39 protein-coding genes, 2 tRNA genes and 2 pseudogenes are annotated in these 56725 nt (G+C 68.5%); 25 read left to right on the forward strand and 18 right to left on the reverse strand.

Annotated elements, in window-relative coordinates:
- The first annotated feature begins 130 nt into the window (after window positions 1–130).
- The 7 genes from QH470_RS35120 (at window position 131) to QH470_RS35150 (ending at window position 24238) form a co-directional block, all read left to right on the forward strand.
- A complete protein-coding gene (locus QH470_RS35120) occupies window positions 131–19306 on the forward strand; it encodes an MFS transporter (RefSeq protein ID WP_280276700.1) in 19176 nt (6391 codons plus the stop codon).
- Window positions 19307–19373: 67 nt separating this feature from the next.
- On the forward strand, window positions 19374–19913 hold the full coding sequence (locus QH470_RS35125) for a hypothetical protein (protein ID WP_280276701.1): 540 nt from the start codon (window positions 19374–19376) through the stop codon (window positions 19911–19913).
- Window positions 19914–20005: 92 nt separating this feature from the next.
- Window positions 20006–20932, forward strand: a complete 927-nt coding sequence (locus tag QH470_RS35130) for a hypothetical protein (protein ID WP_280276702.1) — start codon at window positions 20006–20008, stop codon at window positions 20930–20932.
- Window positions 20933–20989: 57 nt separating this feature from the next.
- Complete coding sequence (locus tag QH470_RS35135) at window positions 20990–21595, forward strand: TetR/AcrR family transcriptional regulator (protein ID WP_280276703.1); 606 nt, start codon at window positions 20990–20992, stop codon at window positions 21593–21595.
- 75 nt (window positions 21596–21670) lie between these two features.
- Window positions 21671–22567, forward strand: a complete 897-nt coding sequence (locus tag QH470_RS35140) for an alpha/beta hydrolase (protein WP_280276704.1) — start codon at window positions 21671–21673, stop codon at window positions 22565–22567.
- A 28-nt stretch (window positions 22568–22595) separates the two neighbouring features.
- On the forward strand, window positions 22596–23093 hold the full coding sequence (locus QH470_RS35145; protein WP_280276705.1) for a hypothetical protein: 498 nt from the start codon (window positions 22596–22598) through the stop codon (window positions 23091–23093).
- A gap of 332 nt (window positions 23094–23425) precedes the next feature.
- Window positions 23426–24238, forward strand: a complete 813-nt coding sequence (locus QH470_RS35150; RefSeq protein ID WP_280276736.1) for a polysaccharide pyruvyl transferase family protein — start codon at window positions 23426–23428, stop codon at window positions 24236–24238.
- On the opposite strand, the gene QH470_RS35155 is transcribed toward QH470_RS35150, so the two are convergent.
- Window positions 24225–25226 carry a saccharopine dehydrogenase gene (locus tag QH470_RS35155; RefSeq protein ID WP_280276706.1) on the reverse strand — a complete coding sequence of 334 codons (1002 nt, stop codon included), beginning with the start codon at window positions 25224–25226 and terminating at the stop codon, window positions 24225–24227. The two genes, QH470_RS35150 and QH470_RS35155, sit on opposite strands and share 14 nt — an antisense overlap.
- 83 nt (window positions 25227–25309) lie before the next feature.
- On the opposite strand from QH470_RS35155, the gene QH470_RS35160 reads away from it, so the two are divergent.
- Together QH470_RS35160 and QH470_RS35165 are read left to right on the forward strand one after the other, a co-directional pair.
- Window positions 25310–25918: a TetR/AcrR family transcriptional regulator gene (locus QH470_RS35160; RefSeq protein ID WP_280276707.1), complete on the forward strand. Its 609-nt coding sequence runs from the start codon at window positions 25310–25312 to the stop codon at window positions 25916–25918.
- Between the two features lie 21 nt (window positions 25919–25939).
- Complete coding sequence (locus QH470_RS35165; protein WP_280276708.1) at window positions 25940–27664, forward strand: hypothetical protein; 1725 nt, start codon at window positions 25940–25942, stop codon at window positions 27662–27664.
- 3 nt (window positions 27665–27667) lie between these two features.
- Here the strand turns inward: QH470_RS35165 and QH470_RS35170 are convergent, their stop codons facing one another.
- The gene (locus QH470_RS35170; protein WP_280276709.1) at window positions 27668–29638 is read right to left on the reverse strand and encodes an NB-ARC domain-containing protein; all 1971 of its coding nucleotides are present in this window, start codon (window positions 29636–29638) and stop codon (window positions 27668–27670) included.
- A 73-nt stretch (window positions 29639–29711) separates the two neighbouring features.
- On the opposite strand from QH470_RS35170, the gene QH470_RS35175 reads away from it, so the two are divergent.
- Window positions 29712–30170: a hypothetical protein gene (locus QH470_RS35175; RefSeq protein ID WP_280276710.1), complete on the forward strand. Its 459-nt coding sequence runs from the start codon at window positions 29712–29714 to the stop codon at window positions 30168–30170.
- Window positions 30171–30182: 12 nt separating this feature from the next.
- Here QH470_RS35175 and QH470_RS35180 read toward each other — a convergent pair.
- Together QH470_RS35180 and QH470_RS35185 are read right to left on the reverse strand one after the other, a co-directional pair.
- A tRNA-Pro gene (locus QH470_RS35180) sits at window positions 30183–30259 on the reverse strand.
- Window positions 30260–30321: 62 nt separating this feature from the next.
- A tRNA-Gly gene (locus QH470_RS35185) sits at window positions 30322–30392 on the reverse strand.
- A 452-nt stretch (window positions 30393–30844) separates the two neighbouring features.
- Between QH470_RS35185 and QH470_RS35190 the strand changes: the two genes are divergently transcribed.
- Both QH470_RS35190 and QH470_RS35195 read left to right on the forward strand, forming a co-directional pair.
- Window positions 30845–31840, forward strand: coding sequence for a GGDEF domain-containing protein (locus QH470_RS35190; protein ID WP_280276711.1), 996 nt, complete (start codon window positions 30845–30847; stop codon window positions 31838–31840).
- A gap of 44 nt (window positions 31841–31884) precedes the next feature.
- Complete coding sequence (locus QH470_RS35195; protein ID WP_280276712.1) at window positions 31885–32715, forward strand: DUF1542 domain-containing protein; 831 nt, start codon at window positions 31885–31887, stop codon at window positions 32713–32715.
- Between the two features lie 87 nt (window positions 32716–32802).
- On the opposite strand, the gene QH470_RS35200 is transcribed toward QH470_RS35195, so the two are convergent.
- Window positions 32803–33618 (reverse strand): Fpg/Nei family DNA glycosylase, encoded by an 816-nt coding sequence (locus QH470_RS35200; RefSeq protein WP_280276713.1) that lies wholly within the window; start codon window positions 33616–33618, stop codon window positions 32803–32805.
- 3 nt (window positions 33619–33621) lie between these two features.
- Window positions 33622–34092 carry a ribose-5-phosphate isomerase gene (locus QH470_RS35205; RefSeq protein WP_280276714.1) on the reverse strand — a complete coding sequence of 157 codons (471 nt, stop codon included), beginning with the start codon at window positions 34090–34092 and terminating at the stop codon, window positions 33622–33624.
- Between the two features lie 96 nt (window positions 34093–34188).
- Here QH470_RS35205 and QH470_RS35210 point away from each other — a divergent pair.
- Window positions 34189–35223 (forward strand): annotated as a pseudogene (locus QH470_RS35210) (M48 family metallopeptidase); the annotation flags it as partial.
- 776 nt (window positions 35224–35999) lie between these two features.
- Here QH470_RS35210 and QH470_RS35215 read toward each other — a convergent pair.
- Window positions 36000–36659 carry a mycothiol-dependent nitroreductase Rv2466c family protein gene (locus QH470_RS35215; protein WP_280276715.1) on the reverse strand — a complete coding sequence of 220 codons (660 nt, stop codon included), beginning with the start codon at window positions 36657–36659 and terminating at the stop codon, window positions 36000–36002.
- 155 nt (window positions 36660–36814) lie between these two features.
- Between QH470_RS35215 and QH470_RS35220 the strand changes: the two genes are divergently transcribed.
- The 4 genes from QH470_RS35220 to QH470_RS35235 all read left to right on the forward strand — a co-directional run bounded on the left by QH470_RS35220 (window position 36815) and on the right by QH470_RS35235 (window position 40502).
- A complete protein-coding gene (locus QH470_RS35220) occupies window positions 36815–38035 on the forward strand; it encodes an NAD(P)/FAD-dependent oxidoreductase (protein WP_280276716.1) in 1221 nt (406 codons plus the stop codon).
- A 97-nt stretch (window positions 38036–38132) separates the two neighbouring features.
- Complete coding sequence (locus QH470_RS35225) at window positions 38133–38534, forward strand: YciI family protein (protein ID WP_280276717.1); 402 nt, start codon at window positions 38133–38135, stop codon at window positions 38532–38534.
- 340 nt (window positions 38535–38874) lie between these two features.
- The gene (locus tag QH470_RS35230; RefSeq protein ID WP_280276718.1) at window positions 38875–40101 is read left to right on the forward strand and encodes an RNA polymerase sigma factor; all 1227 of its coding nucleotides are present in this window, start codon (window positions 38875–38877) and stop codon (window positions 40099–40101) included.
- Window positions 40098–40502, forward strand: coding sequence for a DUF1801 domain-containing protein (locus QH470_RS35235; protein ID WP_280276719.1), 405 nt, complete (start codon window positions 40098–40100; stop codon window positions 40500–40502). The genes QH470_RS35230 and QH470_RS35235 overlap by 4 nt, the downstream gene beginning before the upstream one ends.
- Here the strand turns inward: QH470_RS35235 and QH470_RS35240 are convergent, their stop codons facing one another.
- The gene (locus tag QH470_RS35240) at window positions 40503–41330 is read right to left on the reverse strand and encodes a phosphoribosylaminoimidazolesuccinocarboxamide synthase (protein WP_280276720.1); all 828 of its coding nucleotides are present in this window, start codon (window positions 41328–41330) and stop codon (window positions 40503–40505) included.
- Window positions 41331–41450: 120 nt separating this feature from the next.
- On the opposite strand from QH470_RS35240, the gene pepN reads away from it, so the two are divergent.
- From pepN to QH470_RS35255, 3 genes are all read left to right on the forward strand, one after another.
- Window positions 41451–44042 carry an aminopeptidase N gene (pepN, locus tag QH470_RS35245; protein ID WP_280276721.1) on the forward strand — a complete coding sequence of 864 codons (2592 nt, stop codon included), beginning with the start codon at window positions 41451–41453 and terminating at the stop codon, window positions 44040–44042.
- Between the two features lie 84 nt (window positions 44043–44126).
- Window positions 44127–44735: a ClpP family protease gene (locus QH470_RS35250; RefSeq protein ID WP_280276722.1), complete on the forward strand. Its 609-nt coding sequence runs from the start codon at window positions 44127–44129 to the stop codon at window positions 44733–44735.
- Window positions 44732–45322 (forward strand): ClpP family protease, encoded by a 591-nt coding sequence (locus QH470_RS35255; protein ID WP_280276723.1) that lies wholly within the window; start codon window positions 44732–44734, stop codon window positions 45320–45322. Before QH470_RS35250 ends, QH470_RS35255 begins: the two co-directional genes overlap by 4 nt.
- Before the next feature lie 15 nt (window positions 45323–45337).
- Here QH470_RS35255 and QH470_RS35260 read toward each other — a convergent pair whose 3' ends face one another.
- The 5 genes from QH470_RS35260 to QH470_RS35280 all read right to left on the reverse strand — a co-directional run bounded on the left by QH470_RS35260 (window position 45338) and on the right by QH470_RS35280 (window position 48881).
- Window positions 45338–45850 (reverse strand): helix-turn-helix domain-containing protein, encoded by a 513-nt coding sequence (locus QH470_RS35260; protein WP_280276724.1) that lies wholly within the window; start codon window positions 45848–45850, stop codon window positions 45338–45340.
- An 88-nt stretch (window positions 45851–45938) separates the two neighbouring features.
- Window positions 45939–46409 carry a DUF5130 family protein gene (locus QH470_RS35265; protein ID WP_280276725.1) on the reverse strand — a complete coding sequence of 157 codons (471 nt, stop codon included), beginning with the start codon at window positions 46407–46409 and terminating at the stop codon, window positions 45939–45941.
- On the reverse strand, window positions 46396–46671 hold the full coding sequence (gene ctaJ / locus QH470_RS35270; RefSeq protein ID WP_280276726.1) for an aa3-type cytochrome oxidase subunit CtaJ: 276 nt from the start codon (window positions 46669–46671) through the stop codon (window positions 46396–46398). The genes QH470_RS35265 and ctaJ overlap by 14 nt, the downstream gene beginning before the upstream one ends.
- Before the next feature lie 70 nt (window positions 46672–46741).
- Window positions 46742–48340 carry a glycoside hydrolase family 13 protein gene (locus QH470_RS35275; RefSeq protein WP_280276727.1) on the reverse strand — a complete coding sequence of 533 codons (1599 nt, stop codon included), beginning with the start codon at window positions 48338–48340 and terminating at the stop codon, window positions 46742–46744.
- A gap of 124 nt (window positions 48341–48464) precedes the next feature.
- On the reverse strand, window positions 48465–48881 hold the full coding sequence (locus tag QH470_RS35280; RefSeq protein WP_280276728.1) for a globin: 417 nt from the start codon (window positions 48879–48881) through the stop codon (window positions 48465–48467).
- A gap of 185 nt (window positions 48882–49066) precedes the next feature.
- Between QH470_RS35280 and QH470_RS35285 the strand changes: the two genes are divergently transcribed.
- A complete protein-coding gene (locus QH470_RS35285; RefSeq protein WP_280276729.1) occupies window positions 49067–49762 on the forward strand; it encodes an HNH endonuclease in 696 nt (231 codons plus the stop codon).
- A gap of 18 nt (window positions 49763–49780) precedes the next feature.
- Here the strand turns inward: QH470_RS35285 and QH470_RS35290 are convergent, their stop codons facing one another.
- Complete coding sequence (locus QH470_RS35290; RefSeq protein WP_280276730.1) at window positions 49781–50248, reverse strand: MarR family winged helix-turn-helix transcriptional regulator; 468 nt, start codon at window positions 50246–50248, stop codon at window positions 49781–49783.
- 119 nt (window positions 50249–50367) lie between these two features.
- On the opposite strand from QH470_RS35290, the gene QH470_RS35295 reads away from it, so the two are divergent.
- A complete protein-coding gene (locus QH470_RS35295) occupies window positions 50368–50664 on the forward strand; it encodes a hypothetical protein (RefSeq protein WP_280276731.1) in 297 nt (98 codons plus the stop codon).
- An 88-nt stretch (window positions 50665–50752) separates the two neighbouring features.
- Window positions 50753–51709 carry an NAD-dependent epimerase/dehydratase family protein gene (locus QH470_RS35300; RefSeq protein WP_280276732.1) on the forward strand — a complete coding sequence of 319 codons (957 nt, stop codon included), beginning with the start codon at window positions 50753–50755 and terminating at the stop codon, window positions 51707–51709.
- Between the two features lie 4 nt (window positions 51710–51713).
- Here the strand turns inward: QH470_RS35300 and QH470_RS35305 are convergent, their stop codons facing one another.
- Window positions 51714–52286, reverse strand: coding sequence for a helix-turn-helix domain-containing protein (locus QH470_RS35305; protein WP_280276733.1), 573 nt, complete (start codon window positions 52284–52286; stop codon window positions 51714–51716).
- Window positions 52287–52359: 73 nt separating this feature from the next.
- On the opposite strand from QH470_RS35305, the pseudogene QH470_RS35310 reads away from it, so the two are divergent.
- Both QH470_RS35310 and QH470_RS35315 read left to right on the forward strand, forming a co-directional pair.
- Window positions 52360–53040 (forward strand): annotated as a pseudogene (locus tag QH470_RS35310) (AzlC family ABC transporter permease); the annotation flags it as partial.
- Window positions 53041–53067: 27 nt separating this feature from the next.
- Complete coding sequence (locus tag QH470_RS35315) at window positions 53068–53388, forward strand: AzlD domain-containing protein (RefSeq protein ID WP_280276737.1); 321 nt, start codon at window positions 53068–53070, stop codon at window positions 53386–53388.
- 38 nt (window positions 53389–53426) lie between these two features.
- Here QH470_RS35315 and QH470_RS35320 read toward each other — a convergent pair whose 3' ends face one another.
- The 3 genes from QH470_RS35320 to QH470_RS35330 form a co-directional block, all read right to left on the reverse strand.
- Window positions 53427–54119: a DUF8010 domain-containing protein gene (locus tag QH470_RS35320; protein ID WP_280276734.1), complete on the reverse strand. Its 693-nt coding sequence runs from the start codon at window positions 54117–54119 to the stop codon at window positions 53427–53429.
- Between the two features lie 52 nt (window positions 54120–54171).
- Window positions 54172–54600 carry an acyl-CoA thioesterase gene (locus tag QH470_RS35325; RefSeq protein WP_280276738.1) on the reverse strand — a complete coding sequence of 143 codons (429 nt, stop codon included), beginning with the start codon at window positions 54598–54600 and terminating at the stop codon, window positions 54172–54174.
- A gap of 292 nt (window positions 54601–54892) precedes the next feature.
- The coding region (locus QH470_RS35330) for an NAD-glutamate dehydrogenase domain-containing protein (protein ID WP_280276735.1) at window positions 54893–56725 on the reverse strand (1833 nt) is incomplete at its 5' end.

Below are 56725 nucleotides of genomic sequence, written 5' to 3' on the forward strand. Positions count from 1 at the left end.
CCAGCTGAACCCGCACAGCCTCGAGTACCTCTTCGACCAGAGCGGCGTCCCCGCCATCGGCGGCCTGCCGACCATCGAACCCGCCCGACCGCTGCGCAGACGCCGCGGTCCGGCCCTCCCGCGCCCGACGATGCAGGCACCGACCGGCGGCGGCGACCCGAAGCGCCGACGCAAGAACCAGCCCGACCCGGCGCCTCCCCAGCCGCCGGAGCGGCCGATCACGCCCCCGGAGAACGCCGAATCCAGCCAGCCCGCCCAACAATCGTCGGCCCCGCGCCTACGCGACACCTTCGAGGTCCGCGGAGCGGACGAGAACACCGGCACAGTCGGCGAGGAAGGCCACCGGGTGCAGCCCACCGGCCGGGCCCGCGAGTGGGTACGCTCGCTCCCCGAGAAACTCCCGTGGCTCACCCAGGATCAGATCGACACCACGGAACTGCTGGTCTCCGAATTGGTGGCGAATTCCCTCCGACACACCGCCGGCCGCATCGAGATCATCACCACCACAACAGATTCCGAAGGCACCCGCAAAACCCGCTTCGCCGTGACCGACGAAAGCGAGTTCGTCCCGGACCACACCGGCATGCCCGACTGGGACGCGGAACGAGGCCGCGGCGGCGCATTCGTAGACCTGCTCGCCGACGACAACGGCACCGACCCCCTACCCAACGGCAAAGCCACCTGGTTCGAACTCCACCAGCCCTTCGGCGACGCCTCGGACGGCGCACCGACCGCCACCCCTGATGACGACCACCCGGGGTCGGATTCGGCTACGCCTCCTCCCGTCCCGACGGAAGCCATCCCCGTAGTCGAGGTGACGGACCGGATTTCAGGCCCGGACGGCTCAGCACGCGCGACCGATGCGGACAGCGGATCCGCCGCGGATTCGACACTGGCGCGCGCACAACGGGGCGAGCCGGCAGCCTTACAGGAACTCCGAGACCAGCACGGCGCGGACACCGTTCGCGCGGTGCTCTCCCTGCTGGGTATCTCCCGCTCACACGGCGCAGAAGCCCAGCCCTATGTTCTTCTGGCACAGGAGATCACCCGCCTTGCGTTTCGGTTCGTGGAGACGCCGACGCAACCGTGGCCCGTCCCGGAGGGAGCGGACGCCGGCGAGTGGGTGCAGGATATCGCCGGCGATGTGGTTGCCGAATGGCGCCAACTGAATCCCACTCAACGCAACCACATCGCTCAGGCATTGTCCGCGATGCAGCGTGGTGCGGACATCAGCCTGGTACAGCGCGCCGCTCTCGCCAAGTTGGCAGTACAGGCACCGGCCGAAGAGACAGCGGACACGACCGAAGGCCCCCATGCCGAACCCACTCCCGCGCCGACGGAATCCAAGTCGACCGCCGAAGCTACACAGGCCGAAACCGAGCGCCGTGCCGCCGCCATTGCCGAGGTCGCTGCCGAGGTCGGCGTAGACGTCGAGATCGTACATCTGGTCCTACAGGGCCGGTCCGCGGTTTCGGAGGAAGCCGTTGCGCGCGTCCGTACAGCGGCCGACCAACTCGGATACTGGGAACAGGTCACCAAACCGGACGTCGCCCGCGCCGCGGGGCTGAGCCTGGAAACAGTCGACAAGGTGTTGGGTAGCAGGGGCGGCCGGCTCGATGAGCACACCAGACAGCGGGTGCTGACTGTTGCCGCCGAGATCGGTTACACCGGCCGGATAACGCGAGCGGCAGTCGCGCGGGAAGCGGGCGTCGGGGTTGCCACCGTCGACAAGGTGCTGCGAGACGGGCCCGTACTGACCTCGGAAACCGCGACTGCCGTGCGCGAATCGGCTCGCGAGCACGGCCTCCTCGGACCACGATCGGAGGGACTGCCTCGAGCCGCTCCGATAGCGGCGGACGCGTCCGCGGCACGAGTGGCCGAGCAGACCGGAGTATCCGAACAACACGTTTATCGCGTATTGCGAGGTGAGGGCAAGCGCGATCCAGAGACCGCCGCGAGCGTGCTGGAGGCGGCGGACCGCATCGGATTCCGCGTTCGATCCGCCGGAGCACCCGACCTTCGACCGGTATCCCGTTCCGCCTTGACACAGGCGATGGAGACGCTGTCCGACGATCTCACGGACTACATCGACCTCCGATACCTGCAGGGCCGTTCCTCGGTCGAGATTCGGGCGGCGCTCGGCGCCGACGCGGATTACGAGGAATTGCACAGCGCCGCACTCTCTTATCTCAGTGCGTTCTTCGCCGCGGAACTCGGTGGCGACACCGTGGTGTACGGAACAGTGCGACCGGCGACTGTGGCGGACGTCGCCTGGCTGGCCGGTACCACTGTCAATGACGCGACCTCTTCTCTTGCCGGTGCGGAAGTCGCCGAGGAGATCTCTGTCCGGGTACACGAGGCGGCGACACGGATCGGTCTACCTTTCGCCGATTCATCTGCACCAACGCGGCCCGACGGGCCCAGCGGTCTCATCTTCGAGCAGGAAACAGAACCCGGCATCGGCCTGCCCGGAGCCGATGTGATGCAGAATTCGGCTGCGCGCCCGAGACTTCCCGCCTCAGAGCCGGACCGCGCCACCGTGGCCGATGTGGCCCGGATGGCCGAGGTCGATGTCGCGACGGCGCATTGGGTGCTGCTCGGCGGCGGGGGTCATGACATCGACACCGTCCGGCGTGTACTCGACTCCGCTGAGAATCTCGAGTATCCACACCGAATCGACACGACCGGCGAGCAGACCGATACCGCACACGATCAGCCGGTAACCCTTACCGATCTGGCGCACCGAGCCGGGATCTCCGACTCGCAGGCTCGAAAAGTACTCGGTGGCGCGGTCATCTCCCCTGACATCTCTCACCGAGTGTGGGCCGCGATCCGTGCGATGCTCCCTCAGCACGAGCCCGACACCGCAGAACACGCTGAGGTAGTAGCCGTTCCCCGAGCTGCTTTCGAATATGGCATCAGCAAACTTCCCGAACGGCTCGCTACTTTTGCGACGCTTCGTTACCTCAACGGATACACGCCTGCAGAGGCCACGGCGGCACTCGGCCTACCCGCCGCCGCGTCGCAGCGAATCGGCCAGGCGGTACTCCGCCAGATGGCCCACCATCTCCCGGATGTCCTGCCCGTCGATCGATCCGCGACGCTTCGCCGAGTACGGACAGAGGACGTAGCGCAGGCGGCTGGCACCAGCCGCGCCGCAGCTCAGCGGGTATTGCGGGGCAAACAAACAGTAGATCCGGACGTCGCTCGTCGAGTGTTCGACGCGGTGGCGAACTCCGGCTTCCGACGGTTGCGCTATACGAGCGAGTCGGTTCCTGACGATCCCGAGGCACTGACCGGCCTGGCGTTCGTGCGGGATGCCGGCACAACCACCGAAGCCCCGCCGGCCGCAAGCCCCAGAACAGAATCTCCCAACCGATCCGGCAGTACCTCCGAGAGGGGTGGGCGCTCCCCCTCGACACCACCCCCGGGCCCCACCACCCGTTTCGTCCCCGAGATCGATCCGGCCGAGGTGCTCGACGCCGGGCGACCGCGGCGGCGCGGTCCGGCGACGCACGTACCGCGCGATGCGCCGTTCGAGGTGCTGGCGTTCAACGTCGATCCGCGCACCGGGCTGCCGTGGGGTGCTGGGGCCGAACAACATTCACCCGCAGCGCCTCCGGACGACGCCGCGAGTGCCGTTCCGCCCACGGCGGATCTGATGGCGGCGGTGGATCCCGGGCTGCTGAGCCTGGTACGAGAAGGCATTGCGGCGGAACACGAAGCCGCGCAATTCGATTCCGCCGAACCGGTGACACATGCGGAGGTCGAGCGGCTCCGGCGGCTCGACACCATGCACGGCCGGCTCGACGAGTTGGGCGCGGCGATGGGTCAGACGGACACGGTCACCGCCGACCGACTTCAGTTGCTGGTACAGCATTTTCATGCCGCGGCGGAGTGGCTGGCGGCGGTACTGGACGCGGACAGCGCTACCCGGCCCGACCGTCAGGTCCCCCACAGCATCGACCAGCAGTCACGGTTCGCGGAGGAGGCCGTCGCTCGCTACCGAGCCGCGGACGATCGGGTGAATCAGCTGGCGGCGCAGTTGGCGGAACAGCGACCGCAGAATGTGGCCGAGCCCGACGACCCGGGTCTGTCCGCGGCGGTCGACCCGAACCTGCTGCGGTTGGTACGAGAGGGAATAGCAGCGGAACATGAAGCGGCAGTAATTGATCCGCGTAACGCGGCTCCGCACACGGACCTCTCGCGCTACCAGCGGCTGCACGACATGCTCGCCCGCCTCGACGAGTTGATCGCGGCGCTGGACACGAACGCGACACCCGCGCCTCCGGGACGCCTGCGATTGCTCGTGCACCACTTCCACGCCGCAGCGGAATGGCTGGCCGCATTGACCACCGCCGACAACGCTACCCAGCCGGACGGGCAGCGCCCTCAGAGCATTCACGAGCAGGACCGGCAAGCAGTGGTGGCTGTCGACCGTCTCCGGGCGGCCGAAGAACGTCTCGTGGCACTCGACGCGAATCTCCTCGCAGGCGAGCGGCCCGCCTCGCCGGCCGCGGCGTCGGGCACCGTCATCCCCCGCTGGGTGGAAGGGATTTCCGGACCGCACGAGGATTCGATCACCGGGCTGATCACAGGCGTCGACCCGGAAAGCCACTCGAATCACCTTGTCCTGCAGGCCGTCGAGGCCCGGGGGCCATCGCACCTGGTGCTCCGCAGTGTGACCCGGAGTCCGTTCACCGTTCGCGTCGAGTCCGACGGCGTCGCGGTGGAAGCACACATCACCTACCGCCACCACGACGACGGCCGGGTCGAGGCATGGATCGCCCACCAGGATCCGGATGTCGGCAATCCGCACTTCCCCGCGGTCTGCGCGATGATCGACGCTGCCCTGCTGGGACGATTCCCAGGCCGGTCGATCGCGCTCACCGAAAACTTCGCCGGCAAGGCGCCGCACACCGAGCGCACACTCGTGCCTGCCGAGCCACCGGAGTCTCCGGTGGAGCCCACCGTCGCGCCTCCTGCCCCCGTGGACGCCGGTCTAACGGGACAGGCAGCAACCCCGGTTCTACCGGAACCAGGGCAGCCCGGCGATCCGCCGGCGCAGGGCGAGGAGTTGCCGCCCCGCGCGTACGCAGAGGAAAACCTCACCCAGGAGAACCTGGGTTCCGTTGCGGCGGCGAGTGATCGAAGCCCGGACCACCCGATCAACGAGGACGCGTTCGCTCTCGTGCAGATGACCGTAGGCGGCCGGGAGGTCGTCGGAGTCGTCCTCCTCGATGGCACGTCCAGACCGAAGGGTGGTCACCGGGCTTCCGCGGCCGGTAAGGAGGCCGGGCGCGACAGCATGGTCGCCGCCCTGGAGCGGGCCGATCGAGAAGGTGAGCTCGACCCGGTGGCAGTCGTCCGCGACGTCGTGGCGTCGGCTCAGACCGCGATCCTCGGAACCACCGCCGACTCCGGCACCGAGCCGCCGGCCGCGACGATCGTGGTGGCGCTGTTGGAATCCGGGCGGCTCACCGTCGACTGGGTCGGCGACAGCCGGGCGTACTGGGTCCCACTGGATGATGGGCCCGCGATCCAGCTCACCACCGACGACTCGAACGTCCAGAAGGTGATGGACGCGTTCGGCACGCCCCGCGAGGAGGCCGAGCATTCCGCGATCGGCCAGGGGCTCACCTACAGCCTCGGCCGCCCCCTCGACGGACTAGATTCGCACGCAACAACTTTCGAACAAGTGCGGGGCAAGGGCGTCGTCGTGGTGACGTCGGACGGCATGTGGGAGCCGCTCAGCCCGGACGACCCGGAGCCCATCGCGGCCATCCTGCGCGAGGCCCTCACCCGATCCGGCGGCGATCTGAGCACCGTGCCCCGCGCCTACGTGCGTGCCGCCATCGACGCGGGCGGCCGTGACGACATCACCGTCGCCGCGGCACTCATGACCGGCACCGCACCCGGCGGCCTCGAGAAGGCAACGGGCGCAGGCGCTTCCGCACCGGACGCGGGTGGCGCGAGCAACCCGTGGGCCGGTCGGCCCGCCACGGCTCCCGCCGGAGCGACACCCGCACCGAACACCACGACGCCGTGGAGCGACGTGGATGTCACACCGCCCGAACCGCCTGGGGCCCAACCGGTTACCGGCCACAAGCCGGTTGCCGGCGCCGGAGTTCCCTGGAAAGCCGACGCGGCCCCCCGACGCAATCCCGCACCCGCCCTCCGCGGCCCCATGGGCGTCCCAGACCCCAGCGACCCCTTCGGCGACCGAGGAAACCCCCTCGACCACGGCCGCAACCTGGGTCGGGGAAAGCGCCGCGCCGAACAATTCGTGCAGACCGAGATAACCGGCGGCGGCTTCGCCCGCGGCGGGCAGCCCGATGAGGAGCCCGCACGCGACGAACCTCCCGACATCGACACCTTCGTCGAACAGATCGACTCCGGCACACGCCCATTGTCCAAGCGCCAGCGCGCCATCCTGAAGATGGTTGTGCAGGGCGAGCCGAACGCGGCGATCGCGAATTCGCTGGAAATATCCGAAGGGGCCGTCAAGAGCCAGGTCAAGCGGATCTTCGACCGACTCGGCGTATCCAGTCGTGATGAGTTGTCCGGGGCCGACCGTGCTACTGCCGCCGCGTTGTCCCAGCGCGGCGGCACACGCGCGCTGTCGCGTACCGAGACGTCGATTCTCGGCATGATCGTCCGAGGCGAATCGAACGCGGCGATCGCGGATCGCCTGAACATCCCCGGAAAGACCGTCAACAGCTACGTCAAGCGAATCTACGACAAACTGGGCACACCGGATCGCGACGCTTTGACGGGGAATGTCGACGTCTTCCTCACCGCCTTGTTGCAGCACGCCGACCAGGCATTGTCCCAGCGCCAGCACACAGTCCTGCGGTTGGTGGCCCGGGGGAAGACGAATGCGGAAATCTCGACGTACCTGTTCGTCTCGGAGGAGACGGTCAAGAGCTACGTCAAGCTGATCCGCAACAAGCTGGGCGTGAGCCACCGCAGAGATTTGGTTGTCACTGATCGGGCCGCATCGAAGACGGGCGGCTCCGCTGCGACCGGAAATTCAGCGCCGAACGCACCGGAGACCGCGTTCCTCGATCTCCGGCGCCGAGTCACGCTCGCCTTCCTCGCCGGTAACCGTGCCCTGCCCTCTTCCAGCGTCCCCGGACTGTCCCGAGCCACCGATGCCGAACTGGTGCACGAGGTTATCGAGCACGTGGAGGATCCCGAACTCATCGACGCCACACTGGAATTGGCGAGCACGGACAAGGCGACTTTCCTTCTTGCCACCTCCCGGTTGGACTCGGTCCAACGGCGACGAATCAACGATGCCGCCATTGCGGTCCGCACCGGGCGGCGAATGAGCGGCCTTCAGCTCGCCGCGGTGAACAAGCTGGCGGCAGAGGTGCTCCGGCAATCCATACCCCCTCTCGAAGAAAAAGCCGGTCCGCTCACAGAAACCGAACTCGACATACTTCGACTGGTCGCGGCGAGTCGGACGAACGGTGAGATCGCACAGGAACTCGCCGAGACGGAAGACTTCGTGAAGGGCGCGCTCTCGCGCATTCTCGAGAAGCTGGACGCCCGAGACCGCACTCATGCCGTCGTGCAGGCACTGCGCCGAAAGCTGTTCCCGCTGCGGGAAATACCGGAGCCGGACCCCACCCTCGCACATCAGCTGAACGACCGGGACCGTCAGATTCTGGCTCTGCTGGCAATACACGACACGAACCAGGACATCGCCACGGCCACGGAGCTGTCCACGAGCATCGTGGCAAGCAGTGTCCGGAACCTCATCCGCATATTCGGCGCGCAAAATCGGACCGAGGCGGTCGTCCGGGCTCTCGCCGTGGGAGCCCTCGATCCGAGCGAGATCCCGGCGACCCATTCGGACCCCGTCCGCGAAATATCGGGCGACGAATCAGCGGCTCTCGCGCGCTTCGCCGCGGGCGAGAATGTCCGCGGCATCGAAACCACCGCACGCGCACTGGGTGCCCGGGGCAGAACCGAGGCCGTTGTCCAAGCACTGCGCCACGGACACCTTCGTCTCGAGGAGATACCGCTTCGCGACCAGCCCGCCCCGCTCTCCCCTCGAGAACAACAGATCCTTCCTCTGGTCGCCGCGGGAATGACGAACAGCCGTATCGCGTCGGCCCTCGGATTGTCGACGGAGACGGTGAAGGCCGCATTGCCGCTGATGTTTCGCAAGCTCGGTGTCGGCGACCGCACGGGCGCGGTGGTCCAGGGCCTGCGCCGTGGAGATTTCGACCTGAAATCCGTCCCCGCGACTGCGCCGCCGACCGCGGAGCCTCCACAGAACGGTGCCACGCCCGTCCCCGTCGGCAGCACGCCCTGGAGTACCGACGCCACAAGCGAATCGCCGGACGCCGCGGCCGACCCGACCAACGCCTACGACACCGTGCGGATGCCTGCACACCTGCACTATCCCGAACTCGCCCAACGGGTCGACTACACCAATGTGCAGATCACCTATTACGGCGGGATTCACGACGATGACATGGGCTACACCACGGGCCCTCTCGGTGACGTCTTCTTCTTCACCCCCGGCAGAATACGAACCGCACCCGTGCCGACTACTCACCTCCAGCTGCTCGGAACATATCCCGATCCCGATCCGAAGGTCTTCTCGTTCGGCCAGTGGTCGATGGAGGGCGGCCGCGATGTGAAGATCGTGTTCGGCAGCCAGCTGCTGCCGCACGGATCCGATCTTCGATTCGTCGCCTACGGGCTGGCCGAGCTGACGAAGCGAAATGTCCAATTCACCTTCGACGACGGGATATTGGGCGACCTGTGGCGCACCCACATTCCGGCGGGTGCGCCGACCGTGGGCCAACTGATCGAGAACCGGGGCGAACGGAACGGGCCGGCAATTCCGGGAGCGCGCGACATATTCCTCGGGGCCACCGAAGACTTCTGGTTGTACGTGGTGGCGACGGACGCCACGGAGAACTCGCTGCGAATCACCTTCTCGGTCAACCCGGTCGGCGGTGAGGCGGGACGCGTCACCCTTGTCCTCACTCGCGACGACGACGTGATCACGGCGCGGTACACCGATGTGACACTCGGCCGGGATGCCGACCGCGTGAGTGCCGCGATCGAGGTCTTCCACGCCCGGGCGACCGGTCCGTGGTTGGACCGATCCGGCGCGATCTTCGCCGGGACGGACGCGCCCGTCAGCGGAATCGACCCGAACGCGGCTGTGCACGAGTTGCAGGTCCGATTGCAGACGGCGCGGAACGACCTCGCCACGTTGTTGCTGGTGGTCCCGGAACTCACCGAACCCGTCCTGGTCGAGCAGGCGGTGAGGATCGCCCAGCAGTGGCTCCGCGGGGCCGGCGCGGAGGGCCTGGCTGCTGCGGGCCAGGAGCTGGACGTCCTGGTGGACTGGCTGGGATTGCGACTCGCAACGCTTCGGGAGAACGATGCCGGTTCGACGCCGTGGCAGCGATCCGACGTCAGCCCAGCGCAACTCGATCGCGAACTGGCGAATCGGCTGGGTATCACGGAGCCGGGCCCGCCCGCGCCGCAAGCCGCCGACCCGGTCACCGAACTGCGCGCTGCGGCCGAGGTGTCGGACGATCCGACGCTGCGTCGGCTCGTGGAGGTGCTCGACCAGCTCCTCACCGCGCACCACGCCATTGCCGGTCTCCAGGCCGCCCCACAGGCGGCCGCCGCACCAGCGCCCGCCGCACCCGCACCCGCGCAACCAGTCGAGGACCCGTTCGCCCTGAATCGTCCGGCTCCCAAGGGGTTCCGGCCGCGCCGCGCCGGTCCGGGACCGGACGGGCTGGATCCGTTCCTGGCCTTCCACCACAACCCGAACGGCCAGGAATGGACCGGAGGAGATCCCCACCAGCCGGGGGCGCAACCGGCCGTCCCGGCCCAGGCAACAGGTGCGGCGGCCGGGCGGATCGTCGTGGACACACCCGACGAGATAGCACGGATGGGCGGGCCGAATCCCACCGTGGCGGGTTTGGTGACGGCCGTGGAGCTGGCGGATGGCACGAAAACCCTTGTGCTGCATGCGGTGGAGGCTCGAGGGCCGAGTCATCTGGAGATGAAGAATCAGCTCGACGTGCCCTGGCTGTCCACGTTCGATGTCGGCGGCTTGACCGTGGCGTGCAATATCCGGTACCGCGTCAGCGACAGTGGGCAGATCAACACCTGGATCGTTCACCATGACCCGGATACCGCCGACCCTCGGTTCGACCTCTTGCGGCACCAGATCGACCTCGCGTTGGCCGGTCACTTTCCGAACCGGGCGGTCCACGTCGACGAAGTACACCAATACGGGACGGACTGGCGCAATCCGCACCGAATCGATGGGGCGGCACGAGTACTGAAACCGGGCATCGAACCGGGGGTTCCGGCGGCGGCAGAACCGCTGGCACCGGGACAGACCCGCATCAACCACCGCCTGCGTGCCGCGCAGCCCGGCGCCTACGACGCGGGACTCCGCAAGGCGCGGCGCACAGGTCCCCCGGCCACACCGAGCCGGACGGAGTACGACGGCGCGAAAACCCCCTTCCGGCCCGGCGCACGGTACGGGCAACCGCAACGCACGGTCGACGTCGTCGTTCTGGACCAAGACGACGCCGGGGTTTTCTACTCCCAGAAGAATCGGAATCCGCACTCTACCAACGGATTACGCCCCTTTCTCCTGCTCCGCAGCGGAACTCTCATCACGAGTTCCGAAGGCGAACACTCCGATCTACTGAACGCCTACCTGGCCGAACACGCCGACGAGGACGAACGGCGGCAGAGCACACGGCCCGACGACACATCCATTGTCGCCGGATACGGACGGTGGGAGCTGTCCGAGGGCAACCCGGAATTCGTGGACCTGTTCTCGGGCACCTTCTACGAAGACAGCAGACGCAGCTCGAAGGCCCGCACGCAGGTCCTCCACCGGCTCGGCGAGCGAATCGACCTGTCGACGATCCGGTTCAGGTCGGCACTGGACATCGTCGGTCCGGCGTGGTGGTCCCCGGCGGAGAACGACGGAGACGCTGCGGCGGCGAAGACGGTGCCCGAGCCCCGGGAGCAAGTGGACCTCCAAGCACTGACGGCCGAGTTGCGCAAACATCTGCGCGGCGGCACGGAAGAGTTCTCGTTCGAGGTCGAGTCCGTCCGCACCCCCTACGGCGGGGGGTTGTCGATCGATGTGACCTGTCAGCCGGTGCTCGGCGAACCCGCCCGGGCGACCATCGACGTGAGTCCGGCGAGCACCACCGCCACGGCGCACTACAGTTCACTCGATTTCGGTCCGGAGCCCGGACGCACCCACCCGGCCTTCCGGACCGCGCACGAAGTACTGACCGATTGGCTGACAGCCTCAGGATTCAGCTGGGCCGACGGCACCGGAGAACTCCTGTCTCCGCCCGCACCGGCACCGGTCACGAACCCGCCCGCGCATCCCGACGACAACCCGTTCACCCTGAACCGCCCGGCCCCCAAAGGATATCGGCCACGTCGCGCCGCGCTGGGGCACGAAGGGCCCGACCCGTTCCTGGCCTTCCACCACAACCCGAACGGCCAGGAGTGGACCGGCGGCGAGCCGGAGAATCCGGATGAACGGCCCGCCGCGCCGAAGGCCGAGCCGCCACAGCCGAAGTCGCCCGGCACCGGAGACCCGGCCGAGGTGAACGAGCCGCCGACATCGTCACCCGATACGCCGGCACCGACACCCGACACACTCGTCCACCTGATTCGCAGCGACCGCACGATGGGGGTCCGTCTCGGCGCCGAATTCCTCAACAGCGCCGGCTACGAGCTCATGCAGACGGTGACGGCGCTCTATCTCATGCAGCAAGGAGGCCCGGCAGTGGCCGGTGCGGCCGCGTGGGCCCTGTGGCTGCCGCACCTCGGTGGCGCACTGATCGCAGGCCATCTGACCGACCACACTTCATCGAAGAAGCTGCTGATCGGTAGCCAAGCTCTCACTGCCGCCAGCGGAATTACGGCGGCGGCAGCCCTCGCCACCGGAACCGACTACTCGATTCCGATCCTTATCGGGACGACGCTCGTCGGAGCGGGGTCCGCCGTGATCTACTCCAGCGCCGCCGACAAGGTGCTCGTCGAAATGGCCGGTAACGCCCAGGCTGGGCTGGTTCGTTTCAACAATCTCAAAACAAACGCGACCCGTGTCCTGGGTAGCGGACTCGGACCGCTCACTTTGAAGGCGGGCACCTGGGCCGCGCCGCTCATAGACGCCGCGACCAGCATCGTCAATCTCGCGACACTGTGGCGGATGCCGGATATTCCGACCGCTCCGCGACCGGAAAACTCGGCATCCGGTTGGAAACACATGCGCGAGTCGATCACCGAGGGTTTCCATGCTGTCCAGAATCTGCCTCTCAGAAGGCGACAGAACGTAAACCTCGGACTAACCAACTTCTACCTGGGACTGCAGGGAATACAATTCACGGCGATGATCACCGACTCCGGTCTCTCGGAGTGGCAACAGGGAGCAGCGCTGCTGATCACCCCGCTCGGCGGTGTGGTCGGAAACCTCATACCGCAGAAGTGGCTGGAAAAACCCAGCATCGAAACGTTGTTGACGGCCAGACTGGCAGGGTTGGCCGTACCCGCGATCATCCAGGCCGCCACCAACGACCCTTGGGTGGCTTCGGCGGGCTTCGCCAGCACCTGGGCGGTCCTCGGTGCAGCCGGAATTCCCGTCGCCACGTACATGAACAAGACGATTCCCTCCGACGTGCGCGGACGGGTTCGATCCATCACGGTGGTGACGACCAACGGCGCGTTCGCCCTCGGCCCCGCCGTCGCCGGCGGCGCGATCGCGCTGTTCGGCAGCGAGGCCACCGGCATTTCCATCGCCGCCACCTTCGGCACCGTCGCCACCTGGTCGCTGTACAAGCGCCTGTTCAAGGCCAAGAAACTGCTGGACTGCATCCACCAGACGGCAACGGCGGTCTGGGCACTCGGCCTCGACTCGGGAAGCAGGCCCAAGAAATGGCAGAAGAGCGCGAAGCACCTCCAGGAAGCCATTTCGACCCAGCTCGTCAAAATCGAATTCGACCCGGAGGCCGACGATCCCGTCGCCCGGACCATCGACGACGTACGGAATATGAAGGACGGCGCCGACACCGCGGTCCTGCTCCTCGGCAACGGCACGAAGCTGCATTCACTGACCATCACCAACACCGACAACAAACCCGGCGGCAACGTCGTCGTCTTCGATACCAACATCACCGAACCCGGCGACCCCCATGTCGATCCCGGTGACCCCGAACGCATCCCCCGAGTCCGCACCGTCGCGGAATGGAAACAGTCCTACCCCGACATCGACGAGGCCTTCGTCGCCTTCCTGACCGCCGACGAAGACGGCGCGCTCACAAATCTGTTTCCCCACGACCCGGATTCGCAGGCCCCGCCGAAGAAGGGAAAAGTGCTGGGGCAGTTGGGCGATGACGGCAATTCAAGTACACCGTGGCGGCGGCCGACATCCGCTCCGAGACCCGAAACCGTCGCACCGCAGCCGCTGTCCGCTGCCGAGGGCGCCGTACTCGACCTGGTCTATCGAGGTCTGGTACCCGCCGAGATCGCGGACCGGCTCGGTATGAGCCCCGGCGCTGTGAAGACCTTCCAATCCCGGGCCGCCGGAAAGCTCGGCACCGCCGGTGCCATCACGACCGTTCTCGAAGCCAAGCGGCGCGGCCTGATCGACAGCGGCGACCCGGAGCCGATCGGCGTGGTGAGACTGACCGAAGATCAGCGAGAACTGCTGGGCCGCATGGCCGGAGGCATGACCGATCAGGCGATCGGCGAACTCTCGGGAATAAGTCCGTCCGCGGTCCAGCGCCGCCGCGAGGCCATCGGCGCCGAACTCGGCGCGAAGGGCAGTATTCCGATCTTCATGAAGGCCCTTCGTCTCGGCATCCTCGATGACGACGGGACCACGTCGGTGACGTACGACGAGACCTTGGCCGTCGACATGGAAATGGCCCTGGCACAGGAGAACTCATCCGCACCGCGCCCGGTTCCCCATGACTACACGGATCCTGCCGCGGCGTTCGAACTCGCCCGGACAGCGACGGACCCCGAGTTCGCCGCCGCGGCGGCAGCCTACTTGCGGAATCTGCTGGACCAGGCGACGTTCGACCTGACGCGAACTCCGTGTCCACAAGCCGGGTTGGCGTCGTTGCGCCACATTGATCAGGTCCTGTGCGAGGTCCGCGATCGACTGCCGGAGGAGCGGGCAGTACAAGAGGCAGCCGACTCGTTCAACGAGCTCTACGAACGATTTACGGCTCTCGACAAGGCGCCGAGATCGCTCCGTCACCGCTCGGCCAGAATGCGTGCGCTGGCCATTGAGCGGTTGGACGGCGACACGACCTTGGCGACGGCGATCGAGCGGGCGTCGCGGTTGCTGCGCGGTATCGCCGGTACCGCGGACACGCGGCCAACCGTGTCCCGCCGCGAGACGGAGGTACTCGCTCTGATCGCCGAGGGTTGTGCGGACGACGAGATCGCGACGAGGCTGCGCATTTCGCCGGGCACCGTCGAGCAGCATCTGAAGAATATCCGTCGCAAGCTCGGTCGGGCGCGGCGGCCGGAATTGCCCGCGGCGGCCGTGCGCGCGGAACTGCCTTCGGCGGCCGCCACGACGGAACGGGGGGCGATGCCCGGCTCGCGCAACCGGCGATCGGGCGCAATACCGCTGTCGGAAAGGGAAACCGAAGTCCTGCGCCTGTACACGGAGGGCATGACGACCGCCGAGATCGCGGCGGCGCTCGGCAGCGCTACGGGCACGATTCGCAATCACATCCGGCATATCGTCTACAAGACCGGGGCCGACACGCGAGCCGATCTCGTGGCACCGGACGCGACGACCGCGCGCCCACCCGACACCGCACCCGATCCATTACTAGCCGAATTCGAATCCGAAGTGTTCCAGCGGGCGCGGGCGACCGTCGAACAGCGGGTCCGGCGCGGTGACCTGGAACTCGATGCGGCACAACAGCAACAGCTGGCACGCGACATCACCGAGGAGACCTTTCACCTCGCGGGTCGACAGATCACGCGAACTTCTCCGGACACCGGCCGGACATTGGCCACGGTTTTCGGAAATGTCGCTCACGATCACCTCGAATCGGCGCGGTACCGCCAGGAGATCTGGTCCGTACTTCCGGCGGACACGCGAGCCGGGAGTCGCGGCCGCGGCCTCGCCATGGCCGGGCGGCAGGAAATGCGAAATCGGCTGGACGCGTTGGAGAAGGACAACGCGACGCTCTACCGGTGCCTCATGCTTCGGCACGTGGCGGGGTCTTCGGAACAACGTACCGCCGAGCTGATGAACTACGGGATCACGACAATCCGGGCGATGGAGTACTACGGCGCGCACGCCCTCGCCGGGATTCCCGCCGACGCCGTCCCCGTATTCGACGAGAAATTGGACGATGCCGACCCGGCCTCCTCGAGAGGGACTGTCGACGCCGGTCCGCGCGAACAGGCTGGGCCACAGGAGGCCGCGCCCGTCCGTCCCGCCGCGCTGCCCGGGTACATGGGCGTGCCGGATCCCGACGCCCCGTTCGACGGGCCCGACCGACCGTGGGCAAATCCCCGCAGACGCGGAGAACCGCCCGAGGTCTGGCACATCGACGGTGGCGGCTTCGGCCGCAAGCTGTGGCGCGGGAAGAAGGGTGCCCAGCCGGACCCGGCCACCGCCGAACCGCCACCCGCCGCCGAACCGGCCGAGCCCCCCGCTGTCCCGGCGGAGCCCGCCCCAGAATCGTCGGCCGACACGGAACCCGAAGCGCCGGTGAGCGATCCGGTTTCGGTGCGGGAGCTGCTCGCCACCAACAAGCCGTACCGGCAGCTGTACATCTCCAATGCGGTGACCGGTCTCGGCGACAGTATCCAGCAATCGTCCCTGCCGCTCCTGGCCATGGGCCTGACCGGTGATCCGATGGCGGCAGGGCTGGCCACGGTCGCCCTCTGGGCGCCGTCCATCCTGTTCGAACTCCCTGCCGGGTATGCCGCGGACTTTTACAACCGCGGTAAGACGATGCGGATCGCGCAGTGGGCTGGCATGGCGTCCGTCGCGGGATCCGGCGCAGCGATCGCCCTCGGCGCGCCGGACATCGGGCTGATACTCGCCGGGACAACGCTGGCGGAGGCCACCGCTGCCAGGTTCTACGCCCGCAGCCTCGACAGCACGGTGCGGGAGCTGGTCACGCCCGAACAGTTCGAGAGCGCCACCCGCATGACGCAGGCCGAACGGTACGTCGCGGGCACCGGAGGACGGGTGCTCGGACCGATCCTGCTCGGCGTGAATCAGGTGCTGCCGTTCGTGGCGAACGGTGTCTCGTACGCGATCAACCAGGTGACCCTGTCGAAGCTGCGAGGCAGCCTGCCGACTCGTGCCGCGGCGGAACGCACCAATCCGCTCCGGGATATTCGCGACGGCGCGTCCCAGATCTGGCACGATTCGTTCCTGCGGGAGTACACCGCCATCACGCCTGTCACCAACGTGGCGGCCGCAATCCTGAATCTGCGCGCCGCCGTAATCGTCGACGAGGCCGCATTGCCCGGCGCAGCCGCCGGATTGGTGCTCGGTGCCGGCGCCATCGGCGGCGTTGCCGGAGCACTACTGATCCCCAAGCACTTGGTCAACAAGACCAAGGTCGGTGTCCTGTACCCGGCGGCACTGGCGAGTTTCACGGGTGTGGCCGCGCTGCAGTCCGTGACCACCAACCCGATCCTCGTCGCGGTCGGCGCGCTCGGCGTCTCCATGATCGGCGTCGGCATGAATGTCCGGGTAGGGACGCACCTGCGGCAGGTGGTCCCGAGCACACACCACGGGCGAGCGACCAGCGCCAAGGACCTCGCTCTCGCCACAGGGCCCGCGGTCGGCGGTCTGATCGGCGGCGCTGTGTTGTCCTCGCACGGAGTCGATGTCTCCGGATGGTTGTCGGTCGGCCTCATCGGCGCGGCTGCCGTAGCCGTGACCGCGCGTCAAGTGATCATCGGTAGCAGACACCGGGTCGAACAGCTACGTAGGCTGTTCGGTCTGCGCCGCCGCGAATCCGTCACTCCGGTATCCGAGCCGATCGATCATCACCGCACCGCACCGGCCGCACCTATTATCGGCCCCAACGGATTACCGGACGACCCCCTCGCCGACTTCGGCGCCCCATGGGAACCCGGCCGCAAGCGCATCCCGCGCCACCGGCAAATGGAAATGCTCGCACAGGCCCACATCGACGGCGGCGGCTTCGCCCGCGCTGCCACGGCCACGGACGTACGCACCTACACCGCATGGCTGCAAGGCCTGAGTGATCGGGGTGTGGATACCGAACGGATGATGTCCGACCTCACCAAAGTGTGGGACTTCCTACGCCACGACCCGAAGTGGGCCTTCGATCCCGACGGCCACCACGACGCCATAATCCTGTTCGGCAGCCCGGACGACGGCAGCTCGGCCGTCGTAGCGAACCTGACTCGTGAGCACGGACTGGACGAGATCCCGGTCGTCTTCTCGGGTTACGACAAGGAAGCCGCCGAGACAGGAAACCCGCAGCGGCCCTGGATGTCCGAAGCCGCCAGGTTCCGGTTGGGCGCCCAGCAAACGGGTCTGGGGGCCCACCACGTCATCGAGGAGCCACTCGCCGAGAACACCAGGCAGAACGCGATCAAGTCCGTCGCCCTCCTCGAAGAGCACGGCCACGACGTCGAATCCATCATCGCCGTGTGCACCCCGCAACACGCGCGCCGAGTGTGGGCGACCATCGATCGGCAGTGTCCGGAGGTCCGGCACATTTCCATCGTCGTCGCCTCGGTTTCGGTGGACAACTACATTCGCCACGGCCTGCGCTCCGACACACACCCGGATCCACACCCGCACGAGGTCGTCACGGCGATCCTGAACGAGGTGAGCGGTCTCCTGGAGACCCCGCCCAAGGGCCTCATCACCGCGCAGCCGATTCCGCACGACGTGCTTCTGGCCTACCGCGACTTGACCGAGACGCTGGATGTTCGCGTCGCGGCCAATCTCGCCGACCATCTCGACCCGCAGCGCCCGGGACCACAACGGCACAGCAACCCAGGCGCCCTCGGAATACCCGACGATCCCCTGGCCGAGTTCGGCACCCCGTGGAAACCCGGCCGCAAGCGCATCCCGCGCCACCGGCAAATGGAAATGCTCGCACAGGCCCACATCGACGGCGGCGGCTTCGCCCGCGGCAGCGAGGCGCACGGCGAACCGACCGGCGCGCGCCCGGCTGAGGCGACTGCGACGAACACTCGGACAATCATGGAACCCGGTGCGGAGCTAGCCTTCCCGGGTCCCGATTATTGGCGTCCGGTGCAGCACGCGATCGAAGAGTTGCTGGCGATCGATCCGGAAGCGTTCCGCTATTTCCGTACGGTGCCGATGCCTCGGGAAGGAGCGCAGTTCGGAGCGGACTGGGTCAGCAACCGCCGGGATTGGTTCCACGCGTTGTTCAACGAGGACGTCGAAAAATTGCGAGATGTGGAACTCACCGAGAAGGATCTCCTGGAACTGGCCAGATTCATTCAGCGTTTCCCGCTCTATGCGACGCTCACGTTGGTGAACGTGACCGGCACGTCGATCGACCGGCTCGTACATGAGCACAAAGTCGATTGGCGCACCGTGTTCTTCACGCAGAGGAAGATCACTCGTGACGGCGAGACGATCCCCGTGTGGAAGTTCCGGACCATGAGTCCGGACACTCCGGAAGAAGCCAGCCGCCGCGAAATCAACGACCTGCTGACCCGGTGGGCCAAACTGCAGCGCACCACGTCCATGGACGAACTGCCGCAGCTCTTGCTGATCGCCGCCGGAATCATGCAGTACCTGTCGGGACGGCCGATGCTGGACCCCGACATCGAGTTGATGGACGATGCCCGCCGGCGCGGCGTGATCACCGACGACCAGTTCGCTTCCTGGAAGCGGTTTCTGAAGGATGATCTGTGGTCGGGCGGCTTCTTCCCGGGCTGCCGGTGGCTGGAGTCACAGAGTGACGACTATCTGCGCGCTCGGGTGCTGTGCGCCTTCATCTGGTCGCGGCTGGGCTCGCGCGCCGCCGAGGAACACCTGCTGGCGGTCACCGACAGATATCTGCTGAGCACCGTGCTGCGGGAAGGCGCCGACTTCCTGCTGGGCACCGCCTCCGACCTCGTCGAGAGTATCGCCGCCCTGCTTCCCGGCCGGACCGGCGCGAAGCTGCTGGGCGCCGGGCGCACCGTATTCGGCGGTGTCACCGGCATGGCCGACAAGACGATACGCGGCGCGGCCCGGTTCGCGGCCGACAAGATTTACCCGTCACCCTGAAATCGAATTCGCCCCGCTCCCCGTCAGTGGTGACAAGCGCGACCGCCACACCACCTAGGCTTGCCGGATGACCACTCCGAGCACCCCGTGGTCGAGCCGGACCGAGGCACGATCCACCGAGCAGCTCGGTACGACTCCCGGGAGCACGCCCACGGCGCAAGCCGGCGGCGAACCACCGCAGCGGAGAAGGTCGACGCCGCTCTTCGATGCCGGGATGTTCATCGGAATCGGCATATTCACAATCCTTCTCATCACTTTCGGCCACAGCGCGTTCGAGACGTCCCCGAGCGCACCGCACTCGCCGGACCGGTCGGCGGCCGCGACGCAGAGTCCCCGGACCGGCAATCCGGCCGTTCGGATCACGAGCGGTTTCACGGTCGGCAAGGTGGTCGCCAACGACGGCGTGACCTTGCGCGTGCGTGGCGTGTCGGGATCGACGACGGTCGTGCGCGCGGATCGGGACACGCGCGTCATGGTGCTGCCGGGGTCGCAGGTGTCGGATGTGCGGGCGGGCACCATGATCATGGTGTACGGCGACAAACAGGGCGACGGGTCGATCATCGCCAATCTGATGATGGGCGTGACCCTTCCGATTCCGGGACGTTGATTCCGGGACGCTGAGCACGCTCGTCCGCGAGCCTTCCCAGGGGCGGGACTTTCCCGGCGTTCGCGCCGCCGCGCCCCACCTACACTCGGTTCATGGCGCAGCCCACACCCTGGGGATCGAGCGGAACCTCGCCCGATCCGCCCGAGCCTCCGGGCCGGACGAAACGTGCCGCGTACCGCCGGCCCGATCTCACGCCGTATCTGGCCGCGGCGCGGGAGAACTGGGGTTACGTCACCGCCGCCGTCGCCGGCTTGATCATCCTGATCCTGCTGTTCCAGCCCTGGCTCACCGCATCCGGCCCCGACGGCCGCGCCTCGACCAACGCGTTCGGCCGGATCGATGCGACCACCGCCTATCTGACCGCGTGGTCGTCGGACCACAACCCGATCGCGAAGATCACCGGACTCTGGGCGATCATGGCCGCCGCCGCCATCGTCGTCACCTGCGTCACGGCCGTGCTCAGTCTGCGCCTGCGCACCGAACTCGCCTCGCGCGTCGCGGCGATATCGGCCGTGGCCGCCGCGTTCTTCATCATCCTCACGCTGGTCTACATCAACAGCAAGGCGCCCGAGCTGAAGGCGATGACGGCCCGCAAGTACGACGCCGGCGGTCAGCTGGGATCGCTGATGGCCTGGGCCTTCGGCAACGGCACCCTCGCCATTCCCGGCATCGCGCGCAAGCCGTACTCGAGCGCCGGGCTGACGCCGTGGGGCATGGTCGCCGGTGGGTTGTCCCTGGTGGCAGCCGTCGCCGCGGTGACACAGTGGCTGATCGATCACCCGGCCAGCCGGATGCGGATCCGGCTGCGGTTGCGCTCTCCGATCGTCGCCACCACCGCGCCGACGGGCGCCGCGAGTTCGCCGGGCGTCGCCACCAGCGAGTCGGGGGTCGCCGCCGGTCCGTCCGAGCAAGCCACCAGCCCGACCGAGCAAGCCACCGGCTCGTCGGAGAAATCCGCGAGCCCGGCCGAAAAGGCCGGGGACGCCGGCACATCCGGGGACTCCGGCAAGGCCGACTGAACCCGACCCCACCCGTCGGCGCGCGACCATCCGGCGATCGCTGAGTACCGTGAGCGCATGCCGGACCGAACGCCGACGCGGGGAGGACGCCCGCGTGATCCCGCGCTGGACGCCGCGCTGCTGGCAGCGGCGGCGCGCCTGGTTGCCCAGCGCGGTTACGGCGCACTGACCTTGCAGGCGGTCGCGGACGAGGCGGCGACCAGCCGTCCCGCCCTGTACCGCCGCTACTCCGACCGGGCCGAACTGGTGGTGGCACTGCTGATCGACCGATTCGGCCTACAACCGGGCGCGCGCGATCTGGGCGGGATCGAGGCCGAGATGCTGGCGATCCAGCGACATCAGGTCGAACTGTTCAACGACCCCGTGCTGCGCAACGCCCTGCCGGGTCTGCTCGAGGACCTGTCCCGCAGCCCGGGGCTGGCACAGCGTTTCCTGACCCGTTTCCTGATTCCGCGGCGGGTCTCCACCGCGTGCATCCTGGATCGCGCGGTGGCCCGGGGTGAGATCGCGCCCGGCACGGACCCGGAGTGGATCTGCGACCTCATTACCGGACCGATGCTGATGCGAGCACTGATCCCGATGCTCGGCCCGATCGACGAGACCCTGGTCCAGCTGACCGTCCGGTCCGCGCTCGACGCCGTCGGCTTCCGGACCGGCCGCTAAACACGATTGTGGTTGACGCCACACTTTCGGAGTCATAAGCTCCATTACGTTACAGCGCGTAATGGTATCGGAGGCATGATGCGCGTCGAGATCGAATTCCTCAGTGGCGGCGTCGCTTTGCGCGGATGGCTGTACCGGCCCGAACAGGTACCCGATCACGGGGCCCCGCTGGTGGTCATGACGCACGGCTTCGCGGGCGTGAAGGAGTGGGTGGCGCCGTTCGCCGAGGTATTCAGCCGGGCCGGACTGGCGTGCCTGGTGTACGACCACCGCGGCTTCGGCACCTCCGACGGCGAACCGCGCTACGAGGTCGACCCCGCCGCACAGATCGATGGCTACCGCGACGCGATCACCTTCGCGCAGACCCTCGACGGCATCGATTCGAGCCGAATCGCGGTGTGGGGCACCAGTTATGCGGGTGCGCACGTACTGGTGGTGGCCGCCACCGACCGCCGGGTGCGGGCCGTGGTATCCCAGGTGCCGCTGACGCACGGCTGGGCCACGTTCAGCCGGTTGGTGCCGCCCACCATGCTGCCGGTTCTGCACGAGGCGATCGCCGCCGACCGCCTTGCCCGCGCCGCGGGCAAACCGCACCAGACCATCAAGGCGGCCTCCGACGATCCCAGCGATCTGGTAGCGATGCCCGGCACCGAGGTCTACGAATGGCTGATGGCCAACGGACCACAGGTCCCCACCTGGCGTAACGAGGTTACCCTCAGCAGCGTGGACAAGTTCCAGTCCTACGCGCCCGAGGCGTTCCTGCGCCGGGTCTCGCCGACCCCGCTGCTCATGGTCGTCGCCGACCACGACACCCTTACCCCGACCGATATCGCCCTGGCCGGGTACGCCGAGGCCCTCGAGCCCAAGCAGCTGGAACTGGTGCCCGGCGGCCACTTCGCGGTGTACGAGCAGCGATTCGATCAGGCGTCCGCCGCCGCCCGCGACTTCCTGCTCGCCCACCTGGCCGGGTGACCACGAAGACTGCGGCGGTCATCGGTTCATGACAGTTCTGGCCTTGGCGATCGGCCACGCCGAATTCATCGCCAGCACAGTGGCCGCCGGTGTCGGCGCGTCCGACATCCGGCGCATTCCCGTTCCGGCAGAGGCGAAGTGGGATGCCTGCCGCGATCTCCTGCTCGAGGTCGCCGGTGAGGACGAGATCACCGCGATCGGCATCGCCTACCCGGAACCGGGCGACCTCTCGGCCGCAATCTTCCAGCGGCCGAAGGCTTCCGGGATCGTCGCGGCGGTGCGCCGGATGTTTCCGGTCGCCATCGTGCAGGTGGCGACGCGCGATCTGTGCCGCATGCTCGCCGAGCGGAGCCTCGGGCCGGTGCCCGGCCCCGACGCGGTGCTCGCCGGCGCGGGCATCCTCGCGCTCATCGCGGAGGAACGCGCCCCCCGCGACCCGGCCCGCCCAGCCGCCTTCCACACCGACCCCCGCGCCGCACTCCGTCCAAGCCGCCGCGCCCTGGCCTGCGTACACCGCCGCCGTTGAAGCCTTCCGCGCCCAGCCACGACTTCCGCCGCCGACCACAACTTCCGTGGCCAGTCACGACTCCCGCGCCCACTCACGACTCCCGCGGCCAGTCACGACTCCCGCCGCCCGCCATAACTTCCGCACCCGGTCACGAATTCCGCCGCCGGCGACAACTTCCGCCGCCAATCACGACTTTCGCCGCCAATCACGACTCCTGCCGCTCGATGACGACTCCGTGGCCGGTGAGGATTGGGGTGGGCGGCAGCGGGTAGAGGGCTAGCATGCGAGTCCTTGTGACCGGGTGGCCCAGTTTTGTGCACGGCGAAGCGACTGCCGGAGATGTGGTGAGCATGCGGCGGGTGTGCGATGTCCTCGCGTCCGCGGGCATACCGCACGACTCGGCGTGGAGCCCCGCGTTCCGCCCGGACGCATTGCATCTGGACGACGCCGATTCCCGGCGGTACTCGCACCTCGTGTTCGTGTGCGGACCTGCCCACGGCGAACAGGTGCGGCAATTGCACGAGCGGTACGCGACCTGCCGGCGCATCGCGGTCGGCGTCTCGGTCCTCGACCCCCGGGACGCGTCGGTGACCGGATTCCACCGCGTTCTCCCCCGCGACGATCCGGAGACCGCGCACCCCGACCTGGCCGTGGCGGCGGGCATGACCACGGTGCCGGTCGTCGGGGTGGTGCTGGCCCCGGGCCAGTCCGAATACGGTGCCGCGCGCCGTCACCAGTCGGTCCATCGGGCGCTGGAAGACTGGCTGAGCGAGCTGGACTGCGCCCGCCTGGCGATCGATACCCGCCTCGCTTCCGACGATTGGCGGCAGTGCGCGACACCCGATCAGCTCGCCTCGATATTCGCCCGGCTGGACGCGGTGATCACCACGCGCCTGCACGGCCTGGTCTTCGGACTGCGTGCCGGTGTCCCGGTGCTCGCGGCCGATCCCGTCGCCGGTGGCGGCAAGGTCACCGCGCAGGCGCGGGCGCTGGACTGGCCCGCGCTGGTCTCCGCCGACGAGACCCTCGATCGGGAACAACTCGACCGCTGGTGGCGGTGGTGCCTGTCCCCGGCGGGACGGGAACGTGCCGGGCGCCGCGAGTTCGTCACCACCGAGCCGCTGGCCGGGAAGCTGCTCGACGAATTGCTCACGCGTCGGTGAACGTCGCGCCGATCTCGATCATCTGCGCCACCGCGTGCGCCGGGTCCACCAACCCCTCCGGCGTGTGCAGGCCCGCCGCGACGGGTTCCCCGCGCAGACCCAGCAATCGTTCGGCGCCGAGCGCGACACCGAGTGCGGTCAGCGGACGCTGCCCGCCCGGATGGAAGAGGTAGCGGCTACGGGTGAGCGGAGTTCCAGCGGGACCTACTCCCGCCAGATCGATGCGGGTCTCGAGCGATGGGGCCGCGCCGCGCCGCCGACCGGCGGATTCACCGACGGCGAAGTCGAAGCGGACATCCGGTGCGCCCGTCGCCAACGCCAAGCTCGTCACGTCGAGGATGGGAATGCTCCGGCCCGGCAGCGCGGTGCCGTCGATCCTGATCACCTCCGCTTGCGCCTGCTCCTCGGGCAGCCAGGTGAAGATCCCGTCGCGGCGGATCAGTCCGGCCGAGGTCGCCGCCATCAACCGCTCCAGATCGGCGATCGCCGCGGGTCCACCGGCGTCGGTCTCGTCCAGCACCGCGCCGATTCGAATGGCATCGATCCGGTCGAAGTCGCGGGCGAAGTGCAGTGCCGCGAGCACGACGAGACCTGCCAGATAGTGACTGGCCAGCAGAATCGGGGCCGCGCCCGGCCGCTGGGCCCCCGCGACGACCTCCGGTCCGATATCCACCAGACCGCTGGAGATGCCGAGGTACGGCACGGCATGGCGCTGCGCGTAACCCAAGCCGTGCAGGTGCGAATCCCACACGGCCGCAACCACCGCCGAGTGGCCGGGCCCGGCCGGCAGGCCGAGGTCGCTACGCCGCAAGTCGATGGTCACCGCGGTGGCGTTGCCGAGTTCATCGGCCACCCGTGCCGCGCGCTCCGCATTCCGGCCGGCGATGGTCAGCGGCAACCGCGGATGCCATCGCCGCAGCAATGCCGCCGCGCCACCTCCCGCTTGGCCGGAACCACCCATGATCAGCACCGATTTCGATTGTCCCACTGGTGAAGTCCTCTCCCAACGATAAGCTACATTTTGTAGCCTACACTTTGTAGCTATACTCGACGGCAAACGCAAGGAGGATCGTGAAGACGTCACCGGCTCGCCTGTCCAAGCAGGCGCGGCGAGAGCAGTTGCTCGACACGGCCATGTCGGTGGTGCGCGCCCACGGGGCCGACCGGTTGACTCTGCCGACTCTCGCCGAGGCCGCCGGGGTGAGCCGACCGATCGTGTACGACCACTTCGACACTCGCCCCGGCCTGCTGCTCGCGCTGTACCGCCGCCTCGACGAACGCCACCGCGCCGCGACCGAACAGGCCCTGCGGAGCGCCGCACCGAAGCCGAACGAGATAGCGCGCGTCATGAGCGCCGCGTACTTCGCCTGCGCCACCGACATGCCGGAGTTCAACGCCATTTCCGCTGCGCTGAAAGGGGATCCGGAGATGGAGGCCATTCAGCACGAACTACTCGACGGCTACACGGACGTGATGGCCGCCGCACTGGCGCCACATTCCGATCTCACCCTCGAGGCGCTGCGGCTACGGTGCATCGGCGTACTGGGCGCGGCCGAAGCGATCGCCACCGAACTGAACCACGCCCGGACGAGTGCCGCCGAGGCGACGGCCGCACTCGCCGACCTGATCGTCGGCAGCACCACCGACACCCCGAAACCGGGTTCCGCACAGCACAATTAGACGGCCGCTACTATCGTGGCCGTGTCACCCCCAGATAACCAGCGTCACGGTTCCACGTCGGACTGGTCTACATATCCGAACATCCGCACGGTTCTGGCGGTCACGCACAATACGACGGCGGCGTCCAGGCTCTTCGACACGCTCGACCTGCTCGCCGCGGATCCACGGATTCGCATCAATTTCTCCTGCCCGGGATCGTCGCATTTCGACAGGGACCTCGAGTCGTTTCTCACCGAGCGCGGAGTGGTAGCGGTACCGTGGCATCGGGCAGTGGAAACAGATTTCGATCTGGCGATATCGGCGAGCTACGGCGGCGAATTGCATCGTCTGCGAGCACCATTGGTTGTTCTGCCGCACGGCGCGGGCTACAATAAAATCCTGCTCAAACCTCAAACCTCAAACCTCAAACCTCAAACCTCAAACCTCAAACCTCAAACCTCAAACCTCAAACCTCAAACCTCAAACCTCAAACCTCAAACCGTATTCGGATTATCTCCCGAATGGTTGCTGCACGATGGGCAAGTCTTCCCCTCCATGATCGTGCTGTCGCACAATGAGCAACTCGAGCGATTACGAGTGTCGTGCCCGGCCGCCGTGCCGAAAGCACTTGTCGCTGGTGACATCTGTTTCGATCGCCTGCGAGCAAGCATGCCGCTGCGGCCGAGTTATCGCCGTCGTTACGGACTCGGTGACGGGCAGCGCCTGATCGTCATGTCGACGACGTGGGGCGAGGATTCACTGCTCGGCACCGACTCGGACCTGCCACGCAAACTCGCCGCGGCGCTACCGGTGGACGAATATCGGGTAGTCCTGGCATTGCATCCGAATATCCGTTCGCTGCATTCACGATGGCAGGTAGCGGAGTATCTGGCGGGTGCCACGCGGGCCGGCGTCGACGTCTTGGACAGTGTGCGGGATTGGCGCACGGCGATAGTCGCCGCCGACCTGGTAATCGGTGACCACGGGTCCATTTCTTTCTATGCCGCAGCAATGGGAATTCCGGTCCTGCTGGCCTCCGCGCCGATACACGCGGTCGACGCCGCGTCTCCGGTCGCGCTGTTATTGCGCACCGCGCCGAAACTCGATATCGCGACGAATACCCGGCAGCAAATCGAGCATGTGATCGCCTCGCACAATCCACCGGAATATGCCGACCTGGCCGCGCTCGCGACGTCCCGACCCGGCGACGGTGCGGCAACACTCCGCGCCGCGGTCTATCGCACGCTGCGCCTGCCCGAACCCTCCGAACCCACGGAAATCTCGACTCTCCCGCTTCCCGCACATCCCCTCGCCGGCCCGAATGCCCATGTGGTGCACGTCGACATCGATGCCGATCGGGCTGCGACGATCACCCGATTCCCCGCCGAACGCCTCCACACCGGCTTCTCCAACGGCCGGGGCACGCATCTGTCGGTCGAAGTGTCCGAAACGCGCGCCCAGTGGCTGTACTCCGCGGATGTCCTGATCGGGGAGGCGGGCGCGAATACCGAGCGATGGATCGCCGAATCGTTGGCCGGACTACCCGGTTGCGCGCTGGCCACGGCACCGACGCTCGCCGGCGACTGGTTGGTCGGTGACCGGACGTCGTTGCTGCGTGTGACTGCTTCCGATCCCGCGCACCGCTTGTTCGTGTCCGTGGCATATCAGCTCATATGCCAGGGACGAACACTCGGCGAATTGACAGGCGAGTGGGTGATCCGCTGCGCCACAAACACTTTCGTCATCACCATAACCGCCGCGACATGACGGTCACTCCGCCGACACGACATCGATCTGCTCCTGCACCACCGCGGCGATGGAACGGAACGCGAGTTCCGAGTAGATCGAGTGCCCCGCCCGGTAGCGTTCCACCGCTGTCGCCCGGTCCCCCGCCGCGAGCGCGCAATCACCCAGGGCAACAAGGATTTCCGCCTCGTCGAACCTGCGCCGTCGGCGCCGCATCACGGAGAGGGCCGCCTCCAGCAGCTCCTCGGCCACGCTGACGGTGCCGCCTTGCTCGAGCAGTTTTCGTCCGCGCCAGGCCAGGATCTTCGCGGCATTGTCGGGCTCCGGTGATGCCGCCGCGGCGAAGAAGTCGTGGGCGTCCGCGAGCAGAGTCAATGCCAGGCTCGGTTCCTCCACCTTCGCCCGGTGGAACGCCGCCAAGGCAAGTCTGCGACCATCGCCGATCCCTCGGGCGAGTTCATAGTTGTGCCGCAAGGTGTCTCGCGCCGCCTCGACAGACCCGCCGACCAGCTGTGCGAGCCCGAGCCCTTCCAGCGCGGACGCCTCCAACTGCGCGGCGAGGCGGGATGGCGGCAACCTCCGCGCGGCCTGGACACCTCGCTCGAACGACGCCACCGCCTGCGGCGCCGCACGCCGCCAGTAGTGCACGAAACCCGCCTGCGTGTGCAGGAAGCTCGCCGCCTCCGCCAGGTTCGACCGCTCCGCCGCGGTGATGCCGTGCGCATTGACCGCGAGCATCGCATCGAGGCGTTTGTCCTGCTCCTGGAACGGCCACAGCAAGACGGACCACCGCGCGACCAGCGCGTCACGACCGGCGCCCAGCGCGTACTCCGCCGCGGTCACGAGGTTGTCGTGTTCACGTCGCAGCCACTCGCGCGCGCCTTCGGCATCGCTGAACTCACCGGTGCCCGGCCCGGGAAACCGTACGGCCGGAAACAGCAGATTCCGCCACGGCCGGTTGGGCGCGAGCAGAGTGTCCGCGGCTTTCAGGCCACGGTCGTAGTAGTCGATCAGGCGTTCTTCCCGGCGGTCACGCTCGCCGTCGGCGAGCCCGCGAGCATGCACGCGGACCAGATCGTTGATCTCGTAACCGCGATCGCGTTCGGTGATCAGATGCAGGTTCGCCAGTTCGATTGCGCACCAGTCGACTTCGTCGGCCGGGAGGTTCAGCGCCGCGGTCAGGGCCGCCGACGACAACGTTCCGGCATGCGAACGCAGGCCGAGGGCTCGATAGCATTCCCGGGCGGTTTCCGACAGGGAAGTGTAGGCGGCGTCGAAGATCTCGGGCAACGACAGCGCGGTCGACCGGCGTCGGTCGCTACTCAGCAGATCGGCGAACGAGCCGATCCGTCGCGCGGGGTGTTGCGCGATCAGGCTCCCCACCACGCACAGCGCGAACGGCATGTTGGCGCAGAGCACGAGGATTCGCTCCGCGGCCTCCGGCTCGGCGGCGACCCGCTCCGGCCCCACGATCCGGCCCAGCAATTCACGCGCCTCGTCGCCGGGCAACGGATCCAGCTCGAACACGCGTCCTCCCCGGCTCAGGTCGGCGGCGGAGTTCCGTCCGGTCACCACGATCAGCGACCCGCCGTCCGCCGGCTCGAGCCACGACACCTGAGCCGCCGTAGCGGCGCCGTCCAGGACGACCAGCATGCGCCGCCCGCGCGTCAGTGTGAGGTAGTGCCCGTGCCGCGCTTCCGGGAGATCCGGCAGGTCCTCACGCCGAACGCCCAGTGCCACAAGACTGTTGGCGAGCAGATCGGGAATCGAAGTGGCGTCCGAGAGACGATGGAAAAGCTGCCCGCCGTGATAGCCCTCGGAGAGACGATGCATCAACTCCGTCACCACGGCGGTCTTGCCCACACCCGGCAATCCCTTGATGACGACCGTCGCATTCCCCACCGACCCGGCAGCGTGCTCCTCGACCGCGGCCAGAACCGCATGACGATCCACGAAATTGCCGTTACGCGGCGGGATCTGCCTCGGTACGTCCACCACACACCTCCCCTGCGCCGCACGCAGCCTACCCGAGCCATCCGGCCACCGGAACGCCAACGCGCGACACCGAATGATGTTCCGCGCCACCAGCGCACCCGCGAATCCCGCCCGGGGCCCGGCCCGGGCGGCCGGCCCGATCATCGCTCGTGGCGGCGGGGGAGCGGCGGTTCGGGAACGGTCCGCTCGGCGCGCCGCGGAGGCGGTGCATCCGCTGGTGCGGGAGGCCGCCGAATGGTCCTGGCGGTTGCTGATCATTCTGGTCGCGGTGCTGGCCGTGGCGGGGCGGGCGACCTGGTCCGCACTGGACGCGGGCGCCGCGGCCGCACAGGGACCCGCACTGGCCGACCCGATTTCGCTGACCGCCGTCGCGGCAGGACCGGACGGCCGCGCGGCCACCCCGGTGGCGTCCGGTTCCGCGGAACGTTTCCAGAAGCCGGATCCCGGCCCGTACCCGAGCATGGAGGAATGCGAGAGGGCGCGGGCCCGCTACTACGACCCGTCCCAGCTGGAGTGCGTCCCGGTGCGGTAATCGATCCAAAGTTGGTCGGGATGACAGGATTTGAACCTGCGACCCTCCGCTCCCAAAGCGGATGCGCTACCAAGCTGCGCTACATCCCGTTACAGGCCGGCAACTCGCTGGGACTCCCCGCTGCGGGGGACCGGCAGACGGCCGCTGCCAGAGCGGGCGACGGGAATCGAACCCGCACCATCAGCTTGGAAGGCTGAGGTTCTACCATTGAACTACGCCCGCACGCATACGACACCCTGGGATCGCCACGATGTCGTCTGCGCCTAGGACTGTACCGAATCCCCGATCCCGAACGCCAATCGCCGCGACTGCCCGCGTTCGCCCGGAACGAAATTTTCCTCACAGCGCCGTGAGGCGGGCACCCGTTCGGCGCGCCGGGGCCGACACGCGTAACACGCCGCTCACGACACGCAGGCGAAGCTGTAACACTCCTGCCTGATCAGCGATGACATGGACGGTCGCCATTCGCGAGATATCGGAACAGGTTGTAAAACACCATTTTTCGGTGTCGAGTGGCTTGCTAGGATCCTTTTTGCCGGACGGGGGTATCTGGAAAGGGGGCGGTGAGCGTGCATCGAGCTAGGTGTACCGGACCGCAAGGTAGTGAGCACGATCCGGAGGGCGTGACCGGTCGGGGTACCGGCGCAGACGGCGTTCGCGTGAGGTGAGCATCGATGCCCGCCGATCTCGAGACGCAGGCCAAAGCGGCCACCACCCGGGACTGGGTCCGTGCTGTCTACAGCAGCAGCGGCCTGACCGTATCGCCCGAACATCTGGAACGGGTTTTCGCCGGCATCATCGACGAACTGATGGATCTGGCGCGCTCGGAACCATTCCCGGTCCCGGCCGCGCGAGCCATCGGCCGCCGACTGGGCGAGGCGCCATTCGATCGCACCCGCATGCTGGCCCCGGCCACCCGCGCGCTGCTGGGATTCGCACCCGGTGACCCGGGTTCGCTGGTGGCCACGCGCTGGCCGTTCGTCGCCAGCCATGCCATCGACGCGTACGCGGAGGCGCTCCAGCAGCGCGCCCTGGCCCAGCAGGAACGCAATCTGACCGAGGCGGTATCGGTGCGGGTGCAGGAGATCGCCGCCCTGCAGCACCGGCTCCGGCACGAGGCCACCCACGACGCCCTCACCGACCTCGCCAACCGGTCGCTGCTGCAGGAGCGCGTGCGGCTGATGGCCACCGACCGCTCCCGCGGCGTCGGCCTACTGCTGATCGACCTGGACGATTTCAAGCAGATCAACGACGGTTACGGCCATTCCGTCGGCGACGAGGTGCTGGTGGAGATCTCCCGCCGGCTACGCGCGACCTGCCCGCGCGACACGGTGGTCTGCCGGTACGGCGGCGACGAATTCGTGCTGGCGCTTCCGGCCCGCCGCAACACCCTGGGCGAGCTGGCCATGCGCATCCTCGCCGCGCTACAGGACCCGGTGCCCACCGCGTGTGGCCCGGTGCCGGTATCGGCGAGCGTGGGCACGGCCTACTGCCCGCCGGGCCGGTCGTGTGATTTCTCCGACCTGCTGCGCAGTGCCGACCGCGCGATGTACTCGGCGAAAACGGCCGGCAAACGCCGGTTCGCGCTGTCGGAAATGGACGACGAGGAGCCCGAACCCGACAGCTACGCGCCCGCGCGGCTCGGCTACGACACGGCCGTCGCGGGCTGATCGGCGACCGGTCGCGGCCTGGGCGCCCGCGTACCCTGGTGCATGTGGCAACCCTCTTTGTCCTCCTGGTTCTCGTTCTGGTGGTGTTTCTGGCCGTGTCATTTTTCGGACGTTCCGCGCAGCGCAACCGGCAGGCCACCGAGCTGGCCGACGCCAAGGCCGATGCCCGCCGGCTCATCGAGCGGCTCGGCGGGCAGGTCTACAACCTCGTCGGCAACGACGAGGCATCCAAGCAGGCCCTGGCCGACGCCGGTGAACGGCTCAACGCGGCCGGTTCCCAGATCGACCAGGCGAACACCGTCACGCAGGCCCGGCTGGCGAAGGAGACCGCGGTCGAGGGCCTGTACTACGTGCGCGCGGCCCGCACGGCGATGAACCTGGACCCGGGCCCGCCGGTGCCGGAGCTGGACGGGCAGCGGTCGGCCGGGCGGGTCACCGAGGACCGGACGGTCGACTTCGAGGGTCGGCAGATCGAGGCGTCACCGTCGCCCTCCCCGCAGACGCCGAACTACTACCCCGGCGGGCGCGTCGCCGGGCGCCCGGTCCCGGCCGGGTGGTACTCGGAGCCATGGTGGAAGACCGCGCTGGTCGCGGGCGCCTGGGGCATCGGCTCGGTGCTGTTGTTCGATGCCCTGTTCAGCGGCATGTCCGGGGTCGCCTACGGCGCTTCCGGCTTCGAGGGCGGTTACGGCGAGGGCTACGACGCCGGGTTCGCGGCCGGGCAGGATTCGGGCGATCAGGGGGCTATCGACCAGGGCGGCGTCGACCAGGGTGGCGACCAGGGCTTTGCGGACCAAGGTGGGTCCGGCGGATTCGACGGCGGCGGCTGGGATGGTGGCGGGTTCGACGGCGGCGGGTTCGACGGGGGCTTCTGAGCTCGGCGACGACTCGCGCGGACACTCGCGGTGCCCTGCATCAGGGTTGCGGAAGGGCCCTTTCGCCGATCGGCCGATGACTCGGAGTCACTCGGGCTGACAAGTAGGGCACCAGAACAGGTTTCGGCCCTCGAGTACCGCGTGCAGCACGGTGGATCCGCAGACGCGGCATGGTTCGCCGGCGCGGCGGTAGACGTAGGTGCGGGGCTTGCCCTCGGCGTATGACGGTGCGCCACGGTCGTGTTCGCGCCGCATGACCACGATCTTCCCGCGCCGCACACCGACCCGCATGAGGTCGACCAGATCGGCCCACAGCTCGTCCCATTCGAGCGCGGTCAGGTCGCGTCCCCGGCGCTGCGGCGAGATGCCGTGGCGGAACAGCAGTTCCGCCCGGTACACGTTGCCCACACCGGCGACCACGGTCTGGTCCATGAGCAGTGCGCCCAGCGTGCGGGTGGAGACGCGGATGCGCTGCCAGGCGCGGTCCGGATCGGCGTTGCGGCGCAAGGGGTCCGGGCCCAGCCGGGCGGTGAGCGCCGCCACCTCCGGTTCGTGCAGCACCTCACACGCGGTGGGGCCGCGCAGTTCGGTTCCGTACAGCGATCCGTTCGAGCGACCCGCGCCGATCATGCGCATCCGGACCTGCCCGACCGGATCGCCCAGTGGCACGGTCGATTCCGTGAACGTCCCGTAGAGCCCGAGATGAACGTGCACGACGAGCCCCGAATCATAGTGGTGCAGCAGGTGTTTGCCCCACGCCTCGGCGCGCACCAGCGTCCTGCCGTCGACCAGCGCCGCGCCCTCGGCGAACCGGCCCTGCGGGCTCGACACCCGCACCACTCCCCCGGCGAAATGCTTGTGATGCAGCTTCGCCAGGCGATGCAGCGTATGCCCCTCAGGCACGGCTCAGCTCTGCAGCGCGGGGGCCTCGCCGGTCTTCTCGTACTCGGCCAGGATGTCGATGCGGCGCTGGTGGCGCTCCTCGTTCGACCAGGGGGCGGCCAGGAAGGCGTCGACGATGGCGAGGGCGTCCTCGGTGCTGTGCATCCGGCCGCCGATGCCCATCAGCTGAGCGTTGTTGTGCTCGCGGGCCAGGCGCGCGGTCTCGATGCTCCACGCCAGGGCGCAGCGGGCGCCGGGCACCTTGTTGGCGGCGATCTGCTCGCCGTTGCCGCTGCCGCCGATCACGATGCCGAGGCTGCCGGGATCGGCCACGACGCGGCGGGCGGCGTCGATGCAGAACGCCGGGTAGTCGTCGGCGGCGTCGTACACGTGCGCTCCGCTGTCGAAGACCTCGTGGCCGGCCCGCTGCAGGTGGTCCCTCACGTGGTTCTTCAGCTCGAAGCCGGCATGGTCGGCACCCAGATATACGCGCATGGCTGCGATTGTGTCAGGCGCTCGAGTAGCGGTGTGCCCGGGGCCGACGCGGTGTGCCGGGAGCGCGCCGGCCGGTTACTGCCTAAGGTTCAGCTCATGCAGTTCGACGACAGCACGTCGCCCCCGACAGCACACCCGGGGCAGCAGCCCGACGCCGTAACCGGGCGGAATCCCGTTGCCGCGCTGGCCGGTTGGGATCCGCGGGTGGGTCCGCCGGGCTGGGCGCCGCAGACGCCGTACTCCCCGCCGCCGCCCCGGGTGGTGCAGCACACGCGCGGGTTGTCGCCGTACGGCATGCCGGCCCGGCACAGCTGGGAGATTCCGCTGCTGGTGATCGTCATCGTGGTCACGACCCTCGGATATCTGCTCAGCATGGTGCTGCTGCTGGTCGGGGAGATCAACGACTACATGCTGCTGTTGCTGGGGGCGCCGATCCTGCTGTACCTCGGGCGTGGTCTGAACTACGCGACGCAGCGGGTGAACGCGGTCAGGATGTCGCCCACCCAGTTTCCCGAGGGCTACCGCATGGTGGTGGAGGCCGCGCAGCGCTTCGGCATGGCCACGGTGCCGGACGCGTATGTGATCACGGGCAACGGGCAGATCAACGCGTTCGCGTCCGGGCACGGGTTCCGCCGCTACGTCGTGGTCTACAGCGACCTGTTCGAGGTGGGCGGCCAGGCCCGCGACCCCGACGCGCTGGCGTTCATCATCGGGCACGAGGTCGGACACATCGCCGCCGGCCACGTCTCGTACTGGCGGCAGCTGGGCATGTTCCTGGTGCCGTTCCTGCCGATCCTGGGCAATTCGCTGATCCGTAGCCAGGAGTACACCGCGGACAATCACGGATACTGCAACCGGCATGTCGGCGCGCCCGGCGCGATGCGGACGCTGGCGGCGGGCAAATGGCTCAACCCCTTGGTCGGATTCGACGAGATGGCCGACCGGGCCGGACAGGAGAGGGGCTTCTTCGTCTGGGTCGCCAACGCCATGTCCTCGCACCCCGTGCTGACCTGGCGCATGTGGGCCCTACGCGACCGCAGCCGCCACGGCAAACTGTTCTGGCGCCCGAGCGCACCTCCCCTCCCGCCCAATCCCGCCCTCCCCCAAGGCTTCCCGCCACCCGGCGGCCCAGGATACCCACCAGCCGGCCCGAACACCCCGCCAACCGGAACCTACTACTCCGTCCCCGGCCAAACCTTCCCGTCAACCGGACAGAACTATCCCGGAACCGGACACAACTATCCGACTACCGGCCAAAGCTATCCCGCTACCGGGCAGAGCTATCCCGCTGCCAGCCAGGGCCATCCCACTACCGGACAAAGCCACCCCGCCACCGATCCAAGCCAACCCACCACCGATCCGGGCCACCCCGCCGCCGGGCCGAGCCAACCCACTACCGGCCAGAGCCACTCCGCTGCCGGGCAGAGCTACCCGACAGGCGAGCACAGCTCCCCGACGAGCGGGCAGAGCAATCCGCTATTCGGACCGACCTCGGCTCCGACCGAAACCGCCTCGTCCTCAACCGAATCGGCTCCTTCCGCCACACCGAGCTACTCACCGGGCGGGCAGAGCTATCCCGCTGCCGGGCCGGGCGAAGCCGGGACGACACCGACCCCGCACCCGACCGGATCGAGCTCACCCGGGTCTACCTCGGCCGCGACCGGGCCGACCCCATCTCCAGGTGGACCGCCTTCCTCGTCGAGCGGGGAGGGATACTCGCAGCCGGACGACGGCACCGCGAAGGGCGAGGACCCGAAAGACTCGCAGTAGCAAGCTGTTCCGGCCTGAGTGGGCACATTTCGGTGCGTCGCGGCATTTTTCGCCGGTTCCGCACCGATCGTGACCGCTCAGGCCGGTTTCAGGCGTAGACGCGGTTTCCGGGTCGGATGTCCGGAGACCCGCGCCGTTCAGTCGAACTGCGGATCCTCGGTGCGGGTCCGCTTGAGTTCGAAGAAGTGGGGGTACGAGGCCAGGGCTACGGCGCCGTCCCAGACCTTTCCGGCGTCGTCGCCGCGCGGGATTCGGGAGAGCACCGGGCCGAAGAAGGCGACATCGTTGATGTGGATGGTGGGGGTGCCGACATCCTTGCCGACCTTGTCCATGCCCGCGTGGTGGCTGGCGCGCAGAGCCTCGTCGTAGTCGGTGCTCGACGCGGCCTCGGCCAGTTCGGCGGGCAGGCCGAGTTCGGCGAGCGAGTCGGCGATGACGGCGGCCAGTGTCGCGCCCCGGTCCTCACGTTCGTATTCGGCGCGGCGGTTGTGGATGCGGGTGCCCATGGCGGTGTAGAGCGGGGACAGCACCTTGTCGCCGTGCTGCTGCGCGGCGGCGATCGCCACCCGGACCGGACCCCAGGCGGTCTTCATCATCTCCTGATAGACCTCGGGCAATTCGTCGCGGCCCTCGTTGAGCACCGCCAGGCTCATCACGTGGAAATGGGTCTCGATGTCGCGCACCTTCTCCACCTCCAGGATCCAGCGGGAGGTGATCCAGCACCACGGGCACAGCGGGTCGAACCAGAAGTCCACCCGGTCCTTGGCACCGGTCGGGGTGGTCGTCGTGTCGCTCACGTCGGGGTCCTCTCGGAAAGTCGGTCCGGCACCGCCGAGTCTCACCGATGCCGTCGACAGTCATCAACGACGGAAACTTCCGGATATTTCCCGACCCGCGCGGTGCGGCGCAGTAGGGTCGGAATCGACCTGGTTGCCGTCGCACGGAGGTTTCCATGAGCACAGATTCCAGGTTCGTCATCGTAGGCGGCGGGCTCGCCGCGGCGAAGCTGGCGGAGGCGTTGCGCGCCAACGACTTCGCGGGCTCGATCACGCTGATCGGCGCGGAGGAGCACCTGCCCTACGAGCGACCACCGCTGTCGAAGGAGCATCTGCTGGGCAAGCAGCAGCTCGCCGATTTCACCCCCGATCCGGCGCACTGGTACCGCGACCACCACGTCGAGCTGATGCTCGGCACCACCGTCACGGCCGTCGACCGTGCCTCGAAAACCGTTGCGCTGCCGGATGGTTCGACCCTGCCCTACGACAAGCTGGCGCTGGCGACCGGTTCGCGGCCGCGGCGACTGCCCATCTCCGGCGCCGACGCCGACGGCGTGTACGAACTGCGGACCATCGAACAGTCCGACGCCCTGATCGAGCTGTTCGGCTCGGCGCGGCGGCTGGCGGTGATCGGCGCGGGCTGGATCGGGCTGGAGGCCGCCGCCGCGGCCCGCGCCGCCGACGTCGAGGTCACCATGCTGGAGACCGAGCAGGTCCCGCTGCGGGCCGCGCTCGGCGCTCGGATGGGCGAGGTGTTCGCCGACCTGCATCGCGCGCACGGCGTCGACCTGCGCTGCGGAGTGAAGGTCGGTGAGATCACCACTGCCGGCGGCCGGGCCACCGGCGTGCGACTCGAGGACGGCACGGTGATCGAGGCCGACGCCGTGCTCCAAGCGGTCGGCGCGCGCCCCAATATCGAACTGGCCGCCGACGCCGGACTCGCCGTGGAGAGCGGCGTGCTGGTGGACGAGAGCCTGGCGACCGGCGACCCGGACATCGTGGCCGTCGGCGACATCGCCGATCACCAGCATCCGGTGCTGGGCCGCCGGATCCGCGTCGAGCACTGGGCCACCGCGCTCAATCAGCCCGCGGTGGCGGCGCAGACCATGCTGGGCAAACCCGCCACCTACGACCGGCTGCCGTACTTCTTCACCGATCAATACGATCTGGGCATGGAATACACCGGGTACGTCGCGCCCGGGGCGGACGCGTCGGTCGTGGTGCGCGGCGACACCGGCACGCGCGAGTTCGTGGCCTTCTGGCTGGACTCCGGCAATCGCGTGCTGGCGGGCATGAACGTCAACATCTGGGACGTCACCGACCGGATCAAGGAGCTGATTCTCGCGGGCGATCCGGTAGACCCGAAGCGTCTGGCCGACACCTCGACGGCACTGTGACTGCGATCACACACCGAATGCGTCGAAGTCGCGCGCGCGGCCCCGACCTGTTCGCGAGAGCGCCACAACGGGCGCAACGAAGATCCAGGAGCCGACCGTGAAGTACATGCTGTTGAAGACCTACGGCCCGACCGCCCACTGCGACACGCCCCCGGACCAGTGGACGCCGGAGGAGATCGCGGCCCACATCGAATTCCAGCGAACCCTGGGCGAGGAGCTGCGGAAGTCCGGGGAATTGGTGGACGCCCAGGGCCTCGGCTCCCCCGACCAGGCCCGCATCGTCTCCTCCGACGGCCGCTCGGCCCCGGTGATCACCGACGGCCCCTTCTCCGAAACCAAAGAGTTCCTGGCCGGCTACTGGATCGTCGACGTCGACACCCCCGAACGCGCCATCGAGATCGCCGCCCGCGCCTCCGCCTCTCCAGGCCCCGGCGGCACACCGATCGGCGAATACATCGAAGTCCGCGCCATCATGTCCGCCCCCTCCCCCGACGCCTGAGCCATCCATGCCCAACCCGCCCCGCCCCTCCCCAGCCCAATCAGCAAAAGAGGCAACGCAACCGGCCCCAGCGACAGAGATGACGCGAGCGACCCAGGCAGCAGTAAACCGAACACCGGAAGCAGAGCAGGCACCGGAGGTGGAGTGCGCACCGGAAGCCGAGCGAACGGCGCAGGCGGGGAGCACAGCAGAAGCCGCGCGGTCAGCGCAAGCCGGACAGGCACCGGAAGCCGAGCAGACGGCGCAACCCGCACAGGCGCAGCAAGCGGGGCAGACACCGCAAGCGGGCCGGGCGGCGCAAGGGGGCCGGGCGGCGCAAGCAGGGCGGGCGGCGCAAGCTGTGCCGGCGGTGGAGGTGGGGTGTTTGTTGCGGGAATTGGCACCGGCGGTGGTGGGGGTGTTGGCGCGGCGGGCGGGGGACTTCGATGCGGCTGAGGATGCTGTGCAGGAGGCTATGGTGGCGGCGGCGACGCAATGGGTGGCGGAGGGGCTTCCGGACAATCCGCGGGCGTGGTTGATTCGGGTGGCGCAGCGGCGGCTGGCGGATTCGGTGCGGGCCGAGATCGCGCGGCGGCAGCGGGAGGCGACGGTGGCGGGGCGGGAAGTGGTGCCGCCCAGCGACTTCGGTTCCGGACAGGACGACACGCTGACGCTGTTCCTGCTCTGCTGCCATCCGGCATTGTCCCCGGCGAGCGCCATCGCCCTGACCCTGCGAGCGGTGGGCGGGCTCACCACGGAGGAGATCGCCCGCGCCTTCCTGCTGCCGGAAGCGACCATGGCACAGCGCATTTCGCGGGCCAAACAGCGGCTGGCAGCGCTCGAGCGCCCGTTCGGGTCGCCGATCGAGCCGACGGACGGCTCCCGCCTCGCCTCGGTCCTGCATGTGCTGTACGTGATGTTCACCGAAGGGCACACCGCGAGCACCGGAGAGCAGTTGTATCGCGTCGATCTGGCCGCCGAGGCGATCCGGCTGACCCGGCTGGTACACCGCCTACAGCCCGACGACCCCGAGGTCACGGCGCTGCTGGCGCTCATGCTGCTCACCGATGCCCGGCGGTCGGCCCGGACCGGTCCGAGCGGCGAGCTGATTCCCCTGCTCGAGCAGGACCGCTCGCGATGGGACCGCACGCGGCTGTCCGAGGGCATCCGCCTCGCCACCACCGCGATCGGCCACGGCCTGCGCGGACCGTATCGCCTGCAAGCCGCGATCGCCGCGCTGCACGCCCAGGCCCGCCGCGCCGAGGACACCGACTGGGAGCGAATCCTGGTGCTGTACAACCTCTTCGAAGACCTGGCCGACAACCCGATGGTCACCCTGAACCGGGCCGTCGCCACCGCCATGGTGCACGGTCCCGCCGCGGGCCTGGAGCTGACCGCCACCCTGACGGACCGATTGTCCGGAAACCACCGTCTCGACGCCGTTCACGGGCACCTGCACGAAATGGCGGGCGACCGCACCGCGGCCGTCGCCGCCTACACCACCGCGGCCCGGCGCACCACCAGCATCCCGGAACGCGACTACCTGACCCTCCGCGCCGCCCGACTGAGAAACGAGAGCCGAGGATGACCGATCAGCCTTACGTGAAAGATCCGCGCGTCGACACCTACATCGATGCCCTGCCGGAGTGGCAGCAGGCGATCTGCCGTCAGGTCCGCGACCTGGTGCATGCCGCCGATCCGGAGGTCACCGAGACCGTCAAGCGCCGCGTGCAGCCGTACTTCGTGTTGCAGGGCAACATCTGCGCATTGCTGGCCACCAAGGACCACGTGAACATCTTCCTGTACGACGGCGGCATCGTCCCCGACCCGGAAAACATCATCACCGGCGGCCACGACAACAAGACAGCACGCATGATCTCGATCTATCGCGACGACGAGATCAACACCACCGCGCTGGTGGCGATGTTCCGGCACATCATCGCCGACAACCGAGCCGGAGGCTGGCGAAAGATCAAGGCGCGCAGCTGATCACGCGGGCCAGGCACGCCCCGTGATCAACTGATACGCCTCCCGGTACTTCCCGCGCGTGGCGTCGACGATCTCAGCGGGGATCTCCGGGCCCGGCGGTTCCTTGTCCCAGCCGGTGGAGGTCGCCCAGTCCCGCACGAACTGCTTGTCGAACGAACTCTGCGGGCGGCCGGGCGCCCATTCGCCGGCGGGCCAGTAGCGCGAGGAGTCGGAGGTCAGCACCTCGTCCCCCAGAGTGAGAACGTCTCCGTCCCAGCCGAATTCGAATTTGGTGTCGGCGATGATCACGCCGCGCTCCGCCGCGTACGCCGCGCCGCGGGAGTAGATGTCCAGCGTCAGGTCGCGCAGGCGCTCGGCGACCTCGCGGCCCTCCTGGCGCACCACGTCGTCGAAGGTGATGGGCTCGTCGTGCCCGACGGACGCCTTGGTGGTGGGCGTGAAGATCGGCTCGGGCAATTTGTCACCCTCGCGCAGCCCCGCGGGCAGGGCGATCCCCGAGACCGAGCCGGTGCGCTGATACTCCTTCAGCCCCGAACCGGACAGGTATCCGCGGGCGATGCACTCGACCTGCACCATCTTCAACGGCTTCACCCGCACCGCGCGCCCGGCGAACTCCGCGGGCACGTCGGTGGTGGACAGCACGTGGTTGGGTACGGCGGCGAAGTACTCGAACCACCAGTTCGACAACTGGGTCAGCAGCGCGCCCTTGTCCGGGATCGGCGTCGGCAGCACCACGTCGTACACCGACACCCGGTCGGAGGCGACGAGAATCAGCGAGTCGCCGTCCTCGTACAGGTCGCGCACCTTACCGGCGTGGATGTACCTCAACTGTCCTCCTCGTGGCTGGCTGGACCCTCAGCTTACCGAGGCCACCGGCCACCGCGGGCGCGGCCTCACGTGGCATTCTGGGCAGCGACGCACAGTTCTCCGACCGACGAAGGAGCCTCCTTGTCCGCACCGAATCTCACCCGAGAGCAGGCGATCACGCGTGCCGCGACGATCAGCGTGGAGAACTATCGCGTCGAACTCGATCTCACCGGTCAGCCCACCAGCGCGGCGGCGCCGACGTCGGAGACGTTCTTCTCGCGTTCCACGGTGACCTTCACGGCGACGCCCGGATCGGACACCTTCGTCGACTTCGTGGGGGCGGGCGTGCGGTCCGCGGTGCTCAACGGCGTCCCGCTGGAGATCGGCGAGTACGACGAGTCCGAGGGCCTGCGCCTGACGGGCCTGGCCGAGCGCAACGAACTGGTGGTGGAGGCCGACTGCGAGTACTCGCACACCGGCGAGGGCCTGCACCGTTTCGTCGACCCGACCGACGACAAGGTCTACCTGTACTCCCAGTTCGAAACCGCCGACGCCAAGCGGATGTTCGCCTGCTTCGACCAGCCGGACCTCAAGGCCACCTACGACATCACCGTCACGGCCCCGCAGGACTGGGAGGTCATCTCCAACGGCGCGGCCGTCGAGACCCGCAAGACCGGCACGGTGGTCACCCACACCTTCGCCACCACGCCCCGCATGAGCACGTACCTGGTGGCGCTGATCGCCGGACCCTACGCCAAGTGGACCGACACCTACACCGACGCACACGGCAGCATCCCGCTGGGCATCTACTGCCGCGCCTCGCTGGCCGAATTCATGGACGCCGAACGGCTTTTCACCGAGACCAAGCAGGGCTTCGGCTTCTACCACGAGAACTTCGGCGTCCCTTACGCGTTCGGCAAGTACGACCAGCTGTTCGTGCCCGAGTTCAACGCCGGGGCCATGGAGAACGCGGGCGCGGTCACCTTCCTCGAGGACTACGTGTTCCGTTCCAAGGTGACCCGGGCCTCCTACGAGCGGCGCTGCGAGACGGTGCTGCACGAGATGGCGCACATGTGGTTCGGCGACCTGGTCACCATGAAGTGGTGGGACGACCTGTGGCTGAACGAGTCGTTCGCCACCTTCGCGTCGGTGCTGGCGCAGACCTCGGCCACCGAATACTCCAGTGCCTGGACCACTTTCGCGAATGTGGAGAAGTCGTGGGCATATCGGCAGGACCAGCTGCCGTCCACCCACCCCATCGCCGCCGACATCCCGGATCTGGCCGCCGTCGAGGTCAACTTCGACGGAATCACCTATGCCAAGGGCGCTTCCGTGCTGAAGCAGTTGGTGTCCTATGTGGGGCTGGAGCCGTTCCTGGCCGGTCTGCGTGAATACTTCGCCGACCACGCCTACGGCAACGCCACCTTCGACGATCTGGTGGGCGCGCTCGAGAAGTCTTCCGGCCGAGACCTTTCCGGCTGGGGCGCGCAGTGGCTGAAGACCACCGGCCTGAACATCCTGCGCCCGGACTTCGAGGTGGACGCCGACGGCCGGTTCACCCGGTTCGCCGTGCTCCAGGAGGGCGCGCAGCCCGGCGCGGGCGAGCGCCGCGTGCACCGCCTGGCCGTCGGCGTCTACGACGACCAGGACGGAAAGCTGGTGCGCACCAAGCGGGTCGAGCTGGATCTCGACGCCGCCGAACGCACCGAGGTGCCCGAACTGGTGGGCGTCCCGCGCGGCAAGCTGGTGCTGATCAACGACGACGACCTCACCTACTGCTCGGTGCGGCTGGACCCGGAGTCGCAGGAGACGGTCGTCACCCGGATCGCCGACATCGCCGAATCGCTGCCCCGCACGCTGTGCTGGTCGGCCGCGTGGGAGATGACCCGGCAGGCGGAGCTGCGGGCCCGTGATTTCGTCGCGCTGGTGCAGCGCGGTGTCGGCGCCGAGACGGAAATCGGTGTGGTGCAACGTGTTCTGATGCAGGCGAACACCGCGCTGGGCAGCTACGCCGATCCGGAGTGGGCCGCACGCGAGGGCTGGCCGCGGTTCGCCGATCGCCTGCTGGAGCTGGCGCGTGCGGCCGAACCGGGGTCGGATCATCAACTGGCCTTTGTGAATTCGCTGACCGGCGCGCGGCTGTCGGAGCAGCACGTCGAGGTGCTGCGCGCGGTGTACGAGGGCGATCCGGCGGAGGCGGGCCTGGCGGGGCTGGTGGTCGACACCGATCTGCGCTGGCGGCTGGTGCAGGCGCTGGCCAAGTCGGGCGCGGTGGACGGCGACGACGACGCGACGCCGGTGATCGACGCCGAACTCGACCGCGATCCCACCGCGGCCGGTCGTCGCCAGGCCGCGGCCGCCGTCACCGCCCGGCCGCGGCCTCAGGTCAAGGAAATCGCCTGGAACACGGTGATGAGCGACGACTCGGTGCCCAACATCACCGCCCGCGCCATCGTCGGCGGCTTCGCCCCGGCGGGCCAGGACGACCTGCTGACCCCGTACGTCGAACGCTACTTCGCGGAGATCCCGGAGGTGTGGGAGCGTCGTTCCAGCGAGGTCGCCCAGACCGTCGTGGTCGGCCTCTACCCGCACTGGGCCATCACGCCCGAGGCGGTCGCCGTCGCCGACAAGTTCCTCGCCGGCGACCATCCCCCGGCGCTGCGCCGCCTGGTCTCCGAGGGCAAGGCGGGGATCGAACGCTCCCTGCGCGCCAGGGCTTTCGACGCGAGCTGAGTCCCGCATCCTCGCTGCTGTGGGCAGATCTGCTCACAGCAGCGAGGGGCGGTTTTCGGCGGCGGGGTCGGGCACCGTGGGGGCATGGCTCACGACGACAACAAGATCCCGCTGTTCGGCTGGCGCGCCCGCGAGCAACTGCTCAGCCGGCGCATCCTGGTCCTCGACGGCGGACTCGACGACGACAACGGAACGCTGCTCGCGACACAGCTGCTGACGCTGGCGGCCGAAGATCCCGATTCCGGTATCTCCCTGTGGATCCACTCCCCCGGCGGCTCGGTGCCGTCGATGCTCGCGATCCGCGACGTGATGCGCCTGGTGCCGTGCGACGTGTCGACGCTGGCGCTGGGGCTCGCGTGCAGTGCGGGTCAGTTCCTGCTCTCGGCGGGCGCGCGCGGCAAGCGATTCGCGTTGCCGCACGCCAGGATTCTCATGCATCAGGGCTCGGCCGGGATCGGCGGCAGTGCGGGCGAGGTCGAGGTGCAGGCCGACGATCTGCGGCACACCGTCAACACCGTGCTCGGCCTCATCGCCGAGGACACCGGGCAGCCCTTCGACCGCATCTACGAGGATTCGCTGCACGACCGCTGGTTCAGCGCCACCCAGGCGCAGGAGTACGGCTTCATCGACGGCATCGTCGACTCCTTCCACCAGGTGATTCCGCAGCGGCAGAAAGTGGGGATCTCGGCATGACCAGCTACACCATTCCCAATGTCATCGCCCAGCATCCGCGCGGCGAGCGGATCATGGACGTCTATTCGCATCTGCTCACCGAGCGGATCGTGTACCTGGGCACGCCGATCGATTCCGGCGTGGCCAACGCGCTCATCGCCCAGTTGCTGCATCTGGACGCCGACAGTCCCGGTCAGGACATCAACCTCTACATCAACTGCGAGGGCGGCGACCTGTCGGCGATGCTCGCGGTCTACGACACCATGCAGCACGTCCACTCACCGGTGCTGACCACCTGCGTGGGCCAGGCCATCGGGGTGGGTGCGGTGCTGCTCGCCGGCGGCGCGGCCGGTCGCCGCTCGATGCTGCCGCACACCCGCATCGTGCTGCACCAACCGGCGGCGCGGGGTCAGGGCGCCATCCCCGACCTGATCATCCAGGCCGACGAGCTGGTCCGGATGCGCACGGAGATCGAGACGATCCTGGCCGAGCACACCGGTCAGGACGTGGAGACCCTCCGCCATGACACCGACCGCGACCGCGTCTTCACCGCGTCGGCCGCGGTCGAATACGGCCTGGTGGACCAGATCCTCGGCCGCCGGGATTGAGTATCCGGCCGGTGCTCAGGCGGCCGAGGCCATGAGTGTGGGACCCGAATTGCGGTCGCGCTCAGCCCGTTCGGGGACGGCGGGCTGGGTGCGGACGATCCGACGTCGCCCGTTCGCCATCTCGATGAGGTCGGCGGGCGACATGCCGGGAGCGCCCGCGAGTGTCGGCAGGGCGCCGGGCCGCAGGGCGGCGGGGCGAGCCAGGGCCAGGCGGCGCTGACGACGCAGCTCGTCGGCGACCTGTTCGGTGAGACCGCCGAGCGAGGTGCCGAGCGCACCCGCCAGCGCGGCGATCATCTCACTGGACGGTTCCTTGCGCCCGCGCTCCACCTCGGAGAGGTACTGCGGCGACACGCCCGCGCGCTTGGCGGTCTCGGCCAGGGTCTCGCTGTGCTCCTGCCGCAGCGCGCGCAACCGCTCCCCGAGCACCTCGCGCCACAGCGGTTCCCGCACGGCCTCCTGGGGCCGCGCGGGCGAGCGATCGTCGCGTCCGCCGGGGATCGAATGAAGTCGCGGGTGCTCGGCCATACTCCGAGCCTAAGGCCCGGCCGCGGCGGCCCGCCCCCTCATTCCGCTCAGAGCGTAATCGCCGCCCCCGCAGCCGAACCCGTGCCGTTCAGCTGGGGCGGCCGATGGCGGCGGCCATCACTCGCACGGCCGCCACGAGACCGTCGATCAGCTCGCCCTGCCGGAACGAGCTGAGCGCGGCGGTGACACCGAGCTGGCAGACGCGGTCGTTGACCCGATCGGCGACATCACGGCCGGAGCGGACCTCGATGGCGCGGTCGTTCGGCGAGACGGCGATGAGCACCGAGCGCGCCGCCTCCGGAGTGGAAGGAAAGAGCGCCTCGACGCCGGTGGCCGGGTCCGGCCGCAGCTCACCGATGTAGATGTTGAACCGCACCTTGGTCGCGCGGGTGGCCTCGGTGAGCGTGTTGTCCAGCAGCAGCCGTTCGGTGTCGTTGAACGGCGCCTCGTTGAACACGTCGCCCGCCTCGTGCACACCGGACACCCGGCCGCTGGTCGTGACGGCGTATCCGCGCGGAAGGTCGGCCTCGACCACCGCGGGCCAATTAGAACTTGCCACTTGCCCGGCCTCCGATCAGCTCCGCCCCGGATTCGACAGCCGCATGATGCTCATGCGAATGGTCGGCGATGTGGTGACCGTAGACGGTCACCTCATCGGTCGCGCTCCACAGCACCGGGTCCGCGGTCCACTTGTCGCCGAGGTTGAAGTGGACCGGCTTCTCGCCGGGCAGCGGTTTGCCGAGATACGACAATCCGGCGATCACCGCGTATATCACCAGCGGGATGCCGACAAAGATCAGCACTGTCTCGAGAATGCTCACAGCCCAACGGTAGACGATGCGCCCGACCGGGGTATCGACCGGTGAGCCACCGCGACCCGTGTCGCGTCGCTCAGACCAGCCAGGCCGCCGCGTTCACGGGCAGCCGGTTGCCGTCGAGCGGGGCGCTGGACAGCAGCACCTCGCCGGGCGGCAGCGGAATCGGCTCGTCGGAGGCGTTCAGCGCGCACACCAGACCGCCCGAGCGGCGGAAGGCCAGGCAACCGGCCGGGCTGCCGTACCAGTCGAGTTCGTCACCCGCGAATTCCGGTCGCAGCGCACGCATTTCGATGGCCGAGCGATACAGCGACAGCGTCGAGTCGATGCGTTCCAGCTGCGCCTCGACGGTGAGATCGGCCCACTGCGGCGGTATCGGGAGCCATGACCGGCCGGTGGTGAAGCCGAACGGCGGCCGGTCTCCTTCCCACGGCAACGGCACCCGGCAGCCGTCCCGGCCGCGTTCGGTGTGCCCGGACCGCTCCCAGGCCGGATCCTGGAGGACCTCGTCGGGCAGGTCGTCCACGTTCGGCAGACCCAGTTCGGATCCGTTGTAGACGAACACCGCGCCCGGCAGCGCCAGTTCCAGCAGCAGCATCGCGCGCGCCCGGTCCACGCCCACGCTGCCGCCCCCGTAGCGGGTGACCTCGCGCTCGACGTCGTGATTGGACAGCGTCCAGGTGGCGCTGGCGCCCATGGCCGATACCGCGCCCAGCGAATTGTCCACGGCCGCACGGATCTTCGTGGCGTCGAAGGGGGTCTCGGCGAGCTGAAAATTGAAGGCCAGGTGCAGTTCGTCGGGCCGCACGTACTCGCCGAAGCGGACGTTGTCCGCTACCCACACCTCGCCGATCGACACCGCGCCCGGATACTCGTCGACGATCTTGCGCAGTCGCCGGTGGATGTCGTGCACGCCCGGATTGTTGAAGCGCGGATCGTCGTCGTCGTGGACGAGCATGCGGGTGTCGACGGTGTCCATGTCCGGCAGGCCCGGCGGTTTGGCCATCCCGTGCGCGACATCGATGCGGAATCCGTCGATGCCGCGGTCCAGCCAGAACCGCATGGTCTGCTCGAAATCGGCCACGACCTCGGGATTGTCCCAGTTCAGGTCGGGTTGCTCGGGGGCGAAGATATGCAGGTACCACTGGCCGGGGGTGCCGTCGGGTTCGGTCACCCGGGTCCACGCCGGGCCGCCGAAGACGCTCGGCCAGTTGTTGGGCGGCTCGGCGCCGTCGGGTCCGCGACCGTCGCGGAAGATGTAGCGCGCGCGTTCGGAACTGTCCGGCCCGGCGGCGACGGCCGCGGTGAACCAGGGGTGCCGGTCGCTGGTGTGGTTGGGCACCAGGTCCATGGTGACCTTGATCTGCCGGTCGTGTGCCTCGGCGATCACCTCGTCCAGCACCGTGAGGTCGCCGAACATCGGGTCGATGGCGCGCGGATCGCTGACGTCGTAGCCGCCGTCGGCCATCGGCGAGCGCATCACCGGACAGATCCACAGCGCGTCGACGCCGAGAAGTTCCAGATAGCCGAGCCGATCGCGGAGGCCGGCCAGATCGCCGACCCCGTCGCCGGTCGAATCGGCGAACGACCGCGGGTAGACCTGATAGAAGACCGCCGAACGCCACCACGGCCCGTCCGACGGCGAGGCCTGCTCCCCGGGGGATGAAGCTGTCACAAACGCCAATAGTGCCAAAGGTTTCCGGCAAAAGTCGCCCCGGGGGCGCGTGTTGGCGAGATCGAGCTAACGTTCAGCGAGAATCGGACACGCTCCGCTCCATGCCCGATTTTTCCGCGTGCCGTCAGAGAGGCGAGTTGATCAGCGAATTCGCCGCCATCTCGAGGTAATCCAGCAGCGCACGGCGATGTTCGTCGTCGAGCACCTCCGGCTCGATCTCCGCCACGCCGATCCGCATGCAGCGCAACCACGCGTCCCGCTCGATCGGGCCGATCCGGAACGGCATGTGCCGCATCCGCAGACGCGGATGGCCGCGCTCGTCGGAGTAGGTGCGCGGGCCGCCCCAGTACTGCTCCAGGAACATCCGCAGCCGCCGCTCGGCCGGGCCGAGATCCTCCTCCGGATACAGCGGGCGCAGCACCTCGTCGGCGGCCACCTCCCGGTAGAAGGCCGCCACGATGCGGTGGAACGTCTCCGCTCCGCCGATCGCCTCGTAGAACGATGTCGCCGTCTGCTCGCCGGAACTCACACTCGCCAGCATATCGCCGGGTCCCGGAGCTCGGCATCCCCGTCGCGCATACCACCCGCGGGTGTCACCACGCGTTCATCGACAGCACAGATGGAATGTGTCAAATCAGCTGGCAAAGGCGTCGGTTCCATGGTCAACTGGTTGGCAGTGTCTGCCGAGATACCACACGAAACGGCCCAAACGAATTCGGGGTTCCCATGAAGCAGCGGCAGGGCGCTCGGTCACACGAGGCCAGAACGCATCGACAACTCCAGCCCGCCGACGTCCACAATCGTGGGTCGGGGGCTACTCCGCTGCATGTCCTTTCCGATAAACGTTCTCATCAGGGTGCTGCTTGGCCGCACCGCACCATCGAACCCGCGCCCCCGGTGGCCGCGTGGTTGAAGCGCCGGGTGCTGCTTCTGAACGCCACCTACGAGCCGCTCACCGCGCTCTCCGCCCGCCGCGCGATCGTCCTTCTGATCTGCGACAAGGCCGATACGGTCCACCACAATCCCGAGGGCCCCGTTGTTCATTCCGCGGGCGCGGCCGTCACCCTGCCGTCGGTGATCCGCCTGCGCAACTACGTCCACGTGCCGTATCGCGCCCGAGTCCCCATGACCCGCGCGGCGCTGATGCACCGCGACCGCTACCGCTGCGCGTATTGCGGCGGCAAGGCCGAGACCATCGACCACGTGATTCCCCGCAGTCGCGGCGGTGCCCACTCCTGGGAGAACTGCGTCGCTTCCTGCGCACCGTGCAACCACCGCAAGGCCGACAAGCTGCTCAGCGAGCTGGGGTGGACGCTGCACCATCCGCTGGTGTCGCCGAAGGGCCCGCACTGGAGGTTGCTGTCGACCACCGCCGACCTGGATCCGGTGTGGTTGCAGTATCTCGGCGAGGGTGCCGCGTAGGTCGTCGACCTGTCGGGCTCACCGCTTCTCCGGCGGCTGCCCGAGCAGCGGAAATCCCGCGGTCGTCGCGATCGTCGCGAGCGCGCGACGCAAGGCGGTGCGGTCCCGACCGGCCAGTTCCGCGGCGAGTTCGCCGTCGAGCCGATGCGCGATCTCCGCGCAGGCGGTGAGCAGTTCCCTGCCTCGATCCGTGAGCGACAGCACCTGACGCCGCCGGTCGTCGGGGTCGCGCATCCGGCGTAGCGCGTCGAGGCTTTCGAGATGGTCGGCCAGCGCGACCACCAGGCTGGGCGCCACTTCCATCCGTACGGCGAGTTCCTGTTGCGACGCCGCGCCGTCCCCGCTCAGCGCGATCAGCATGCCGACATGCTTCGGCTTGAGATCGAGCTCCGCGACGTGCGCCGCGAACAGGTCGGCGACCTTGGTACCGAGGTAGCCCAGCCGGAACGTGAGGGTCGCCGGCAACCCCGCATTGACATCGGTCACGAGCCAGATAATACTTCGCGTTAATCATTCAGAGACTGAATCATTCATGGAGTGATCAAATGCCTCTCGCGCTCACCCTTCTCAACGTGGCGATTGCCCTCCTCACGGGAGGAGCCGCCGTGCTGGGACTTGTCCGGCCGACCCTGCTGGCACCGGCCGGAACCACAGCCTCGCCCGGCGTGACGATGTACGCCCAGGCGTACGCCGCCCGCGCGCTGCCGCTCAGCGCGGTCGCGGTGGCGGTGCTCGTCGGTGACCTCCACGACGCCCTTGTTCCTGTACTGGCGATCGCCGGACTGGCACAGGTCGGCGACGTGATCATCGGTGCGCTGCAACGCAATTCGGGCATGCTCGCCGGATCCGCCACGAGTGCCGTCATCCACTTGGGGTCGGTGGCTTGGATCACGGCGCACTGAAGAGAGCAGTGCTCTTGACTTTATCGGGCGTACCGGGCATGCTCGATGCAATAGAGATCAGCGCTCACAAAAGCGAAAGGTGCGCACAATGTCCGAACTGCACGTCGTTACCGGGGCCGGGCCCGTCGGCACCACCGTGGCCGAACAACTCGCCGCCGCCGGGAAGAACGTCCGGATCCTGACGCGCTCCGGGAGTGGCCCGGAGCATCCGCTGATCGAGCGTCGGCGAGTGGATGTCACTCGGCGCGAAGAACTTTCGGCGGCGGTCGACGGCGCGGTGGCGGTCTATCACTGCACGCACGGCTCCGAGTACGCCGCGCGCACCTGGTGGGCCGAGCTGCCCGCCGCCGAGCAGACCGTGCTGGAGGTGGCCGGAGCCGCCGGCGCCGTGGTCGTTTTCCCGGAGAGCTTGTACTCCTACGGGCCGGTGAGCCGGCCGATGACCGAGAACATGCCCCGCACAGCCGATTTCGGCAAGCCGGCCGTGCGGGTGGCGCTGCTGCGGGCGCGTGACGCCTCGCCGACTCCGACCGTCAGCGTGGCGGCGTCCGACTTCATCGGGCCGCACGTGCGCATGTCACACGCCGGCGAGCGGATGGTCCCGAACATCCTGGCGGGCAAGACTGTTCAGGTCTTCGGCAAGGCGGATCTGCCGCATTCGTTCACCTACATGCCCGACCTGGCGGCGGCGATGATCGCCGCCGCGGCGAATCGCACGCTGTGGAACTCCTTCCTGCACGCGCCGACCGCGCCCGCGGTGTCGATGCGCGAACTGGTCGCCGCCCTGGCCGCGGCTGCGGGCGTCCCCGCCCCGAGGGTGCTGGCCGTGCCCGGCTGGGCACTGCGCACAGTGGGCGTGGTGAACGGCATGATGCGCGAACTGGCGGAGATGAACTACCAGTTCGAGCGCCCCTTCGAGCTGGACTCCACCGCCAGCGAACGCAAGCTCGGGCTGCGGCACACGCCCTTGGACGAGGTCGCCCGCGGCACCGTCGCCTGGTGGAAAACCGTTGTGGCCCCGGATGATCGGCCAGCGGCCGCATAGCCGGTCAGCGGTACTCGCTGGCCTGGATCCCCCAGGTGCCGGGCTCGAGGGCCTCGAAGATGTGCGGCTGGTCCCCGGGGTAGCGGACGTAGTCGCCCGGACGGAGTTCGACCGGGTCGGCGGCCGGGCCCGCCAGGGCACGTCCGGCCGCCAGGATCAGATGCTCGATCTCGCCGCGCGAATGCGGTTCGGAGCGGCGAGGCAGGCCCGGCTCGGCCGAGACGCGGTAGATGTCGCGGCGGGCGTTCGGCGGACTGGCCGCCAGCAGCGCCACCTGATAATCGGCTTGCGCCGACGCCAGCACCGGCCCCTCCCCCGCCCGGATCACCCGCACCTGCGGGCGCGGCGGGTCGAGCAGGCGGGAGAACGGAATGCCCAGCGCCACGCACAGCGCCCACAGGGTCTCGATGCTGGGATTACCGGCGCCCGATTCCAGTTGCGAGAGTGTGGATTTGGCGACACCCGCCCGGCGCGCCACCTCGGTGAGCGACAGCCCGGCGCGGGTCCGTTCACGGCGCAGCGCGGCGGCGATGGCCTCCTTCGGCGGGGCGGGCTGGGTGTCGTCGTGCTCGGTCATGATGGGTTCAGACAGTACCGGGCGGCGACGGCGCGATTGACGAGCCCGGGTCGTGGCGTTCACTATAGAAGCCGTGCGTTCGATATGGCGAACACTCGATCGGAGTGATCTCACCGGTATAGCGACCATCTGCCTGGCGGTCGTGGCGATCGGCGTCTCCTACGGCGCGTCCGCCGTGACCGCCGGGATGCCCGCGTGGTTGCCGATCCTGCTCAGCGTCCTGGTGCTGGCCGGCGGTGCGGAGTTCCTGTTCGTCGGCATCGTCGCCGCCGGGGGCGGGCTGGTCGCGGCGGTGCTGGCGGGGCTGGTGGTCAACGCTCGCCACCTGCCGTACGGGCTCGCCGTGCCCGACGTGGTCGGCACCGGATGGCGGCGGCTGCTCGGCACCCACGTCATGAACGACGAGTCGGTGGCGCTGGCCCTGGCCGAATCCGATCGCGACCGCCGCCGCGCCGCCTTCTGGCTGTGCGGACTCGGCGTGCTGCTGGCCTGGCCGCTGGGCGCGCTGCTCGGCGTGGTGGTCGGCACCGCGGTCCCGGACCCGGACCGGTTCGGCCTGGACGCGGTATTTCCGGCGGTGCTGCTGGCCTTGGCGCTCCCCGCGCTGCGCGGTGATCGAGCCACCCGGCGCGCGGCCCTGGTCGGGGCGAGCGTCGCCGCCGCGACCACACCCTTCCTCGGTGCCGGGCTTCCCGTACTACTGGCCCCTCCCCGCCGCGCTTCTGGCATTCGGCCGCGGCGGAAAGCAGTCCGAACCGACCCGATCCGAAAGCGACCGAGCATGACCGTCGGTACCACTTTGATCGCGGGCACGCTGGCCTTGGCGGCGGGCACCTACGCCCTGCGCTTCGCGGGGCCGGTGCTACGCCGCCGCATCACCTTTCCGCCTCGCGTCACCCGACTACTGGAAGCGGGCTCGGTGGTCCTGCTCACCGCTCTGGCCGTCACCGAACTCGTTCCCACCGGTCACAAGGCCGGATTCGCGCTCCCCGCAGGCGTTCTCGTCGCCGTCGTCCTCGCCTGGCGACGCGCCCCGCTCATCGTCGTGGCCCTCTCGGCAGCCGTCACCACCGCCCTCCTCCGCCTACTCGGCGTGGCCTGATCCGACTGCGATGTGACAGGCGGGAACCAACTGGGCGGTCAGCGGGGGGTCAGGGGCATGCCGGGGCCGCGGCGGCGGGCCACGGAGCCGTAGCGGGCGTCGAGGCGGAGCCAGGTGCGGGCGGCGCGGACACGGACTATTTCGGTGGGGGCGATGCGCCGGGAGTCGGCCTTGTCGCCGGAGTGCGGGATGAAATCCATGGCGGTGAGGGTGAATACGACCCGCATCGGGACCTCGACCTGCTGTCCGGCACCGGTGACGGTGAGGACCGCCTGGTCCAAGAGGGAGACCGGCGGGCCGAGACCGCTGCCGTGCTCGGCGGCCACCTCCGCGCCGCGCTCGGCCAATTCGACCAGGCTGCGCGCCGGGACGTCGTCGACATGCACCCAGCCGTCCGCCGGCGGAAGCGCGGTGCGCCAGGCCGAATCCATCGAGAAACCGAGGTCGATCGGGCCGCCCGCGCCGGGACCGGTCAGACCGGACAGGAGCGTATCGCCGCCCACCGTCACATCGTCGACGCCCAGGTCGGCGACCACGGTGCGGACCGCCAGCGCCTCGAAACTCGTTGCCGTCCAAGCCGCTACGTAGCGATCACCGCGCCGCCGCAACCGGATCACGGCCGCCGGATCCAATCGCACCGCGCGGCCCACGAAGGTCGCCAGGTTCTCGCGCTCGGCCGGATCGGGCACCCGCAGCGCTCGCTGGTCCGAACGGTCGAATCCCGGCATCATTGCCGCTGTCCTCTCCTTCCGCGCGACGCAGCCGGTCGCGCGCATCGCCTCGTCAGTCCGACTTCCACTGCGCGAGGTACTCGCGCTCGGCCGGGGTCAATCGGCGCAAACGCTGGGTATCGATGTCGAATGCGGCCATCTGGGTGCTGGCGATCACCGCGGGCGCCGAATCCAGCGCGACACCGTTCGCGCGCACCTCGTACCCGATGGTGAAGTCGACCGCTCGCAGCTGGTCGATCCACATCGCCACATCCAGCGGCGTGTCCTCGTGCCGCAGCTGACCCCGATAGCGCACGTGCAGATCGGCCAGCACGCAACCGGCGCGCAGCCCCGCGGTCGGGCGGTCACCCTCGAACAGCCACGGGATCCGCGCCTCCTCCAGCAGTGTCACCATCCGGGCGTGGTTGATGTGCTGGAAGACATCCATATCCGACCAGCGGACATCGACCTTGGTGTGAAAACGCTTGGGCAGCACGGCTATATCGGCCGACTTCGCGAGCCCGTTCACCGAACCGACACTCGTCACACGTAACCTCCGATCGGATCGCCACGCGCGCGCCTGCCGCCGGGCGGCCTGCGCCGCGGGTCGTGGAGCAGCGGGTCCGAATCGTTCCGGTGCGCCGATGCCTCCGAAACCGATTCGGCTACCCAGTATGCCGGGTCCGCCGCGGATCCTCGCCCCGACACCGCCGCGCGGACCTCGGCACACCCTGTCCGTGCCGGTCAGGGTGCCGATCCACGGGTTTCTGTGAATCGGCACAACCGGCCCGCACTCAGCGCGGGACCTCCGACTGCGCGCCCACGCCGCTGACCATGCTGCGCACCTGGCGCGCCGCCACCGACAGCGTCGCCAGATCGTGGGTACCGGACTCGAAGAGTTCGGCCAGCGCGGCGCGGGCACGGCCGAGTCGAGACTGGTTCTTCGACTCCCAGTACGCGATCTTCTCCTCGGCCGTCTCCTCCGGATCGCCGCCGGACAGCACGTCCAGCGTGAGCGAGCGCAGCGACCCGTACATGTCGTCGCGCAGCGCCAGGCGGGCCAGCGCGTGCCAGCGGTCGCCGCGCTCCAGGTGGCTGACCGCCTGCAGCAGCCAGTCGATCTTCAGATGCTCGTTGAGCGCGTAGTACAGCGCGCCCACCTCTTCACCGCCGCGGTCGGTGATATCGGCGATGTCGATGACATCCAGCAGCGGGAACAGGTTGAGCAGGCCGAAGACCTCGGTCGCCAGCTGCTCCGGCACGCCCCGGCCGACGAGCTTCGCCGACTGTGCCTCCAGGGTGTCGATGTGGTGGCCGCGCAGCCACCCCGGCACCTTGGGCGCCAGCTCCCGCACCGCCCCGCTGTACCGGTGGATCTCGGCGCCGACCGCGATGGGCTGCGGCCGGTTGCTCAGCAGCCAGCGCGAGGCCCGGTCGAGCGTGCGCTTGGTCTCGAGTTCCAGATCGTCCTGCACGGCGGTGGCGACGTCGGCCGCCCGGATGCGGGTCCAGATCGACTGCAGATCGAAGATCTGGGTCGCCGCCGCGAACGCGCGCACCGCGTCGGTGGCGCTCGCGCCGATCTCCTCGTTGAGCCGGTGCGCGTAGGTGATGCCGCCGAGGTCGACCATCTCGTTGATCACCATGGTGGTGACGATCTCCCGGCGCAGCCGGTGCCGCTTGATGGCCGCGCCGAAGCGTTCCCGCAGCGGCGCCGGGAAGTACTGCGGCAGCCGGGCCGAGAAGTACGCGCTGTCGGGCAGATCGGACTCGAGCAGATCGGATTTCAGCGAGAGCTTCGCGTGTGCCATCAGATTGGCCAGCTCCGGCGAGGTGAGCCCGTCACCGGCCTCGGACCGCCGCTTGATCTCCGCGTCCGAGGGCAGCGCCTCGAGTTCGCGGTCCAGGCCCCGGCGCGACTCCAGATCCTCGATCAGGCGCTTCTGCACGTTCAGCATCCGCGGCGCCTCGGTGCGCGACATGCCCATCAGGATGTTCTGGGACACGTTGTCCTGCAGCACCATTGCCGACACCTCGTCGGTCATCGAGGCCAGCAGCGGACCGCGTTCGGCGGCGGGCAGTTCGCCCGCCGACACCACGCCGTCGATCAGGACCTTGATGTTGACCTCGTGGTCGGAGCAGTCCACCCCCGCCGAGTTGTCCAGCGCGTCGGTGTTGCATTTGCCGCCGTTGCGGCAGAACTCGATCCGGCCGAGCGCGGTGAGCCCGAGATTGCCGCCCTCGCCGATCACCTGAACCCGCAACCGGTTCGCGTCGACGCGCACCGAATCGTTGGACTTGTCACCGACATCCGCGTGGGATTCGGTACTGGCCTTGATATAGGTGCCGATACCGCCGTTCCACAGCAATTGCACCGGCGCCAGCAGAATCGCCCGGATGAGTTCGGGCGGCGACAGCGACACGATCCCGTCGGGCAGCCCGAGCGCCCGCCGCACCTGCGGGCTGATCGGCACGGATTTCACGGTGCGGTCGTAGACGCCGCCGCCCTCACTGATCACCGACCCGTCGTAATCACGCCACGACGACCGCGGCAACCCGAACAACCGCCGCCGCTCCGCAAACGACCGCGCCGCATCAGGATCCGGATCCAAGAAAATATGCCGATG

Source organism: Nocardia wallacei (genome assembly GCF_029868745.1).
GTDB lineage: Bacteria > Actinomycetota > Actinomycetes > Mycobacteriales > Mycobacteriaceae > Nocardia > Nocardia wallacei_B.

Excerpts from the sequence above, each read along its gene's own strand:
- QH470_RS35120 (WP_280276700.1), top strand. The coding sequence starts at position 131 with ATGCAGGCACCGACCGGCGGCGGCGACCCGAAGCGCCGACGCAAGAAC.
- QH470_RS35125 (WP_280276701.1), top strand. The coding sequence starts at position 19,374 with ATGACCACTCCGAGCACCCCGTGGTCGAGCCGGACCGAGGCACGATCC.
- QH470_RS35130 (WP_280276702.1), top strand. The coding sequence starts at position 20,006 with ATGGCGCAGCCCACACCCTGGGGATCGAGCGGAACCTCGCCCGATCCG.
- QH470_RS35135 (WP_280276703.1), top strand. The coding sequence starts at position 20,990 with ATGCCGGACCGAACGCCGACGCGGGGAGGACGCCCGCGTGATCCCGCG.
- QH470_RS35140 (WP_280276704.1), top strand. The coding sequence starts at position 21,671 with ATGATGCGCGTCGAGATCGAATTCCTCAGTGGCGGCGTCGCTTTGCGC.
- QH470_RS35145 (WP_280276705.1), top strand. The coding sequence starts at position 22,596 with ATGACAGTTCTGGCCTTGGCGATCGGCCACGCCGAATTCATCGCCAGC.
- QH470_RS35150 (WP_280276736.1), top strand. The coding sequence starts at position 23,426 with ATGCGGCGGGTGTGCGATGTCCTCGCGTCCGCGGGCATACCGCACGAC.
- QH470_RS35175 (WP_280276710.1), top strand. The coding sequence starts at position 29,712 with ATGATGTTCCGCGCCACCAGCGCACCCGCGAATCCCGCCCGGGGCCCG.
- QH470_RS35190 (WP_280276711.1), top strand. The coding sequence starts at position 30,845 with ATGCCCGCCGATCTCGAGACGCAGGCCAAAGCGGCCACCACCCGGGAC.
- QH470_RS35205 (WP_280276714.1), bottom strand. The coding sequence starts at position 34,092 with ATGCGCGTATATCTGGGTGCCGACCATGCCGGCTTCGAGCTGAAGAAC.
- QH470_RS35220 (WP_280276716.1), top strand. The coding sequence starts at position 36,815 with ATGAGCACAGATTCCAGGTTCGTCATCGTAGGCGGCGGGCTCGCCGCG.
- QH470_RS35235 (WP_280276719.1), top strand. The coding sequence starts at position 40,098 with ATGACCGATCAGCCTTACGTGAAAGATCCGCGCGTCGACACCTACATC.
- QH470_RS35250 (WP_280276722.1), top strand. The coding sequence starts at position 44,127 with ATGGCTCACGACGACAACAAGATCCCGCTGTTCGGCTGGCGCGCCCGC.
- QH470_RS35255 (WP_280276723.1), top strand. The coding sequence starts at position 44,732 with ATGACCAGCTACACCATTCCCAATGTCATCGCCCAGCATCCGCGCGGC.
- QH470_RS35260 (WP_280276724.1), bottom strand. The coding sequence starts at position 45,850 with ATGGCCGAGCACCCGCGACTTCATTCGATCCCCGGCGGACGCGACGAT.
- QH470_RS35280 (WP_280276728.1), bottom strand. The coding sequence starts at position 48,881 with ATGCTGGCGAGTGTGAGTTCCGGCGAGCAGACGGCGACATCGTTCTAC.
- QH470_RS35285 (WP_280276729.1), top strand. The coding sequence starts at position 49,067 with ATGAAGCAGCGGCAGGGCGCTCGGTCACACGAGGCCAGAACGCATCGA.
- QH470_RS35300 (WP_280276732.1), top strand. The coding sequence starts at position 50,753 with ATGTCCGAACTGCACGTCGTTACCGGGGCCGGGCCCGTCGGCACCACC.
- QH470_RS35305 (WP_280276733.1), bottom strand. The coding sequence starts at position 52,286 with ATGACCGAGCACGACGACACCCAGCCCGCCCCGCCGAAGGAGGCCATC.
- QH470_RS35315 (WP_280276737.1), top strand. The coding sequence starts at position 53,068 with ATGACCGTCGGTACCACTTTGATCGCGGGCACGCTGGCCTTGGCGGCG.
- QH470_RS35320 (WP_280276734.1), bottom strand. The coding sequence starts at position 54,119 with ATGATGCCGGGATTCGACCGTTCGGACCAGCGAGCGCTGCGGGTGCCC.